We start from the raw sequence: 56,974 nt of genomic DNA, 5'->3' as shown, positions 1-56,974 counted from the left end.
ATGCCTATCAAAACGCGGCCTTCTCTAACGGATTTGTGAACGGCTATCTGACCATGGATACGCTGGGCGCGATGGTGTTTGGTATCGTTATCGTGAACGCTGCCCGTTCTCGTGGCGTAACCGAAGCGCGTCTGCTGACCCGCTATACCATCTGGGCTGGTCTGATGGCCGGTGTGGGCCTGACGCTGCTCTATCTGGCGCTGTTCCGCCTGGGTTCCGATAGCGCCACGCTGGTCGATCAGAACGCGAATGGTGCGGCAATTCTGCACGCTTACGTCCAGCACACCTTTGGCGGTGCGGGCAGCATGCTGCTGGCGGCCCTGATCTTCCTGGCCTGTCTGGTGACGGCGGTTGGCCTGACCTGTGCCTGTGCGGAGTTCTTTGCGCAGTATCTGCCACTCTCTTACCGCACGCTGGTATTCATCCTCGGCATCTTCTCCATGGCGGTGTCTAACCTCGGTCTGAGCCATCTGATTCAGGTCTCCATTCCGGTGCTGACGGCCATCTATCCGCCGTGTATCGTGCTGGTGGTGTTGAGCTTTACGCGCCCGTGGTGGAACAACTCCTCGCGAATTATTGCGCCAGCCATGTTTATCAGCCTGATTTTTGGTATCCTTGACGGGATTAAAGCATCAGCGTTTGCTCACATCCTGCCAGCCTGGACACAGCGTCTGCCGCTGTCTGAGCAAGGTCTGGCCTGGCTGATGCCTACCGTTGTTGCACTGGTTCTGGCCATTATCTGGGACCGTGCTGCAGGGCGTCAGGTCGCATCGAACGCCCATTAATCAACGGCAACAAACTGTTTAACCACGGGGCTTAAGGCCCCGTGGTTTTTTGTTTTTTTCGTGTTGAATGGCAAGATTTAAATGGAAAGCACTAACAAACTCAAACGTGGACTGAGCACGCGCCACATTCGCTTTATGGCGCTCGGCTCCGCTATCGGTACCGGTCTTTTTTATGGCTCGGCAGATGCCATCAAAATGGCCGGTCCAAGCGTTCTGCTGGCCTACATCATCGGCGGCGTGGCGGCGTATATCATCATGCGTGCGCTGGGAGAGATGTCGGTTCATAACCCTTCAGCCAGTTCATTCTCGCGCTATGCGCAGGAGAATTTAGGCCCGCTGGCCGGGTTTATCACCGGCTGGACCTACTGCTTCGAAATTCTGATTGTGGCCATTGCCGACGTCACCGCCTTTGGCATCTACATGGGCGTCTGGTTCCCGGCGGTTCCGCACTGGATTTGGGTGTTGAGCGTGGTGCTGATTATCTGCGCCGTCAACCTGATGAGCGTGAAGGTCTTTGGAGAACTGGAGTTCTGGTTCTCCTTCTTCAAGGTTGCCACCATCATCATCATGATTGTGGCCGGTTTCGGCATCATCATCTGGGGGATCGGTAACGGGGGCCAGCCAACCGGTATTCATAACCTCTGGAGCAACGGTGGCTTCTTCAGCAACGGCTGGCTCGGCATGGTGATGTCGCTCCAGATGGTGATGTTTGCCTACGGCGGGATTGAGATTATCGGGATCACCGCCGGGGAAGCCAAAGACCCGGAGAAATCCATTCCACGCGCCATCAACTCGGTGCCGATGCGTATTCTGGTGTTCTATGTGGGTACGCTGTTCGTCATTATGTCTATCTATCCGTGGAACCAGGTGGGGACCAACGGTAGCCCGTTTGTGCTGACCTTCCAGCATATGGGCATCGCCTTTGCGGCCAGCATCCTGAACTTTGTGGTCCTGACCGCGTCGCTGTCAGCGATCAACAGTGACGTCTTTGGCGTGGGCCGCATGCTGCACGGCATGGCAGAGCAGGGCAGTGCGCCAAAGGTCTTTGCCAAAACCTCCCGTCGCGGCACGCCGTGGGTGACGGTTATGGTGATGACCGTTGCGCTGCTGCTGTCGGTCTACCTGAACTACATCATGCCGGAAAACGTCTTCCTGGTGATCGCTTCTCTGGCGACCTTCGCGACCGTGTGGGTGTGGATCATGATCCTGCTGTCACAGATTGCGTTCCGCCGCCGTCTGTCCCCTGAGGAGGCAAAAGCGCTGAAGTTTAAAGTGCCAGGCGGGGTAGCGACGACCGTCGTTGGGCTGATCTTCCTGGTGTTTATCATCGGCCTGATTGGCTACCATCCTGATACCCGTATTTCCCTCTACGTAGGCTGTGCGTGGATCGTACTGCTGCTGGTGGGTTGGGTGTTTAAATGCCGCCGCGACCGTCAGCTGGCGCAGGCGCAGTAATATTTTATGCCCTCTCCCTGTGGGAGAGGGAATTTTGTCTCCTCCTCCTTTCTCCTCCCCCAATAAATCACGTCATGGTGAGCTAACCTTAATCACCCTGTGGCAAGGTGACGTCAATTTCATCAAAGGGGATTCGTGATGTTAAACGCCTGGCACCTTCCGGTTGCCCCATTTGTTAAGCAAAACAAAGACAACCTTGTGATTACGCTCTGGCTGGCGGGGGAAAATCAGCCTGAACGCGTGACGCTACGCGCTGAAGTCGATAATGAAGAAACCACGCTGAAAATGCACAAGCAGCGCAGCCAGCCGCAGCCTGGCGTAACGGCATGGCGGGCAAACATCGACTTGCGTAGCGGCCAGCCGCGCCGACGCTATAGTTTTAAGCTGCTCTGGAATAACCGCCAGCTGTGGTTTACCCCGCAGGGATTTAGCCGTTTTCCTCCGGCGCGGCTGGAGCAGTTTGCCGTCGATTACCCGGACGCTGGCCCGCAGTGGGTTAACGATCAGGTCTTCTATCAGATCTTCCCGGATCGCTTTGCGCGCAGCGAAACGCGCACCGCCGGGCAGGATAAGGTCTATTATCACCACGCCGCAGGACACGACATTATCCTGAAAGAATGGGATGAGCCGTTAACCGCGCAGGCGGGCGGCTCGACGTTCTACGGCGGCGATCTTGACGGCATCAGCGAAAAGCTACCGTATCTGAAGAAGCTGGGCGTGACGGCGCTCTACCTTAACCCGGTGTTTAAAGCACCGAGCGTGCATAAATACGATACCGCCGATTATCGCCACGTTGACCCGCAGTTTGGCGGTGATGACGCGCTGCTTCGTCTGCGTAAAAATACGCAAAAAGAGGGCATGCGTCTGATTCTGGACGGCGTGTTCAACCACAGCGGCGACTCACACGCGTGGTTTGACCGTCATAACCAGTCGATGGGCGGGGCGTGCCATAACCCGGATTCACCCCAGCGCGACTGGTACAGCTTCAACGAGGAGGGTCGCGCGCTGGACTGGCTGGGCTATCCGAGCCTGCCGAAGCTGGATTTCCAGTCGCCAACGCTGGTGAACGAGATTTACGGCGGTGAAAACAGCATTGTGCGCCACTGGTTGAGTGAGCCATGGAATATGGATGGCTGGCGTCTTGACGTGGTGCATATGCTCGGTGAAGCGGGCGGGGCGCGTAATAACCTTCAGCACGTCGCCGGGATCACCCGTGCAGCAAAAGCCGCGCAGCCGGAGGCGTTCGTGTTTGGCGAACATTTTGGCGATGCGCGCCAGTGGCTGCAGGCGGACGCGGAAGATGCGGCAATGAACTATCGCGGTTTTACCTTCCCGCTGTGGGGATTCCTTGCTAACACCGATATTTCCTACGATCCGCAGCATATTGATGCGGAAACCTGCATGGCGTGGATGGATAACTACCGCGCCAGTCTTTCGCATCAGCAGCAGTTACGGATGTTTAACCAGCTGGACAGCCATGACACCGCGCGATTTAAATCCCTGCTCGGTAAGGATATCGCGCGCCTGCCGCTGGCGGTGACCTGGCTCTTTACCTGGCCGGGCGTGCCGTGCATCTATTACGGCGATGAGGTGGGGCTGGACGGGAACAACGATCCGTTCTGCCGCAAAACCTTCCCATGGGATCCGGCGAAGCAGGACAACGTGCTGTTCAGCCTGTATCAGCGGCTGGCGAAACTGCGTAAGCAGAGCCAGGCGCTGCGCTACGGTGGTTGTCAGGTGGTTTATGCCCACGACAACGTGGTGGTGTTTGTCCGCGTCTATAACCAGCAGCGCGTGCTGGTAGCCATCAACCGGGGCGAGGCGTGCGAAGTGGTGCTGGATGACTCTCCGCTGCTTAACGTGAGCGCGTGGCAGCTAAAAGAGGGGAAAGGGAGCGTGCAGGAGGGGATCCTCTCCCTGCCGGCGATTTCTGCTTCCGTCTGGGTTGGCTGACGGCGTGATAACAAAAAGGCCCGCATAAGCGGGCCTTTTTCGTAAACCGTGCCGATTACAGGCTGGATACGTTCTCGGACAGGTATTTCGCAACGCCGTCTGGGGACGCAGACATACCTTCTTTACCTTTTTCCCACTGAGCCGGGCACACTTCACCGTGCTCTTCGTGGAACTGCAGCGCGTCAACCATACGCAGCATTTCGTCGATGTTACGACCCAGCGGCAGATCGTTCACAACCTGGTGACGCACGATGCCGTTTGCGTCGATCAGGAAGGAGCCACGCAGCGCAACGCCAGCGTCCGGATGTTCGATACCGTAAGCCTGCTGGATTTCGCGTTTGATGTCCGCAACCATTGCGTATTTCACCGCACCGATGCCGCCTTTGTCGACAGGGGTGTTACGCCATGCGTTGTGTACAAACTCAGAGTCGAAGGAGACGCCAACCACTTCTACGCCACGCTTCTGGAATTCTTCATAACGTTTGTCGAACGCGATCAGCTCAGACGGGCAAACGAAAGTGAAGTCCATTGGCCAGAAGAACAGAACGGTCGCTTTACCGTTGGTGTGCTGTTTGAAGTTGAAGTTTTCAACGATTTCACCGTTGCCCAGAACTGCTGCAGCTGTAAAATCCGGAGCCGGACGAGTTACCAGAACCATATGATTCTCCTGTAGATACTAAGGTTATTTGGAACGCAACGCGAGCCAGTATAGAGAGTGTTCATGGATAAGACAAAGAGGTGGTGACAATCGTTCCGCCAGCTTTTACCTATCAATGCGAATTCTGTCAGAGCTGTTTGTTTTTCGCCTGCGTCATCATTCGCGGGTAAAACTGCCAGAAACGCGTTTCCAGCGCATCGTAATGTTCGTCCAGGTCATGCCATGAGTCGCGTAGTGCATCCAGCCGCGGTCGGCGGCTCGCCATCCCATTTAACACATTCTGGATGAAGTCCATCTCGCGATAGCGCTCCAGCCAGCGTTCCGACCACAGGTAATTATTCAGATTCACAAAGCGCGGCGGCGAGTCAGGCAGAATGAGCGACACCTGCTGGTGAGCATAATGCACAAAATCCGGCAATGGCATCTCCGGCGACAGCTGCTCCCAGTGGCGCGACAGGAAATGGTCCCACATGACATCAAGCGAGATTGGCGCAACGCGGCGCGTTTCGGGGCGAAACCACGCTTTGGCCTCGGTTACTTCTGGCAGATTATCCGTCATGACATCGATACGACGATGCATAAAAATCCCGTCGACAACCTCAGCGGGCCAGGTCTCGGCGGGGTTGCCGCGGACGAAATCGGCCAGCAAATTGCCGGAAAGGGAGCTGTCAGCGAGGTGAGCGAGGTGCAGGTGAGCGAGAAAATTCATGCGTTTTATTTGTCCGGGGGCGGCTAGTTGTTGCAGCAAAAGGGTGTGAGCACTAGACTATGCCGCCTGTTTTTAAGTCACGAGTATACGTCATGCGCGTCGCCGATTTCTCCTTTGAACTACCTGAATCCCTGATTGCTCACTATCCAATGCCTGAGCGCAGTAGCTGTCGCTTGCTGTCACTGGACGGGCCAACGGGCGAGCTGACGCACGGTACTTTCACCGATCTGCTCGACAAGCTCAACCCTGGCGATCTGCTGGTCTTTAACAATACCCGCGTGATCCCGGCGCGTCTGTTTGGCCGCAAGGCCAGCGGCGGCAAGATTGAAGTGCTGGTCGAACGTATGCTCGATGATAAACGTATTCTGGCACATATTCGCGCCTCTAAAGCACCTAAACCGGGTGCCGAACTGCTGCTGGGCGATGACGAGAGCATCAAAGCAACTATGACCGCGCGCCACGACGCGCTGTTTGAAGTGGAGTTCAACGATGAGCGCACGGTGCTGGATATTCTCAACGCCATCGGCCACATGCCTTTGCCGCCGTACATTGAGCGCCCGGATGAAGAGGCCGATCGTGAGCTCTACCAGACCGTCTACAGCCAGAAGCCTGGCGCGGTAGCGGCGCCGACGGCGGGTCTGCACTTTGACGAACCGCTGCTGGAAAAATTACGCGCGAAAGGCGTGGAGATGGCGTTTGTGACGCTGCACGTCGGCGCGGGCACCTTCCAGCCGGTGCGGGTAGACAGCATTGAAGATCACATCATGCACTCTGAGTATGCTGAAGTGCCGCAGGAGGTTGTTGATGCGGTTCTGGCGGCAAAAGCGCGCGGCAGCCGCGTTGTTGCGGTAGGCACCACCTCCGTACGTTCACTGGAGAGCGCTGCCCAGGCGGCTCAAAAAGATCTGATCGAGCCATTCTTTGGCGATACGCAGATCTTTATCTATCCGGGCTATCAGTACAAAGTCATCGATGCACTGGTGACCAATTTCCATCTGCCTGAATCAACGCTGATTATGCTGGTCTCCGCCTTTGCGGGGTATCAGCACACCATGGCGGCATACAAGTCTGCGGTAGAACAAAAATATCGCTTTTTTAGCTACGGGGACGCGATGTTTATCACGTACAATCCGCTGGCTTTGAATGAGCGTGTCGGGGAATAAGTCCGCGGCACCGGAATAATGTGTTGGACTGTTTTTCTGGCACAGAGGAATAAAAATGAAATTTGAACTCGATACCACCGATGGCCGCGCGCGTCGCGGTCGCCTGGTGTTTGATCGCGGCGTGGTGGAAACCCCCGCGTTTATGCCTGTGGGGACTTACGGCACCGTAAAAGGGATGACGCCGGAAGAAGTAGAAGCCACTGGCGCCCAGATTATCCTCGGTAATACCTTCCACCTGTGGCTGCGTCCTGGTCAGGAGATCATGAAGCTTCACGGCGATCTGCATGACTTCATGCAGTGGAAAGGCCCGATCCTGACCGATTCTGGCGGTTTCCAGGTCTTCAGCCTGGGTGATATTCGCAAGATCACCGAGGAGGGCGTCCACTTCCGTAACCCGATCAACGGCGATCCGATTTTCCTCGATCCTGAAAAGTCTATGGAGATTCAGTACGATCTCGGCTCTGACATCGTGATGATCTTCGACGAATGTACGCCATACCCGGCGGACTGGGATTACGCTAAACGTTCCATGGAGATGTCGCTGCGCTGGGCGAAGCGTAGCCGCAACCGTTTTGACTCCCTGCAGAACAAAAATGCGCTGTTCGGCATTATCCAGGGCAGTGTTTACGAAGATTTACGCGATATCTCTGTTAAAGGTCTGGTAGAGATAGGTTTTGATGGCTACGCTGTCGGCGGTTTAGCTGTGGGTGAGCCGAAGAAAGACATGCACCGTATTCTGGAACATGTCTGCCCGCAAATCCCGGCGGATAAACCCCGTTACCTGATGGGTGTGGGTAAGCCAGAAGACCTGGTTGAAGGTGTGCGCCGCGGCATCGATATGTTCGACTGCGTCATGCCAACCCGTAACGCACGTAACGGTCATCTGTTTGTTACCGATGGCGTGGTGAAAATCCGTAACGCGAAGCATAAGAGTGACACCAGTCCGCTCGATGCCGAGTGCGATTGCTACACCTGTCGCAATTATTCTCGCGCGTATTTGCATCATCTCGATCGTTGCAATGAGATTTTGGGCGCGCGTCTCAATACCATTCATAACCTTCGCTATTATCAGCGCTTAATGGCTGGTTTACGCAAGGCTATCGAAGAGGGTAAATTAGAGAGCTTCGTGACCGATTTTTACCAACGTCAGGGTCGAACCGTTCCACCTTTGAACGTTGATTAATATTAATAATGAGGGAATTTGAATGAGCTTTTTTATTTCTGATGCGGTAGCGGCAACAGGTGCTCCAGCGCAGGGCAGCCCGATGTCTCTGATTCTGATGCTGGTTGTGTTCGGTCTGATCTTCTACTTCATGATCCTGCGCCCACAGCAGAAGCGTACCAAAGAGCACAAAAAGCTGATGGACTCCATCGCGAAAGGTGATGAAGTCCTGACTAACGGTGGCCTGGTCGGTCGCGTAACCAAAGTGGCTGAAAGTGGCTACATTGCTATCGCCCTGAACGACACCACTGAAGTGGTTATCAAACGTGACTTCGTAGCTGCCGTTCTGCCGAAAGGCACCATGAAGGCGCTGTAATCCCAACTTTTCCCAAAGGGAACTGCCGTGTTAAACCGTTATCCTTTGTGGAAGTACATCATGCTGGTCGTCGTGATTCTCGTCGGCCTGCTGTACGCGCTTCCCAACCTGTATGGTGAGGATCCGGCTGTTCAAATCACTGGCGCGCGCGGTGTCGCCGCCAGTGAGCAAACGCTGATCCAGGTCCAGAAAACGTTACAAGAAGAAAAAATTACCGCTAAGTCTGTGGCTCTGGAAGAGGGCGCAATTCTTGCTCGCTTCGACACCACCGACACGCAGCTCCGCGCTCGTGAAGCGCTGATGGGCGTGCTGGGTGATAAATACGTCGTGGCGCTTAACCTTGCTCCTGCTACCCCACGTTGGCTGGCTGCGCTGAGCGCAGAGCCAATGAAACTCGGTCTTGACCTCCGTGGCGGCGTGCACTTCCTGATGGAAGTGGATATGGATACCGCGCTGGGCAAACTGCAGGAACAGAATATCGATAGCCTGCGCAGCGATCTGCGTGAAAAAGGCATCGCGTATACCACCGTTCGTAAAGAAGATAACTACGGTATGAGCATCACGTTCCGCGACAGTGCGGCGCGCGATCAGGCTGTAGATTACCTGACCCAACGTCACCGTGACCTGGTGATCACCGCTCAGGGCAGCAACCAGCTGCGCGCGGTAATGACCGACGCCCGTCTGAAAGAAGCGCGTGAATATGCCGTTCAGCAGAACATCAACATTCTGCGCAACCGTGTAAACCAACTGGGCGTGGCTGAACCGCTGGTGCAGCGTCAGGGTGCTGACCGTATCGTTGTAGAACTGCCGGGTATTCAGGACACCGCGCGCGCGAAAGAGATTCTGGGCGCCACTGCAACGCTGGAATTCCGTCTGGTGAACACCAACGTTGACCAGTCTGCTGCCGCTTCTGGCCGTATTCCGGGTGACTCGGAAGTGAAAGAGACCCGCGAAGGTCAGCCTGTTGTGCTGTACAAACGCGTGATCCTGACCGGTGACCATATCACCGACTCCACCTCCAGCCAGGACGAGTACAACCAGCCGCAGGTTAACATCTCGCTGGACAGCGCGGGTGGTAACATCATGTCTAACTTCACCAAGGACAACATCGGTAAACCGATGGCAACCCTGTTCGTGGAGTACAAAGACAGCGGTAAGAAAGACGCTAACGGCCGTGCGGTGCTGGTGAAAGAGGAAGAGGTGATTAACATCGCCAATATCCAGTCTCGTCTGGGTAACAGCTTCCGTATCACTGGTATCAACAACCCGAACGAAGCGCGTCAGCTCTCTCTGCTGCTGCGTGCCGGTGCGCTGATTGCGCCAATTCAGATTGTTGAAGAACGTACCATTGGTCCAACTCTGGGTATGCAAAACATCCAGCAGGGCCTGGAAGCGTGTCTGGCCGGTCTGGCGGTCTCTATCCTCTTCATGATCTTCTTCTATAAGAAGTTTGGTCTGATTGCCACCTCCGCGCTGATCGCGAACCTGGTGCTGATCATCGGCATTATGTCCCTGCTGCCAGGGGCGACGCTGACCATGCCGGGGATTGCGGGTATCGTTCTGACCCTTGCGGTGGCGGTCGACGCCAACGTACTGATTAACGAACGTATCAAAGAAGAGTTGAGCAACGGTCGCTCTGTTCAGCAGGCGATTGATGAAGGCTATAAAGGCGCGTTCAGCTCCATCTTCGATGCGAACGTAACAACACTGATCAAGGTTCTTATCCTGTATGCAGTGGGGACTGGCGCAATCAAAGGCTTTGCGATTACCACCGGTATCGGTGTTGCAACGTCAATGTTTACTGCTATTGTCGGCACCCGTGCCATCGTGAACCTGCTGTACGGCGGCAAGCGCGTCAAAAAGCTGTCTATCTGAGGAGTGCGTTGTGGCACAGGAATATACTGTTGAACAATTGAACCACGGCCGTAAAGTCTGGGACTTTATGCGCTGGGACTACTGGGCCTTCGGCATTTCAGGTTTACTGCTGATTCTGTCCATCGTCGTTATGGGCGTAAAAGGCTTTAACTGGGGTCTGGATTTCACCGGCGGTACGGTGATTGAAATCACCCTGGAAAAACCGGTCGATATGGACCAGATGCGTCAGTCACTGCAGAAAGCGGGCTTTGAAGAGCCGCTGCTGCAGAACTTCGGCAGCAGCCGCGACATCATGGTGCGTATGCCGCCGGTACACGATGCCAACGGCAGCCAGGAGCTGGGCAGCAAGGTTGTTAGCGTGATTAACGAAACAACCAGCCAGAACGCCACGGTTAAGCGTATTGAGTTCGTCGGCCCGAGCGTGGGTGCGGACCTGGCGCAAACCGGTGCGATGGCGCTGCTGGTGGCGCTGATCTCCATCCTGGTGTACGTCGGTTTCCGCTTTGAGTGGCGACTGGCGGCGGGTGTGGTTATCGCACTGGCGCACGACGTGGTGATCACCATGGGCGTACTGTCTCTGTTCCATATTGAGATTGACCTGACAATTGTGGCATCCCTGATGTCCGTTATCGGTTACTCCCTGAACGACAGTATCGTGGTATCTGACCGTATTCGTGAAAACTTCCGTAAGATCCGTCGCGGTACGCCGTACGAAATCTTTAACGTGTCGTTGACCCAGACGCTGCACCGTACCTTGATCACATCCGGTACAACCTTGATGGTGATCCTGATGCTGTATCTCTTCGGTGGTCCGGTGCTGGAAGGCTTCTCGCTGACCATGCTGATCGGTGTGTCTATCGGTACTGCGTCGTCAATCTACGTGGCGTCCGCTCTGGCACTGAAACTTGGCATGAAGCGCGAGCACCTGCTCCAGCAGAAAGTCGAGAAAGAAGGGGCGGATCAGCCGTCTATTCTGCCGTAAGACGTTTATCGCGTTATCGAAATCCCGGTCTGTTGACCGGGATTTTTTTTATCTGCTCCTGACAAACACTCCTGACAGTATGCTGTCAGGAGCCCTGTCGTAGACTCCTGTTGAACCCAAACAAGAGGCAGGAGGATGTATGAAAAGTGTGATTAACTGGTTTGAGATTCCGGTCGCGGATATGGATCGCGCCATCAAATTTTATGAGCCAGTGATGCAGATTTCACTGAGGCGCGAGAAAATGGACAGCGCCGAGCTGGCGGTATTCCCGCATGAGGATCCGGCCACCGGCGGCGCGCTGGCAAAATTTGAGGGGATTATTCCCTCGGTGCAGGGGGCCATTATCTACCTGCATACTGACAATCTGACCGCTACGCTCGATCGCATTGCCTCTGCGGGCGGCGAGTGCGTGTTTGGCCCGCTGGAGTTACCGCGCGGTATTGGTACTATTGCTTTATTTACCGACAGCGAAGGTAATCGCGTCGGCCTTCATCAACCTGCCTGAGAGCGTAAGCAAAAATGACCCGACGCGCTGACCGTTTGTTTCAGATAGTACAGATCCTGCGGGGCCGACGTCTGACAACGGCAGCGCATCTTGCGGACCGGCTGGGCGTTTCTGAGCGCACGGTGTACCGCGATATCCGCGACCTGTCGCTTTCCGGCGTGCCGGTGGAGGGCGAAGCGGGGAGCGGTTACCGGCTGATGTCGGGGTTTGACCTGCCGCCGCTGATGCTGACAAACAAGGAGTCTGAGGCGCTGATCGTGGCTATTCGCCTGCTTACCACCTGGGGCGGGGAGTCGCTGTCGCGCGAACTGGAGTCGGCACAGGAGAAAGTGCTCGCGATCCTGCCCGAAGAGAGCCGCCGAAAGGCAGAGCAGACGCGGATCTACGCCCCGGATTTTGGCATGAAAAGCCACTCCCGCAGTGATTTTGATGTCATACATCAGGCGATTTCGGCCCAGCGCGTGCTCGTGCTGCATTATCGTGACGAAGCGGGGCAATTTTCAACGCGTGAGGTTCAGCCGCTGGGGCTGTTTTTCTGGGGAGAACGCTGGTTACTGGCGTCATGGTGTGAACTGCGCGATGACTATCGCTGTTTCCGTCTCGACAGATGCCTCAAAATTGTCCTTACGGAAAGACGCTTTAGTGAGAGTGCAGACCGATCGCTGGCGGATTTTTTGCGCAAGGTGAAGCAGTAACAAGTCACGGGGAGAGGCAGCCCGCACAGGTTTTGTAGGCCGGGTAAGCGTCAGCGCCACCCGGCAACAATCACACGATTAGAAGTTGTAACCCACTACCAGGTAACCACCCCAACCGGTAGAACGGACGCTGAAGTCGCCGTTGCCGAAGTTCAGGCTGGCGTCGTCGTTCCACTGTCCACCGTTGTGCCAGTAACGCGCAACAACAGAGTAGTGCCAGTGATCGTAGTTCAGCGCCAGGATGTGGCTGGAGGCGATGGAGTCGTTGGTGCGCGCTTTCTTACCGTTCAGATCGCGGAAGTCGTTGTCGCCCAGATCGGAACCCCAGTCAAAGTTGGTGAAGCCGATATAGCTCAGGTTGCCGCCCCACAGCTGGGTGATTGGCACAAAGTATTTCACTTTGAAACGGTAACCATCCCACTCGTTTTCGTTCGCGGCACCGTAGTTCTGCCATTGATACTTAGCGTACACGTTCAGAGACAGGCTCATTGGCAGGCCCGTGTAGATGTCGGTACCCAGACCCATATACCAGGTGCTCTGGCGACCGGACTTGTTACGGCCCATGTCGTAGATATAGTTGTTTGCGAAATACCACTCTTTGAACGGACCAAACGCCAGGCTGGTACCAGTCAGTTTATCAATAGAGAAGCGCGGTTCGATCTCCATGAACAGTGGGGAACCGTGGTTCCAGATACCTTTTGCGTCGGTGTTACCACCGAAGAAGACCGGTGCATCCATATAGCCGTAGAAATCAAACCAGTCTTTCTTGGCGAACGCTTCGTACTCCAGGTAGGTATCGTTACGGATCTGAGGTCCGAAACGGGTGTGGTAGCTGCCGACCACGTTAACGCTCTGGTGCCACCAGTCGGAGAGGTATTGTGGTTTATCGTTTTCCGCTGCGTTAACAGTGAAAGAGGAGGACAATGCCAGCACGGCGCCGGCTGCGAGTAATGTTTTTTTCATAATCATGCCACTGATTGAAATTCCCTTCCGGGAGTGAAAAATGCGCGAATTGCGTTTCTAAATATTTCGTGTTTCTGCGGAGCCTATTATAGGAATCCTTGCTCACAAAAATATGTGTTGTTTCACATATCTCTCACACGCGTAATCGATTGCGTTCACGTTTGCGTACTTTAAACGGCCGGGATTGTAGCGGCAATCATTTATGTTGCCAATCCATACGAAATGTAAATGTTAGCGGAGTGACATTTCACTCCGCTCAAAAGGAGGGGGATTACTGTGCGGCGGGTTGGATGTCGTGAATGCGGATAAAGCCTAACTGATCGGGCGTAAGGCCGCTTAACTGCAGCGGAATATCCACATCACTCGGCGCTAAAACACTGGCCGGGGCGGTGAAGAGCTGATTCTTCACGTTCACCTCCTGGTAATTCTCGGTGGTGCCCTGGATCTGGCCCCACTCGACGGTGCCGCTAAAGGCTGGCAGCGGATCGTTGGACTCACCCTGAATGCGTAATGTTGCGCGAGTACCATCCGCATTTGCCGCCACATTCATCAGCGACATTTTTAACGTGCCAACCAGGCTGTTGAGACGGGCAGGGGTGTTGGCCCCCGGCAGCAAATACACTCCGCTGGTGGATTTTGCATTCAGCGCGTTTTGCTGGGTGATCTTTACGGTCTCTTTGTTCAGTTTGTCCATTGCCGTATTGAGCGTATTCACGCTCTGTTTCATCTGGCGGACTTCGGTTTGCTGTGCACAGGCACTAAGGGTGAAGAGGCTCCCCACCAGCAGAATTTTCAGGTAACGTCTTGTCATTGCGTTTAATTCCTTGAAATAACGGATCACCGTAATGGTAGCCAGCATCATCCCGACAGACATAGATCCTTTGTCTCAAAAAGCTCTTCCTTTGTTGTCAGGCCAGTTCAGGGTAAAATGAAAGTCAGTTAACCAGATAACAGGGATACCGTATGCATTGCCCATTCTGCTCCGCTGTGGATACCAAAGTCATCGATTCTCGTCTTGTGGGCGAAGGGTCTTCCGTACGCCGCCGTCGGCAGTGTCTGGTATGTAACGAGCGTTTCACGACCTTTGAGGTGGCAGAGCTGGTCATGCCGCGCGTGGTAAAAAGTAACGACGTGCGCGAGCCGTTTAACGAAGAGAAGCTGCGCAGCGGAATGCTTAAGGCGCTGGAGAAACGCCCCGTCAGCGCGGATGACGTCGAAATGGCGTTAAACCACATTAAATCTTACCTTCGTGGTCTGGGTGAACGTGAAGTGCCCAGCAAGATGATCGGCAATCTGGTGATGGAGCAGTTGAAAAAGCTCGATAAGGTTGCCTATATCCGCTTCGCCTCTGTCTACCGCAGTTTCGAAGATATCAAAGAGTTTGGCGAAGAGATCGCCCGCTTACAGGATTGAGTCCATGCAGGATGAGATGTACATGGCGCGCGCCATGAAGCTGGCGCAGCGCGGTCGATTTACCACCCATCCCAACCCCAACGTCGGGTGCGTCATTGTTAAAGATGGCGAGATCGTGGGCGAAGGTTTCCACTACCGCGCTGGCGAGCCCCATGCTGAGGTGCATGCCCTGCGTATGGCGGGGGAAAAAGCGCGCGGGGCGACGGCCTACGTGACGCTTGAGCCGTGCAGCCATCACGGGCGCACACCGCCATGCTGTGAAGCGCTGATCGCGGCGGGAGTGTCGCGCGTTGTCGCTGCGATGCAGGATCCTAATCCCCAGGTGGCTGGACGTGGTCTGTACCGTCTGCAGCAGGAAGGGATCGATGTTAGCCACGGCCTGATGATGCAGGACGCGGAAGCTCTCAATAAAGGCTTCCTGAAGCGTATGCGTACCGGGTTCCCGTATATTCAGCTCAAGCTGGGCGCCTCACTGGATGGCCGCACGGCGATGGCGAACGGCGAAAGTCAGTGGATCACCTCGCCGCAGGCAAGGCGCGATGTGCAACGTCTGCGTGCGCAAAGCCATGCTATCCTCACCAGCAGTGAAACGGTTCTCGCGGACGATCCGGCCATGACCGTGCGCTGGAACGAACTGAATGCCGATACCCAGGCGCTGTATCCGCAGGAAAACCTGCGTCAGCCGCTGCGTATTGTCATTGATAGCCAGAACCGCGTCACGCCTGAACACCGCATTGTGCAGCAGCCCGGTGAAACCTGGATTGCCCGCACAAAAGAAGATTCACGCGACTGGCCGGAAAGCGTGCGCAGCATTATGGTGCCGGAGCACAACGGTCATCTGGATCTCGTGGTGCTGATGATGCTGCTGGGTAAGCAGCAGGTGAACAGCATCTGGGTGGAAGCCGGCCCGACGCTGGCAGGCGCACTGCTCCAGGCAGGTCTGGTCGATGAACTGATTGTCTACGTTGCGCCTAAACTGCTGGGTAGCGACGCGCGTGGCCTGTTTGTGCTGCCCGGCCTTGAAAAACTGGCCGATGCACCACAACTCAAATTTAGCGAGATTCGTCCGGTGGGTCCGGATGTTTGCCTCCATTTAACGACAGCGTAATTGCTCCTGAAATAGGGAAGCAGTGCGCAAAGTATTATGATAAAATCCGCCCCCCTGCGGGGCCAAATGAACCCGTAAAGGAAGAGTATGAACATTATTGAAGCTGCTGTAGCTACCCCGGACGCTCGCGTCGCCATCACCATTGCGCGTTTCAACAACTTCATCAACGATAGCCTGCTGGAAGGTGCGGTTGACGCCCTGAAACGTATCGGCCAGGTTAAAGATGACAACATTACCGTTGTATGGGTTCCAGGTGCTTACGAACTGCCACTGGCAGCGGGCGCGCTGGCGAAAACCGGTAAATACGACGCGGTGATTGCGCTGGGTACCGTTATTCGTGGCGGCACTGCGCACTTCGAATACGTTGCGGGCGGTGCAAGCAATGGTCTGGCGCACGTTGCACAGGACGCTGAAATTCCTGTCGCGTTCGGCGTGCTGACCACCGAAAGTATTGAACAAGCCATCGAACGTGCTGGCACTAAAGCCGGTAACAAAGGTGCAGAAGCTGCACTGACCGCGCTTGAAATGATCAATGTATTGAAAGCCATCAAGGCCTGATTTTTTTGTAAGGGGAATTCCGTGAAACCTGCTGCTCGTCGCCGCGCCCGTGAATGTGCCGTTCAGGCACTTTACTCCTGGCAGTTGTCCCAGAACGACATCGCTGATGTTGAATACCAGTTCCTGTCAGAACAGGACGTGAAAGATGTTGACGTTCTGTACTTCCGTGAACTGCTGTCGGGAGTGGCGACTAATAGCGCGTATCTCGATGGTCTGATGAAACCCTATCTCTCCCGTCTGCTCGAAGAGCTGGGTCAGGTAGAAAAAGCAGTGCTGCGCATTGCGCTGTTTGAGCTGTCTAAACGTGATGATGTGCCGTACAAAGTGGCCATCAACGAAGCGATCGAACTGGCGAAAACCTTCGGCGCTGAAGACAGCCACAAGTTTGTAAACGGCGTTCTTGATAAAGCAGCACCTGCGATCCGTCCCCACAAAAAGTGATCCGCAAACCGGAGCTCTGCATTGCCTGACGGGCAGTGCGGCTCCGGTTTTTTCTTTTATTTGCTGAGGCATAACGTATGGCATGCGGCGAATTCTCCCTGATTGCCCGTTATTTCGACCGTGTCAGAACCTCTCGTCTTGATGTTGAAACCGGCATTGGCGATGACTGTGCACTTCTCAATATTCCCGAAAAACAGACGCTGGCAATCAGCACCGACACCTTAGTGTGCGGGCGCCATTTCTTACCTGATATCGATCCTGCCGATCTGGCGTATAAAGCGCTGGCGGTCAACGTGAGCGATCTGGCCGCGATGGGGGCCGATCCGGCGTGGTTAACGCTGGCCCTGACGCTGCCAGAGGTCGATGAACCCTGGCTTGAAGCCTTTAGTGACGCTCTGTTTGAGCAGCTTAACTACTACGACATGCAATTGATTGGCGGCGATACCACGGCGGGGCCGCTATCGATGACGCTCGCGATCCACGGTTATGTGCCGGCTGGACGCGCGCTGAAACGCTCCGGGGCGAAACCTGGCGACTGGATCTACGTCACCGGTACGCCGGGCGACAGCGCAGCGGGACTGGCGATCCTTCTGGATCGCTTAACCGTGAACGATACTGACGACGCGGCGTATCTGGTCAAACGCCATCTGCGGCCAACGCCGCGTATTCTTCACGGTCAGGCGCTACGCGAACGGGCAAGCTCGGCTATCGACCTCTCGGACGGGTTAATTTCAGATCTCGGTCATATTCTGAAGGCCAGCGGTGTCGGCGCGCGCGTTGACCTGGATCTGTTCCCGCTATCAGAGCAGCTGCTTCGACACGTCGAGCCTGAGCAGGCGCTGCGCTGGGCGCTCTCCGGCGGCGAAGATTATGAGCTGTGCTTTACCGTGCCTGAGCTCAACCGTGGGACGCTGGACGTGGCGTTAGCGCATCTCGGCGCGAAATTTACCTGCATCGGCCAGATCATGCCGGAGAGTGAAGGGCTGAAGTTTGTGAAAGATGGTGCGCCCGTTACGCTGGACTGGAAAGGGTACGATCACTTCGGGTGATGTTGTGCGATCTGTACTGCCGGGTGGCGGCTTCGCCTTACCCGGCTTACGTATTTGAGGGTTAGGGAGAGGGATTACTTAAACCCTACCACCGGATGCTGCTGATACGGTGTCTCCAGCTCGGCAATCTGCTCCGGCGTCAGCGTGATATCCACCGCATTCAGCAGTTCATCAAGCTGCTCTTCCCGCGAAGTGCCAATAATCGGTGCCGCGACGCCGCGTTTACCCAGCAGCCATGCCAGCGCGACCTGGGCGCGGGTGGCTCCGGTATCGTCGGCGATCCCGGCTAACCGTTCGGCAATTAACGCATCGCTGGCTTCTGTACTGGAATAAAGATTTTTTCCTACTTCATCCGATACCAGGCGGGCCGTGGTTTCCCCCCACGGACGGGTCAGGCGACCACGTGCCAGCGGGCTCCACGGGATCACCGCCACGCCTTCCTGATAGCAGAGCGGTAGCATCTCGCGTTCTTCTTCGCGATAGATCAGGTTGTAGTGATCCTGCATGGTGACGAAACGCGCCCAGCCATGTTGCGCCTGCAGAGCCAGCGCCTGGGCAAACTGCGACGCGTGCATAGACGATGCGCCGATGTAGCGCGCTTTACCGGCTTTCACCACATCGTTGAGCGCTTCAAGCGTTTCTTCAATGGGAGTATTGTAATCCCAGCGGTGAATTTGCAGCAGGTCGACATAGTCCATGTTCAGGCGTCGAAGGCTGTCGTCAATGGAACGCAGGATCTGGGCGCGAGAAAGGCCCTCAGCCAGATCGCCCACCGGGTAATAGACCTTGGTGGCGACGACGATTTCATCACGACGCGCAAAATCGCGCAGGGCTCGGCCAACGATCTCTTCACTGCTGCCGTCGGAGTAGCTGTTGGCGGTGTCAAAGAAGTTAATGCCACCTTCAATGGCGCGTTTGATGATAGGGCGGCTGCTCTCTTCGGGCAGCGTCCAGGCGTGATTACCCCGGTCAGGCTCGCCAAAGGTCATACAGCCCAGGCAAAGTCGGGAAACGTTAAGATCCGTTTTTCCTAATGTCGTGTATTGCATGGTTCCACTCCTGCTTTTTTAAACAATACGTTTAAGCATAGCAGGAGCGGAAAAGGGGAAGGATCAGGCAAGCCAGCTACGAATTTTGGCTTCAATACCTGCGGCGTCCAGGCCAATTGCCGCGCGGGCTTCGTCCTGAGTACCTTGCGGAATGAAGTGATCCGGCAGACCAAGGTTCAGTACCGGAACGGCTTTACGGTTCGCCATCAGCACCTCGTTCACGCCGCTACCCGCGCCGCCCATGATGGCGTTTTCTTCCAGCGTCACCAGCACCTCATGGGTTTCTGCCATTTCCAGGATCAGGGATTCATCGAGCGGTTTCACGAAGCGCATATCCACCAGAGTGGCATTCAGCGCTTCAGCGACCTTAGCGGCCTCTGGCATCAGGGTACCAAAGTTCAGAATTGCCACTTTCTCACCGCGACGTTTCACCAGACCTTTACCTATCGCCAGTTTTTCCAGCGGTTGCAGCTCAACGCCCACCGCGTTACCGCGTGGATAGCGAACCGCGCTTGGACCATCCTGGTAGTGATAGCCGGTATACAGCATCTGACGACATTCGTTTTCGTCGCTTGGCGTCATGATAACCATGTCCGGGATGCAGCGCAGGAACGAAAGATCGAATGCACCCTGGTGCGTCTGGCCGTCAGCACCCACGATGCCTGCGCGGTCGATAGCAAACAGCACCGGCAGCTTCTGGATGGCAACGTCATGGATGACCTGATCGTAGGCACGTTGCAGGAAGGTGGAGTAGATCGCCACCACCGGTTTGTATCCACCAATCGCCAGACCCGCCGCGAAGGTGACTGCGTGCTGCTCGGCAATCGCCACGTCAAAATACTGGTCAGGGTATTTTTTGGAGAACTCGACCATGCCGGAACCTTCTCGCATAGCCGGGGTGATCGCCATCAGCTTGTTGTCTTTCGCCGCGGTTTCACATAACCAGTCACCGAAGATTTTGGAATAGCTCGGCATACCGCCGCTGCTTTTTGGCAGACAACCGCTGGTCGGATCGAATTTAGGTACCGCGTGGAAAGTGATCGGATCTTTTTCCGCCGGTTCGTAACCACGGCCTTTTTTCGTCATGATATGCAGGAACTGCGGGCCTTTCAGGTCGCGCATGTTCTTGAGCGTGGTGACCAGCCCCAGCACGTCGTGCCCATCAACCGGGCCAATATAGTTAAAGCCCAGCTCTTCAAAGAGTGTGCCCGGCACGACCATGCCTTTGATGTGTTCTTCGGTACGCTTGAGCAGCTCTTTGATTGGCGGTACGCCAGAGAAGACTTTCTTGCCGCCTTCGCGCAGCGTGGAGTAAAGCTTGCCGGAGAGCAGCTGTGCCAGATGGTTGTTCAGCGCGCCGACGTTCTCGGAAATCGACATTTCGTTATCGTTCAGGATAACCAGCATGTCCGGCTTGATATCGCCCGCGTGGTTCATGGCCTCAAAGGCCATCCCGGCGGTGATGGCTCCGTCGCCGATCACGCAGACGGTGCGGCGCTGCTTGTTCTCTTTTTCGGCGGCCACGGCAATACCGATACCCGCAGAGATGGAGGTGGAGGAGTGGCCGACGCTTAAAACATCGTACTCACTCTCACCGCGCCACGGGAACGGATGCAGGCCGCCTTTCTGGCGGATCGTGCCAATTTGATCGCGACGACCCGTCAGAATTTTATGTGGATAGGCCTGATGGCCCACGTCCCAGATGAGCTGATCGAACGGGGTGTTGTAGACGTAGTGCAGCGCAACGGTCAGCTCGACCGTGCCAAGCCCGGAGGCGAAATGTCCGCTGGAGCGGCTTACGCTGTCGAGCAGATAGCGACGCAGCTCGTCGCACAGCTTCGGCAGGTTCTCTTTCGGCAACAGACGCAACTCCTGGGTGGAGTCAACTAACGCCAGTGTCGGGTATTTGGCAATATCAAAACTCATCAAAGGCTCATCGAGATAGTGTGTTTATTTATCACGCTGGATTATATAGTCCGCTAGCGCTTCCAGTGCCGAGGTATCGAGAGACTGCGCGGCCAGTTCATTCAGCGACTGGCGGGCTTCCTCTATCAGATCCCGGGCTTTACGCTGGGCTTGCTCAAGACCCAGCAGGGCGGGGTAGGTACTTTTGCCAAGCTGCTGATCCGCACCCTGACGTTTACCCAATGTTGCAGTATCGCCCACCACATCCAGAATGTCATCCTGAACCTGGAACGCCAGACCGATACTTTCTGCGTATCTGTCCAGAATCGGCAGGGCTTTGCGCCCCTGTTCACCCGCGCTCAGTGCGCCCAGGCGTACGGCGGCACGGATGAGTGCGCCCGTTTTATGCCGGTGAATACGCTCCAGCTGTTCCAGATTAACCTGACGTCCTTCTGCCTCCAGATCCAGCGCTTGCCCACCGCACATGCCGGCAACGCCGCTGGCCATCGCCAGCTCGGAAACCATTGCCAGACGGTCGCGATCGCTGACTTCTGCCATCGGCGCATCGCTCAGAATAGAGAATGCCAGCGTTTGCAGGGCATCCCCCGCCAGGATGGCATTCGCTTCGCCAAACTTAATATGGCAGGTTGGCTGACCGCGACGCAGATCGTCATCATCCATCGCCGGTAAATCATCGTGGATCAGCGAGTAGGCATGGATGCACTCAACGGCGGCAGCCGGGGCGTCCAGCGTAGTATCGCTGATACCAAACATATTGCCTGTGGCGTAGACGAGGAACGGGCGCAGGCGCTTTCCACCCAAGAGTGCGCCATAGTGCATGGCCTCAACCAGTGGAGTGTTCTGAAAAGGTTGTGGCGCAATAAAACGGCGCAGGGCGTCGTTGGCGCGTATGACTCGCGCCTGAAGCTCGTTAGCAAAATCCATTTACTCGGCGTCCGGTGTGAAAGGCGTTGTCTTAGCGTCTTCGCTATCGGAAAGCAGGATCTGCACACGCTGCTCGGCCTGCTGCAGTTTAACCTGCCCCTGGCGCGCCAGCTGCACGCCACGCTCGAATTCATTGAGCGCCTCTTCCAGCGGTAAATCACCGCTCTCAAGGCGGGTGACGATCTGCTCCAGTTCACTCAGCGCAGTTTCAAAACTGGCCGGTGCGTCGTTCTTCTTCGGCATAGTGAATTGACTCTTATATTCTCAGCCCCGACATGGTAACGGACTCGGGGCAATTATCAAATAACGCGCAATGTGCACAGGAACGGCGCGATGGTGGTATACTTGCGCGCCTGGATGCAGCCACGGGTGTGGGCTGTAATATTATTTTCCATTACAAGCCTTAATACGCTTGCCTAAGAAACATTGCCGCCATGAAGTTTATCATTAAATTGTTCCCTGAAATCACTATCAAAAGCCAATCTGTGCGTTTGCGCTTTATTAAAATTCTCACCGGGAACATTCGTAACGTTTTAAAACACTACGACGAAACCCTCGCCGTGGTGCGCCACTGGGATCACGTTGAAGTTCGCGCGAAAGATGAAAACAAACGTCAGGACATTCGCGACGCGCTGACCCGTATTCCGGGTATTCACCATATTCTGGAAGTGGAAGATGTTCCGTTCACTTCCCTGCATGACATCTTCGAAAAAGCGCTGGTGCAGTATCGCGACCAGATCGAAGGCAAAACCTTCTGCGTGCGCGTGAAGCGTCGCGGCAAGCACGAATTCAGCTCTATCGAGGTGGAACGTTACGTTGGCGGCGGTCTGAACCAGCATGTTGAAACGGCGCGCGTGCGTCTGACCAACCCGGATGTCACCGTGAACCTGGAGATCGAAAACGATCGCCTGCTGCTGGTGAAAGGGCGTTACGAAGGTATCGGCGGCTTCCCAATCGGTACCCAGGAAGATGTCCTGTCCCTGATCTCCGGTGGTTTCGACTCTGGCGTCTCCAGCTACATGCTGATGCGTCGCGGCTGCCGTGTGCATTACTGCTTCTTTAATCTGGGCGGCGCGGCGCATGAAATCGGCGTGCGTCAGGTGGCACACTATCTGTGGAATCGCTTTGGCAGCTCGCACCGCGTGCGCTTTGTGGCGATCAACTTCGAGCCAGTGGTTGGCGAAATCCTGGAGAAAGTGGATGACGGCCAGATGGGCGTGGTCCTCAAGCGTATGATGGTGCGTGCGGCCTCTAAAGTAGCGGAACGCTATGGTGTGCAGGCGCTGGTCACCGGTGAAGCGCTGGGTCAGGTTTCCAGCCAGACGCTGACCAACCTGCGTCTCATCGACAATGTCTCTGACACCCTGATCCTGCGTCCGCTGATCTCTCACGACAAAGAGCACATCATCGATCTGGCGCGCGAAATCGGCACTGAAGATTTTGCCCGTACCATGCCAGAGTACTGCGGCGTGATTTCGAAGAGCCCGACGGTCAAAGCGGTAAAAGCGAAGATCGAAGCGGAAGAAGAGCACTTCGATTTCAGCATTCTTGATAAAGTGGTGGAAGAAGCCTCCAACATCGACATCCGTGAGATTGCCCAGCAGACCGAGCAGGAAGTGGTTGAAGTTGAAACCGTGAGCGGTTTCGGTGCCAACGACGCGATTCTGGATATCCGCTCCGTTGATGAGCAGGACGACAAGCCGCTACAGGTGGAAGGGGTGGAAGTGGTTTCTCTGCCGTTCTATAAGCTGAGCACCAAATTTGGCGACCTCGACCAGAGCAAAACATACCTGCTGTGGTGTGAGCGTGGGGTGATGAGTCGCCTGCAGGCGCTGTACCTGCGTGAGCAGGGCTTTGCGAATGTGAAGGTGTATCGTCCGTAGTTTTTTGCGGGGGTGTGTGTGGCTTGATGCCCTCACCCCGACCCTCTCCCAAGGGGAGAGGGCGCAAACATTAAAAACGGCAACCTGAGGTTGCCGTTTTGCTTTTACCTACCGCCACCCGGCTTTTCTTTGCACTACTCTTCATAGTAGTTATAAATCCCCGCCGCCATCACCAGCGTTGAGGCGACTTCGTAGGCTTTCTCTCGCCCGACCAGCAGGTCAACAATCTTTAAGCCAAAGTCTATCGCGGTACCTGGCCCCTGGCTGGTGAGCAGGTTGACGCGCGGATCCCAGACGACGCGTTTATCCACCCACTGCTCTTCCGGGATGGTCTCTTTCAGCCCCGGGAAACCGGTCATGTTACCGATGGGAAAGATATTATGCGGAACCAGCACGGTACCGGCGGCGGCACAAATGGCAGCAACGATACGTCCCGACAGATGAAACTGTCTGACGGTTTCGACTAACAGAGTGCTGTCGCGAAAATACTCCGCCCCTTTCAGGCCGCCGGGCAGCACGATGATGTCATAGTCCCCGTCGGCCACCTGTACCAGTGGCGCATCCGCGAGGAGTTTCACTCCTCGGGAACAGGTAATAGCCAGGTTGCCATCGCTGGCGACGCTGGCGGTGGTGACCTGAATGCCGCCACGCACCATGATATCGATGGTGGTGACCGCTTCTGTCTCTTCGCTACCAGGGGCGAGGCAAACAAGTGCCGACGCGCTCATATTCACTCTCCTTACGTTTTACCAGGTCATACAGGCGGGCGTTTTCCGGCACAGTGATACCGTGTGCGCGGGCGCGTTTTAGCAGATAGCCAGTGATGTAGTCGATTTCCGTGTGGCGTAGCGCCCGAACATCCTGCAACATGGATGAGATATTTTCTGCCGTACTATCAATAACCTGCTCGACATAATAGCGTAAATCATCCGCCGATGTGTGTAAGCCTTCACGCTCGATCACCGAGGCGACTTCAGCACAGAGGGTGGCAACCTCCTGCGGATGGTGCTTCAGTTCCCCGTTCGGGCAGTCCCACAGCGCCGTCAGCGGATTAATCACACAGTTAACGGCCAGCTTACGCCACAGCTGAGGGCGGATATTGTTGTGCCAGGCCACGTCCGGAAGCACCGTTTGCAGGGTGTCTGCCAGATAACTGTAGTCGCCGTCCTGATCCCGGGCAGGTCCAATATGCGTGACGCCGCTGGCGACATGCACAATGATATTGCCGTCACGGCGTGCGGCGTGCGTGGTGGTGGCCATCAGCAGCGGCTGCACAATGCTTTTCAGTTCATCAATCGTCCCCATGCCGTTATGCAGCAATAAAACGGGCGACGTGGGGGGAAGCTGGGCGGCCAGCGCTTTTACCGCATCTGAAACTTGCCACGCTTTGAGCGTCACCAGCAGCAGGTCGCTATGCGCCAGGAAATCAGGATCGTTCGCGGTGAGGGATTCGTTAAAGATACTTCCGTCTTCACCAATCAGGTTTACACTGCAATAGGGCTGAGGTACGCGCAGCCAGCCCTGAACTTCGTGTCCGTGCTTGCATAGGGCGGTCAGCCAGAGTTGACCAAGGGCTCCGCATCCGAGCACTGTAATTTTCATTGTTCCTCCTCACCTGCAACTGCGCCAGGTGTTACGGCCTAAGTATAGCGCCGTCAGCTAAGCTTCTGTTGAGTTATGCCTCGTAGCGGGTATTATGCAACGCAACAAAAATGAAGGGAGAAGAAAAGATGCCATCTTTCGATATTGTTTCCGAAGTTGATATCCAGGAAGTTCGCAACGGCGTAGAAAACGCAACCCGCGAAGTTGAGTCACGTTTCGATTTTCGTGGCGTTGAAGCCTCGTTTGAGCTGAACGATGCCAATAAGACCATTAAGGTGCTGAGCGAATCTGATTTCCAGGTCAACCAGCTGCTCGATATTCTGCGTGCCAAGCTGTTAAAACGCGGCATTGAAGGGACCTCGCTGGATGTACCGGAAGAGTTCGTGCACAGCGGTAAAACCTGGTTTGTTGAAGCCAAACTGAAGCAGGGCATTGAGAGCGCGGTTCAGAAGAAAATCGTTAAGCTCATCAAAGACAGCAAGCTGAAGGTTCAGGCGCAGATCCAGGGTGAAGAAATTCGTGTTACCGGAAAATCCCGTGATGATCTGCAGTCCGTCATGGCGCTGGTGCGCGGCGGCGATCTGGGACAACCGTTCCAGTTTAAAAACTTCCGCGATTAAAACGAAAAAGCCCGGTTTAACCGGGCTTTTTTTCAGGCTTTCAGCGCCTGTTCAACTTCAAAGCGGTTTGTCACCTTACTGTCTATTTTGACATACGCGCTGCGCTCTTCTGCCGCGAGAAGCACTTCACTCACGCCCTCTGTCGATGCAAGACGCTGTTTCAGCGCATCGTTGATCTCAACGTCGTCAGGAATTTCTACCCGCAGGCTACTGACGTAGCGCGGCTCTTTCATGGTACCGGCAACCAGCAGCCAGACCGTCGCCAGCAGTGCGCCTGCGAGGAAGACGGTTTGGGAATCAAACAGGCCGTCGACCCAGCCGCCGAGGGCACCGCCAATGGCCACGCCGATGAACTGGCTGGTGGAGTAAATCCCCATCGCCGTGCCTTTATAACCGGCAGGGGATTCTTTGCTGATTAGTGACGGCAGCAGGGCTTCCATCAGGTTAAACGCCAGGAAGAAGAGCTGCACACCGGCAACCAGTTCCCAGAAGTGGGGGCCAGCGCCCCAGAGCACGATCTCGGCAATCAGCAATACCGCCACACAGCCAATGAAAACGCGCTTCATTTTGCGCTTCACTTCGGCATAGATAATAAACGGTACCACCGAGACGAACGAAATCACCATCGTCACCAGATAGATTTTCCAGTGTTCTGCCGCCGGGAAACCTGCGGCAGCCAGTTGACCGGGCAGGGCGACAAAGGTCGACATCAGCAGAATGTGCAGACACATAATGCCGAAGTTAAGCTTCAACAGGCGCGGCTCAACCAGTACCTTGCTAAAGCAGCCTTTGACCATCCCGGATTCACGGTTGAGGACGTGGTTTTTGCTGTCCGGTACCACCCACAGCGTTAAGGCAATACCGATGGTCGCCAGCACGGCAATCATCCAGAACAGGGCGTGCAGGCCAAGCGTGTGGGTAATAATGGGGCCGAGCACCATCGCAATCGCAAACGTGACGCCAAAGCTCACGCCGATAAATGCCATCGCTTTGGTACGGTTCTGTTCACGGGTTAAATCCGACAGCAGCGCCATCACGGCGGCGGCAATCGCGCCGGAGCCCTGCAGGGCGCGGCCAAGAATAATTCCCCAGATGGAGTGGGAGAGGGCGGCGATGATGCTACCGAGCACAAAAACCAGCAAACCACCGACAATGAGCGGCTTGCGGCCGACGCGGTCAGAGAGCAGACCAAACGGGATCTGGAATACCGCCTGAGCCAGACCATAAATACCAATCGCCAGGCCAATCAGCGCTTCGCTGGCGCCCTGCAATGCCATGCCGTACGTGGTCAGAACAGGCAGGACCATAAACATGCCAAGCATCCGTAGCGAGAAAACAGTCCCTAAACCCCAGGTCGCACGCAGCTCGCCCGGTGTCATTTTATAATCGTTCATTGCCACCTCAATTCAAAAGCAGGCCATAGTGTAGTGCGGGGAAGGGGCGGGGTAAATAAAGGGTTATTTAACAAATATTACATGCGTTATTGATAGATTCAGTGAATAAAAAAGGGTGCCGAAGCACCCCTTTATTCACCTGTTGTGGCTTACCAGACGTAAGTCAGCAGGTTATGCGAATCCGGCACCATAAAGTCCACAGACATCATCACGGACAGCGAGGTGATGGCAACAATCGAGAACACAAACAGTTTGCGCGCCCAGACTTTGTCATCTTCCACTTTGTAACCGCGCAGGGCCATACCGAGCCACCAGACGCTTACCGCTGCGGCAACCGCCAGATATTTATACCCGGCGTAACCTCCCAGCGAGAGCATCAGCGTTGCCACGGCAAAGGCGATGATGTACAGCGTGATGTGGTTCTTGGCAACGGAAATACCTTTCACGACCGGCAGAACCGGAATGTTCGCTGCCTGATAATCCTTAAAGCGGAAAATCGCGATGGCATAGGAGTGCGGCATCTGCCACAGGCTAAAGATAGCCAGCAGGATCAGCGCACCGCTGTCGAACTCGTTCGTGACGGCGCAGTAGCCAATCACCGGCGGCGCAGCGCCGGAGAGAGAACCAATCAGCGTGCCGTAGACGGAGTGACGCTTCATATACAGGCTGTAAACGCCCACATACACCACGAACCCCATCACCCCCAGCCAGCAGGCCAGCGGGTTAGCACCAAACCACAGCAGCATAAAGCCAGCAATACCCAGCAAGGTGGCGTACACCAGCGAGACGGAAGGGGCGATCAGGCCTTTCACCAGCACCCGATTTTTGGTCCTTTCCATCTTCTTGTCGATATCCATGTCGATGTAGTTGTTAAATACACAACCGGACGCAACAACCAGTGACACACCGACCAGCGTGTAGATAAAGAGGGTGTAATCAATGCTGCCTTTGGAGGCCAGCAGGAACCCTCCGATCACGGAGATCAGGTTGCCAAAGATGATGCCTGGTTTCGTTACTTGCAGGTATTGCTTAAACATACTCGCCGCTCTTAGTGAACCATCATGTTGTAGTTAAGGTTCCACATAATCCAGATGGAACCGACTACCAGGATAGCGATGATAATCACGGTAAAGATGAAAGCCGTCATGTTCCAGCCTTCATCGGACTTGGTGTTCATGTGCAGGAAGCAAACCAGATGCACCAGAATCTGAATCACCGCGGTCACCAGGATTGCACCCAGAATAACCGGTTTAGACGCAGAACCGCTCATCACCATCCAGAACGGGATCACCGTCAGGATGATCGACAGGATAAAACCTGTCATGTAGGTTTTTACGCTACCGTGGGAAGCGCCATGATCGTTTGAATGACTCATTACATCGCCCCCATCAGATAGACAACAGAGAACACACAGATCCACACCACGTCCAGGAAGTGCCAGAACAGGCTCAGGCACATGATACGGGTACGGTTAGTGCTGGTCAGGCCGCGACGGGAGATCTGGAACATCAGAACCGCCATCCAGATCAGACCGGAGGTCACGTGCAGACCGTGGGTACCGACCAGCGCGAAGAACGCAGACAGGAAGCCACTGCGATCCGGCCCGAAGCCTTCCATAATCAGGTGATGGAATTCATAGATTTCCATCCCGATGAATCCAGCACCAAACAACCAGGTCAACGCCAGCCAGGAGACAACCTGGCTCTTGTTGTTTTTGTACATGGCGATTGCCGCCATGCCGTAGGTGATGGAGCTGAATAACAGCAGTGCGGTTTCAACCAGAACGAACGGCAGTTCAAAAATGTCCTTGCCGGTCGGGCCGCCCGCTGTGCCGTTCACCAGAACGGCATAGGTTGCGAACAGACAGCAGAACAGAATGCAGTCGCTCATCAGGTAGATCCAGAACCCGAAGACTTTCGTCGGTCCTGTATCGTGGTGCGCATGTTCATGCGCGTGGGCAGTCGAGTGCGCCAGAGTATCAGTTGCCATTTTTCAGCCCCGCTTTAGAAATCTCGTCGAAATGCTGATTTTCCAGCTTTTCAACTTCACGGACTGGTACGTAGTAGTCCACGTCCTCGTCAAAGCTCTTCACAATCCAGCTGATTACGATGCCAGCGAAGCCAACAATCGCCATCCACCAGATGTGCCAGATCATTGCGAAACCAAATACCGTTGCGAAAGCGGCAATCACGATGCCCGCTGCGCTGTTTTTCGGCATATGGATCTCTTCGTAATGGTCAGGTTGCTTGTACGCTTCACCTTTTTCTTTCATTTCCCAGAATGCATCACGTTCGTGAATGTGCGGCACTACGGCAAAGTTATAGAACGGAGGTGGAGAAGAGGTCGCCCACTCCAGCGTACGGCCACCCCATGGGTCACCGGTCAGGTCGCGGTTCAGGTTACGGTCACGGATGGACACGTAGTACTGAATCAGCTGGCACAGAATACCGCAGGCAATCAGCGCGGCACCGCCCGCTGCAACCATCAGCATTGGGTGGAACTGCGGATCGATCTGCTGGCTCAGACGACGGGTCATACCCATGAAGCCCAGCACGTACAGCGGCATAAATGCTACGAAGAAGCCAATGATCCAGAACCAGAACGCGCGTTTACCCCATTTCTCGTTCAGCGTGAAGCCGAACGCTTTTGGCCACCAGTAGGTTACGCCAGCGAAGCAGCCGAAGACCACGCCACCGATGATAACGTTATGGAAGTGCGCAATCAGGAACAGACTGTTGTGCAGAACGAAGTCAGCACCCGGTACCGCCAGCAGTACGCCGGTCATCCCACCTACGGAGAAAGTGACGATGAAGCCGATGGTCCACAGCATCGCTGAGTGGAACACGATACGGCCCTGGTACATGGTGAACAGCCAGTTGAAGATCTTCACCCCGGTAGGGATGGCGATAATCATGGTGGTAATACCGAAGAAGGCGTTTACGTTCGCGCCCGCACCCATAGTAAAGAAGTGGTGCAGCCAAACGATGAACGACAGAACGGTAATACAGACGGTTGCCCACACCAGAGAGGTGTAACCAAACAGACGTTTACGCGAGAAGGTTGCTGCGATTTCGGAGAACACACCGAAGACAGGCAGAACCAGAATGTACACTTCCGGGTGACCCCAGGCCCAAATCAGGTTGATGTACATCATCATGTTGCCACCCATGTCATTCGTGAAGAAATGGGTGCCCAGGTAGCGGTCCAGGGTCAGCAGCGCGATGGTGACGGTCAGAATTGGGAAGGATGCGATAATCAGTACGTTGGCGCACAGAGATGCCCAGGTAAATACCGGCATCTTGAACATGGTCATACCAGGCGCACGCATCTTCAGGATGGTCACGAAGAAGTTGATACCGGTCAGGGTGGTACCGACACCGGAGAGCTGAAGCGCCCAAATCCAGTAGTCAACGCCAACGCCCGGACTGTACTCAATTCCTGACAGCGGTGGATAAGCCAGCCAGCCGGTCTGAGCAAATTCGCCCACGCCCAGTGACAGGTTAACCAGGATAACGCCGACAACCGTAAACCAGAAGCTCAGGTTGTTCAGGAACGGGAACGCAACGTCGCGCGCGCCGATTTGCAGCGGAACGACAACGTTCATCAGACCGATAACCAGCGGCATCGCCACGAAGAAGATCATGATAACGCCGTGAGCGGTAAAGATCTGGTCGTAGTGGTGCGGTGGCAGGAAGCCGGCTTCACCCGCAGACGCGAGTGCCTGCTGGCTACGCATCATGATCGCATCCGCAAAGCCACGAATTAACATGACGATACCGACGATGCAGTACATGATACCGAGTTTTTTGTGGTCAACCGAAGTCAGCCACTCGTTCCACAGGTAGCTCCACTTACCGAAGTAAGTGATCAAGGCCAGTAAGGCCGCGCCACCGATGATAATGGCAGCCACCGTAACCATGATAATCGGTTCATGGTAGGGCACTGCATCCAGTGTCAATTTTCCGAACATTTTCTTCCTCGGCCCCTTAGTGAGCGGTTTCCGCGTGGCTCATGTCCATGCCTTCCATACCTTCGTGCGCGCTATGCTCGCCTTCAGGCTGGGTCATGTCCATGCTCTTGCCGTGATCCATAAATTTGCCAATAACGTCTTTGAACAAATCAGGTTTCACGTTAGAGAAGTACTCCACCTTGTTGTATTCGCTAGGTGCAGCCACTTTTTCGAACGCCGCCATGTCAGACATGGTGTTTGGAGACTGCTTCGCTTTTGCAACCCACTGGTCGAAAGCGGCACGGTCCGGCGTCGCAATAGCTTTGAACTTCATACCTGAGAAGCCCGGGCCGCTATAGCTGGCGGAGATACCATCATAGGTGCCTGCTTCATTCGCGATCAGGTGCAGGTTGGTCTGCATACCAGCCATCGCGTAAATCTGGCTACCCAGACGTGGGATGAAGAAGGAGTTCATTACGGAGTTGGAGGTCACTTTGAACTGAACCGGAGTGTTCGCCGGGAAGGCGATTTCATTCACGGTAGCAATGCCCTGCTCTGGATAGATGAAGAACCATTTCCAGTCCATGGAGACCACTTCGATGGTAATTGGTTTTTCATCGTGAACCAGCGGTTTGCTTGGCTCAAGTGCGTGAGTGGTTTTCCAGGTCAGCACAGCGAGGAACAGGATGATCAGAATAGGAACCGTCCAGACCACAGCTTCCACTTTATTGGAGTGTGACCAGTTAGGGCTATACTTCGCATCTTTATTGCTCGCACGATACTTCCAGGCGAAACCAACAGCCATCAAAATGGCTGGAATAACCACAATCAACATCAGGCCAAATGCCGTCAGTATCAGTGAACGTTGTTCCAGTCCAATCTGTCCTTTGGGGTCAAGTAGTGCAGAATCGCAGCCACTGAGTAATACAGTGCCTGCGAATAATGACAACCATCCCAAACTTTTATTGTATTTCCTGAGTCTCATTTAACGACCTCAATTCCACGGGAGTCTGGTGGCGTTTAAAGTGTGGGGGCATTTTACGGGAAGGTTACATTACTGTAAACATCATTAGGCCTGTGTCAGGAAGGTGTTACCGGGTTCTGCCGCACATGTCACAAGTGTTGCAAATTATGTCGGTTTTTATGACCGAAGCCGCATGACATGGGCTTTATAACGAAAGGACCCCCAAGCATACCCTAAAAGGGGCAATTGGTATAACCATTGTTAAAAATAAACAAAAAATTAACAATTAATTATCAATAAAAAGACAATTAAAAAACGAAAATTCAATCTTTCCCAAGCTGAATCGTTTAATGAAAAATAGCCTGAAAGAAATGGCTCCAATAATTTCCGAATCCTATCCCGCACAAAACAACAAATATTTTTTTTAGCGTTTGTCGGTTATTTCACCGTTATAATTTCGGCCGGTGATTACAACGGGAAATAACCTTTCGCTTTTATCTTCAGGTTGTCTGCGTTTTACGCAGAGCCATAAAATCGAGCAACCCACCGAGCAGGATCCCGACGACCGCCAGCAGGGCGCCGACATCAAGGAGAAGGGCTTCAAGAGGAAGCGCCAGGGGGGTAGTGGCATTGATGATGAGCACCACGAGCCATAACCCCAGCGCCAGACATCCCACCATTAACAGGCGTAGCGCAAACTGGTAGGCGCGCTGATATTCCGTTCGCGGCATAAAGTGTTCTGTTCGCTGGGTATATTCCAGCGTCTGGCGGCAGACCAGCAACAATAAAATGCCTGGCACGGCTGCAACCACGGAGAAGAGATAAAACGTTGGCCAACCATGCGCTTCAACAAACCAACCGGCAATCGGCCCCACATATACGCGGCCCACGGCAGAAAGCGCCGAGAGCAGGGCGAACTGCGTTGCAGAAAACGACTTGTTGCAGAGCGTCATCAGCAGGGCGACAAACGCCGCGGTACCCATTCCGCCACACAGGTTCTCAAAGAACACTGCTGCCGCCATGCTAATCATATGTTTATCGGTAATCGACAGCAGCCAGTAACCCGCGTTAGACGCCCCCTGCAGAATGCCGAAGATCAGCAACGCCCGGAACAGGGTCAGGCGCTGCATCAACACGCCGCCGTAAAGTGCGCCGACGATAGTGGCAAAGAGCCCGAGGGTTTTGTTAACCACTCCCACTTCACCGGCATCAAACCCGACGCCGCGGATCAGGAACGTGGTGGTCAGGCTCATCGCGAAGGCATCACCCAGCTTATAAAGGACGATGAGCAGCAGGATCAGCCAGGCATTGTTGCGGCCAAAGAAATCACGCAGCGGTTCGGCAACGGCCTGCTTCAGAGAACGGGGGACCGGGATCACGTCGCTCGGTTCAGGGGCGAGGAGGGTGGCAATAATGCACGGGATCAGCAGGGCGGCCATCAGCCAGTACATGCCCTGCCAGCCCAGATAGCGGTCAGCCAGCCACAGCGCCAGCCCACCAGATACCAGCATGCCGAGGCGATAGCCCAGCACGCTGATGGCCGCACCGGCTCCACGCTCTTCTGCGGGTAACACGTCCGTTTTCCAGGCATCAAACACGATATCCTGTGACGCGGAACAGAAGGCGATCACCACCGCAAGCGCCGCCATCCAGCGAAGCTGTGTCGACGGCTCAAGGAATCCCATGGCGGCAATGGCCAGCAACAGCAGGACCTGCGTCATCACCAGCCAGCCACGACGACGGCCCAGGAACGGCGGGGTGTAGCGATCCATCACCGGTGACCACAGGAACTTAAAGACATACGCCTGGCCGACGAGGGAGAAGAAGCCAATGGTTTTGAGATCGATATTCTCAACCGTCATCCAGGCCTGCAACGTGCCGGAAGTGAGCGCGAGGGGTAAACCGGAGGCAAAGCCAAGGATCAGCAGAATGGCTGATTTGGGTTGCTGGAAAATGCGTAAGTAATGACTGGCCATGTTCTTAAAAACTGACCCGGTAAAACACCGGGTCAGTCAGCAGGATTAACGCGCGTTTTGCTTGATAAAGTCGTGAATGCTGGTGTCCTGCGCCATATCGGCGATGGTATCGGTCAGCACGCTGTTTACGGCGTTCGCAATGTTTTGGTTAGAGGCCTGGAAAGCACCTTCTACGGAGTAGCTGGCGCGATAGTTTTTGGTCATCTTGTTGCCGTTCTTCGCGGTAGCGATGATGGCGATGTCCGCTTTGGTGGAGATGTTGTAGCGCACGTTACCCTGGGAAACGTCAGCGTACAGGTTGTTAACGATGATCTGCAGATCAACCGCGCCGCTTGGGCCAATCATGTAACCACGAGAGGTCATCTGTTTCTCCAGCACTTCCTGCAGCAGGAAACGCAGGTCACGGGAAGCGGTCAACGTCACCAGCTGGTTGTCGCGGGTCACTTTCGCCAGGGCCTGATCCTGACGCTGATCGGCACCGTTAATGCTCACGGTCACGCCCATCAGGCTTGGATCCTGCTGAGGCAGCGTGATTTTTGGTGAGACATCAATAGTTGTTGGCGGGGTAGCGCAGCCTGCCAGCATAAAGAGGGCTACCAACGGAAAGAAGAGTTTTTTTAACATTTTCGGGTTCTCAACGAATCGTAAGCATATAGAGAGAAAAATTGCCGCCATCATAACATCGCTAACGGCCAGGGGAAGTGGTCAACGCATGTAAATTCATCGCCTTGTCTGAAAACTGACCAGTTCGCCCTTTTTCTCAACCTGTGTGTGACAAAACGTATGAGCCTCACAGTGAACTTCATTCGTTTGAATGAGAAAATAAGACGAAAGCTAAATATTTGTTGTCTTGTTGTAATGGAACCGGTAAAAGCGGCTAACATTTAAAGGGATGGGTGACATCCTGGCGTTGTCGGAGGAGTAATTTCATGATGATACGTGAGCAGATAGAAGATAAATTAAGGGCAGCGTTCAACCCTGTGTTCCTCGAAGTCGTCGACGAAAGCTATCGTCATAACGTGCCGGCAGGTTCTGAAAGCCACTTCAAAGTGGTTCTGGTTAGCGATCGCTTCACGGGAGAACGTTTCCTGAACCGACACCGCTTGATCTACAGCACCTTGACGGAAGAACTCTCCACAACCGTACATGCGCTGGCATTGCATACCTACACCATTAAGGAGTGGGAAGGCTTGCAGGATACGGTTTTTGCATCCCCGCCTTGTCGCGGTGCAGGCACCATCGCCTGATAAATCGGATTTGCAACCGCTGGAGTTTTTCCAGTATGTTGCTTACAGATTTCCTCAAAACGGCCTTCGGGCCGTTTTGTTTTGTCTGAGTTTTGAGCGGATGGTGCGATTTTAAGGCTAAAAATAGCCTTAAAGTGTGAAAAAAGCCGCAGCAACATGCCCCAACCGTTCTCGACTCACCTAAGTGATGCCGCTATAATGCCGCGTCTTATTGAATGTCTTCGGGATGATTCTGGCGACAGGGAATGTGAATCTGCACTAAGAGAGCATCCCGGTAAAACAGACAGATTCAGAGTTGACCGAGCACTGTGATTTTTTTGAGGTAACAAGATGCAAGTTTCAGTTGAAACCACTCAAGGCCTTGGCCGCCGTGTAACGATTACTATCGCTGCTGACAGCATCGAAACTGCTGTGAAAAGCGAGCTGGTCAACGTAGCAAAAAAAGTACGTATTGACGGCTTCCGTAAGGGCAAAGTACCAATGAATGTTGTTGCTCAGCGTTATGGCGCTTCCGTGCGTCAGGATGTGCTGGGTGAACTGATGAGCCGCAACTTTATCGATGCGATCATCAAAGAAAAGATCAATCCGGCCGGTGCGCCGAACTACGTTCCAGGCGAATACAAACTGGGTGAAGACTTCACCTACTCTGTAGAGTTCGAAGTGTATCCGGAAGTAGAACTGAAAGGTCTGGAATCTATCGAAGTTGAAAAACCGATTGTTTCCGTGACCGACGAAGATGTTGACGGCATGCTGGATACCCTGCGTAAGCAGCAGGCTAACTGGAAAGAGAAAGAAGGCGCTGTTGACGCTGAAGACCGCGTCACCATCGACTTCACCGGTTCTGTAGACGGCGAAGAGTTCGAAGGCGGCAAAGCGACTGACTTCGTACTGGCAATGGGTCAGGGTCGTATGATCCCGGGCTTCGAAGACGGTATCAAAGGCCACAAAGCGGGCGAAGAGTTCACCATCGACGTGACCTTCCCTGAAGAGTACCACGCTGAAAACCTGAAAGGTAAAGCAGCGAAGTTCGTCATCAACCTGAAGAAAGTGGAAGAGCGCGAACTGCCAGAACTGACTGAAGAATTCATCAAGCGTTTCGGCGTGGAAGATGGTTCTGTTGCTGGTCTGCGTACTGAAGTCCGTAAAAACATGGAACGCGAGCTGAACGGTGCTGTGCGTAACCGTGTGAAATCTCAGGCTATCGAAGGTCTGGTGAAGGCGAACGAAATCGACGTTCCAGCTGCGCTGATCGACAGCGAAATCGACGTACTGCGTCGTCAGGCTGCACAGCGTTTCGGTGGCAACCAGCAGCAAGCGATGGAACTGCCACGCGAGCTGTTCGAAGAGCAGGCAAAACGCCGCGTTGTTGTTGGTCTGCTGCTGGGCGAAGTGATTCGTACCCACGAGCTGAAAGCTGACGAAGAACGTGTGAAAGGCCTGATCGAAGAGATGGCTTCTGCATACGAAGATCCATCAGAAGTTATCGAGTTCTACGGTAAGAACAAAGAGCTGATGGACAACATGCGTAATGTTGCCCTGGAAGAGCAGGCTGTTGAAGCGGTACTGGCGAAAGCGAAAGTGACCGAAAAAGCGACCTCTTTCAACGAACTGATGAACCAGCAGGCGTAATTTCGCCCCGAAGGTTTAAAGTTTGAACAAAAACCCGTTGCCTTCCGGCAACGGGTTTTTTTTATCGCACCAATAGCCCAGGAAGGGTGCTAAAACGCCCTTTCGGTGTTAGCGTAACAACAAAAGGTTGTTATGCTTGAAATAGGGCAATGTAAACCCCATAAGTGTGTAATCAGATGAATGAGACTGGCTGATAATCCGTCCGTAAGGTTACAATCAGTACAGCAGGTGTTTTCAATTTTGATCCAGGAGACGGAAATGTCATACAGTGGCGAACGAGATAACTTTGCACCCCATATGGCTCTGGTGCCAATGGTTATTGAACAGACCTCACGTGGTGAGCGTTCTTTTGATATCTATTCCCGTCTGCTCAAGGAACGCGTTATCTTTCTGACCGGCCAGGTGGAAGACCACATGGCGAACCTGATCGTGGCGCAGATGCTGTTTCTGGAAGCGGAAAACCCGGAAAAAGACATTTACCTGTACATTAACTCCCCAGGCGGCGTGATTACGGCAGGTATGTCCATTTATGACACCATGCAATTCATCAAGCCTGATGTGAGCACTATCTGTATGGGTCAGGCAGCATCTATGGGTGCCTTCCTGTTAACCGCAGGGGCAAAAGGCAAACGTTTCTGCCTGCCGAATTCCCGCGTGATGATTCACCAGCCGCTGGGTGGTTACCAGGGGCAGGCGACGGATATTGAAATCCACGCCCGCGAAATTCTGAAAGTAAAAGCGCGCATGAATGAACTTATGGCGCAGCATACGGGTCAATCTCTTGAGCAGATCGAGCGCGATACCGAGCGCGATCGCTTCCTCTCTGCTTCAGAGGCAGTTGAGTACGGCTTAGTCGACTCCATTTTGACCCATCGTAATTGATGCCCGCGACGCGAGTGTGCCGCTATACTAAGGTAAAGCGGCACTCTGCTTGAGAGCAGCTTGCGTCTGAAAATGGCATTTGCGTCGTCATGTGCGGCACAAAGAACTTAAAAAGAGGTTTGGACTCATGACAGATAAACGCAAAGATGGTTCGGGCAAACTGCTGTACTGCTCTTTTTGCGGCAAAAGCCAGCATGAAGTGCGTAAACTGATTGCCGGGCCGTCCGTGTATATCTGCGACGAATGTGTTGATTTATGTAATGACATCATTCGCGAAGAGATTAAAGAAGTAGCGCCTCACCGTGAGCGTAGCGCGCTGCCGACACCGCATGAAATTCGTCATCATCTGGACGACTATGTCATCGGTCAGGAGCAGGCTAAGAAAGTGCTGGCGGTAGCGGTATATAACCACTACAAACGCCTGCGTAACGGTGATACCAGCAATGGCGTTGAGCTGGGTAAAAGTAACATTCTGCTGATCGGCCCGACCGGTTCCGGTAAAACGCTGTTGGCTGAAACGCTCGCACGCCTACTGGATGTGCCGTTCACCATGGCGGATGCCACCACCCTGACCGAAGCCGGTTACGTGGGTGAAGATGTGGAAAACATCATCCAGAAACTGTTGCAGAAGTGCGATTACGACGTACAGAAAGCCCAGCGCGGGATCGTCTATATCGATGAGATCGACAAGATCTCCCGTAAATCAGACAACCCGTCTATCACCCGTGACGTATCAGGGGAAGGTGTACAGCAGGCATTACTGAAGCTGATCGAAGGGACCGTTGCCGCAGTGCCCCCGCAGGGTGGCCGTAAACATCCGCAGCAGGAGTTCCTGCAGGTTGATACCTCCAAGATCCTGTTCATCTGTGGCGGTGCTTTCGCCGGTCTGGATAAAGTTATCTCCCACCGTGTTGAAACCGGCTCAGGCATTGGTTTTGGCGCAACGGTGAAGGCCAAATCCGAGAAAGCGAACGAAGGCGAACTGCTGTCTCAGGTTGAACCAGAAGATCTGATCAAGTTTGGTCTGATCCCAGAATTCATTGGGCGTCTGCCGGTTGTGGCCACGCTGAATGAACTGAGTGAAGAAGCGCTGATTCAGATCCTGAAAGAGCCGAAAAACGCGCTGACCAAGCAGTATCAGGCGCTGTTTAACCTGGAAGGCGTTGAGCTGGAATTCCGTGATGAAGCGCTGGATGCAATTGCGAAGAAAGCTATGATCCGTAAAACCGGTGCCCGTGGTCTGCGTTCCATCGTTGAAGCCGCGCTGCTTGATACCATGTACGACCTGCCTTCCATGGAAGATGTCGAAAAAGTGGTTATCGACGAGTCCGTTATCGGTGGTCAAAGCAAGCCGCTGCTGATTTACGGGAAACCGGAAGCGCAGCAGGCATCTGGCGAATAATTCACCAAATCATACAAGCAGTTAATCAAAAAGGGGGGATTTTATCTCCCCTTTACTTTTTCCGTATTCATGGCGTTGAATGTGTGGGAAACATCCCCATATACTGGATTACATGTTAATGGTTGTGTGAAGCACAGTTACATGACCAGTTTACCTGGCGGACACTAAACTAAGAGAGAGCTCTATGAATCCTGAGCGTTCTGAACGCATTGAAATCCCCGTATTGCCGTTGCGCGATGTGGTGGTTTATCCGCACATGGTCATACCCTTATTTGTAGGGCGGGAAAAATCTATCCGTTGCCTCGAAGCCGCCATGGATCATGATAAAAAAATCATGTTGGTTGCGCAGAAGGAAGCTTCGACGGATGAGCCGGGTGTAAACGATCTTTTCACCGTCGGGACCGTGGCCTCTATTTTGCAGATGCTGAAGCTGCCTGACGGCACCGTTAAGGTGCTGGTAGAAGGCCTGCAGCGTGCGCGTATTACCACCCTGTCTGACAATGGCGAACATTTCTCTGCCAAGGCAGAGTACCTTGATTCGCCTCAGCTTGATGAGCGCGAGCAGGAAGTGCTGGTGCGCACCGCGATTAGCCAGTTTGAAGGCTATATCAAGCTGAACAAGAAAATCCCACCAGAAGTGCTGACGTCGCTGAACAGCATCGACGATCCCGCACGTCTGGCGGACACCATCGCAGCGCATATGCCGCTGAAGCTGGCGGACAAACAGTCCGTGCTGGAGATGTCCGACGTTAACGAACGTCTGGAATATCTGATGGCGATGATGGAGTCTGAAATCGATCTGCTGCAGGTTGAGAAGCGTATTCGCAACCGCGTTAAAAAGCAGATGGAAAAATCGCAGCGTGAGTACTATCTGAATGAGCAAATGAAAGCCATTCAGAAAGAACTCGGCGAGATGGACGACGCGCCGGACGAAAACGAAGCGCTGAAGCGTAAGATCGACGCGGCAAAAATGCCGAAAGAGGCCAAAGAGAAAGCGGAAGCTGAACTGCAGAAGCTGAAAATGATGTCTCCGATGTCGGCTGAAGCGACGGTGGTGCGTGGCTACATCGAGTGGATGGTTCAGGTGCCGTGGAATGCCCGCAGCAAGGTCAAAAAAGACCTGCGTCAGGCGCAGGAGATCCTGGATACCGACCACTACGGCCTGGAGCGTGTTAAAGACCGCATCCTTGAGTACCTTGCGGTACAAAGCCGTGTAAACAAACTGAAAGGCCCAATCCTCTGTCTGGTTGGACCGCCAGGGGTAGGTAAAACCTCTCTGGGCCAGTCCATTGCGAAAGCGACCGGACGTAAATATATCCGTATGGCGCTGGGTGGCGTACGCGACGAAGCGGAAATCCGCGGCCACCGTCGTACCTACATCGGTTCTATGCCGGGTAAATTGATCCAGAAGATGGCGAAAGTAGGGGTTAAAAACCCACTGTTCCTGCTCGATGAGATCGACAAAATGTCGTCGGATATGCGTGGCGATCCGGCCTCGGCTCTGCTGGAAGTGCTTGATCCAGAACAGAACGTGGCGTTCAGCGATCACTACCTGGAAGTGGACTACGATCTGAGCGATGTGATGTTCGTGGCGACCTCCAACTCCATGAACATTCCGGCTCCGCTGCTGGATCGTATGGAAGTGATCCGTCTGTCTGGTTATACCGAAGACGAGAAGCTGAATATTGCGAAGCAGCATCTGCTGCCGAAACAGATTGAGCGTAACGCACTGAAAGCCAACGAACTGACCGTCGAGGACAGCGCGATTATCGGCATCATTCGCTACTACACTCGCGAAGCGGGCGTGCGTAGCCTTGAGCGTGAAATCTCGAAACTGTGCCGTAAAGCGGTGAAACAGCTGCTGCTGGATAAGAGCCTGAAGCACATCACCATTAACGGCGACAATCTGCATGCCTATCTGGGCGTTCAGCGTTTCGACTATGGCCGTGCGGACAACGAAAACCGCGTGGGTCAGGTCACCGGTCTGGCATGGACGGAAGTGGGCGGCGATCTGCTGACCATCGAAACCGCCTGTGTGCCAGGTAAAGGTAAGCTGACCTACACCGGTTCTTTGGGTGAAGTCATGCAGGAGTCCATCCAGGCGGCCTTGACTGTGGTTCGCGCACGTGCGGAGAAACTGGGGATCAACCCGGATTTCTACGAAAAACGTGACATCCACGTTCACGTCCCGGAAGGGGCAACGCCGAAAGATGGCCCAAGCGCCGGTATCGCGATGTGTACCGCGCTGGTCTCCTGTCTCACAGGGAACCCGGTGCGTGCTGATGTCGCAATGACCGGTGAAATTACCCTGCGTGGTCAGGTTCTGCCAATTGGTGGGTTAAAAGAAAAACTGCTGGCGGCACATCGTGGTGGGATCAAAACCGTATTGATTCCTTACGAAAATAAACGCGATCTGGAAGAGATTCCGGACAACGTGATTGCCGATCTGCAGATCCATCCTGTTAAGCGAATTGAGGAGGTTCTTACTCTCGCATTGCAGAATGAACCCTACGGAATGCAGGTTGTGACCGCAAAATAGTGACCTCGCGCAAAGAGCGTCAATAAAAACAAGGCTGGTAAGTCATTTCGCACTTGCCAGCCTTTTTTTGTATAGCTAATTTAGATTGCTGATTAGGTCAGCCATCAACAACGGGTGTTGTAAGGTCATGGCAGGCCTGATATAACTGCTGCGCGGTCGCGTTGTGAAGGATTCAGGCGCGATATAAATTATAAAGAGAGGAAGAGAACAGTGAATAAATCTCAACTGATTGACAAAATTGCTGCTGGTGCTGATATTTCTAAAGCTGCAGCTGGACGTGCGTTAGATGCATTAATTGCTTCTGTTACTGAATCTCTGCAGGCTGGGGACGACGTTGCACTGGTAGGCTTCGGTACTTTTGCTGTTAAAGAGCGTGCTGCCCGTACTGGCCGCAACCCTCAGACCGGTAAAGAGATCACCATTGCTGCCGCTAAAGTGCCGGGTTTCCGTGCAGGTAAAGCGCTGAAAGACGCAGTAAACTGATTGCTTTCCCGTTTCAGGGAAGCCGAAAAGTACAAGGGCGCATCATTTGATGTGCCTTTTTTATTTGTCCAGACCTGATTTGTGCGAGTTTATGCGAGTTGTGGGCTGACAATCGCCCCGTTTTCTTGTCACAATACGCCTTTACGCGCGACGGTCAGGATTTTCCGTTAGCGTCAGGTAACCAGTCACCTACAGCGGAGTGTTGTTACACCATGATGGACAGCTTACGCACGGCTGCTAACAGTCTCGTGCTCAAGATTATTTTCGGTATCATTATCGTGTCGTTCATATTGACCGGCGTGAGCAGTTACCTTATCGGCGGTGGCGCAAACTATGCCGCAAAAGTGAACGGCCAGGAAATCAGCCGCGGTCAGTTCGAGAACGCGTTTGCCGGTGAACGTAACCGTATGCAGCAACAGCTGGGCGACCAATTCTCTGAGCTGGCTGCGAACGAAGGATACATGAAAACCCTGCGCCAGCAGACGCTGAACCGCCTGATTGACGAAGCGCTCCTCGATCAATATGCCAAAAAACTGGGTCTGGGTATCAGCGATGAGCAGGTTAAAAAAGCCATCTTCTCGACTCAGGCTTTCCAGTCTAACGGCAAGTTCGACAACGCTCGCTATAACAGCATTGTGAATCAGATGGGCATGACGGCCGATCAATACGCGCAGGCGCTGCGTAACCAGCTGACGACGCAACAGCTCATCAATGCGGTGGTTGGTACTGATTTCATGCTCAAAGGTGAAACTGACGAACTGGCAGCCCTGGTGGCACAGCAGCGTGTTGTGCGTCAGGCGACCATTGATGTGAATGCGCTCGCGGCGAAGCAGCAGGTGAGCGACGCAGAGGTTAATGCCTGGTACGAGCAGAATAAAAACAGCTTTGTTGCACCTGAGCAGTTCCGCGTGAGCTATATCAAGCTGGATGCTGCTGCGTTGCAGGAAACCGCGACTGATGCAGAAATCCAGTCTTACTACGATCAGCATCAGGATCAGTTCACTCAGCCCCAGCGTAACCGCTACAGCGTGATTCAGACCAAAACCGAAGCCGATGCCAAAGCGGTGCTGGATGAGCTGAACAAAGGCGCAGATTTCGCCACCGTCGCGAAAGCAAAATCCACCGACATCATCTCTGCCAAAAATGGCGGCGATATGGGCTGGCTGGAAGCGGCGACTACGCCGGATGAGCTGAAAAATGCCGGTCTGAAAGACAAGGGTCAGCTGTCGGGTGTGATTAAATCGTCCGTTGGTTTCCTGGTTGCGCGTCTGGATGATATCGAAGCCGCTAAAACCAAACCTCTGGCTGAGGTGCGTGATGATATCGCCGCCAAAGTGAAGCAGGAAAAAGCGCTTGATGCGTACTATGCCCTGCAGCAGAAAGTGAGCGATGCGGCGAGCAACGACAACGAATCTCTGGCCGGTGCAGAGCAGGCTGCTGGCGTGAAAGCGGTGGAGACCGGCTGGTTTGGCCGTGACAACCTGCCGGAAGAGCTGAACTTCAAACCGGTTTCGGATGCCATCTTCAACGGTGGTCTGGTGGGCGAGAACGGTACGCCGGGCAGCAACTCCGATATCATTACCGTTGACGGTGACCGTGCGTTTGTTCTGCGCGTAAGCGAGCACAAGCCTGAAGCGGTAAAACCGCTGGCGGAAGTGAAAGATCAGGTTGTGGCGCAGGTTAAACATAGCAAAGCGGAACAGCAGGCAAAACTGGATGCTGAGAAGATCCTGGCTGACCTGAAAGCCGGTAAAGAAGACGCCCTGAAAGCGGCGGGTCTGAGCTTCGGTGACGCGAAAACGCTGAGCCGTACCGGTCAGGACCCAATCAGCCAGGCTGTGTTTGGTCTGAGCCTGCCAGCGAAAGACAAACCGAGCTTCGGGACAACAACCGACATGCAGGGGAACGTCGTTCTGCTGGCGCTGGATGAAGTGAAAGCCGGCACCATGCCAGAAGCGCAAAAGAAAGCAATGGTTCAGGGTATCACCCAGAACAATGCCCAGATTGCTTTCGAAGCGATGATGAGCAACCTGCGTAAAGAAGCCAAAATCAAGCTGGGCGATGCCATCATTCAGCAGCAATAATTACGTATCTGCTCGCAGATTTTCGTAACGCTCTGCAAACCCTGAAGGCCGCTTTCGCGGCCTTTTCCATTTCTGCAAATGCATGTTTGAGCCTCTTTTGGCTGACGGCTATGGTGACATGGCTGTCAACAAACAAGGAGATAACAGCATGAAATGTGGAATCAAAGCACTGCTAATCACACTGGCTATTGCCACTACCGGAATGAGCGCAGGCGCACTGGCGGCGTCCCCCGCAGCCAAAACGCAGTCTGTACAAAGCAAAACTGACCCCGCTGCACAGGCATCTGCCCAAACTAAAGCCGCTGAACCTGGCAAAAGCACAGAGGACGACGGTACACGCGTCAGCATCAATACGGCCTCGGCTGAAGATCTCGCCCGCGTGATGAACGGCGTAGGGCTTAAAAAAGCGCAGGCTATCGTCAGCTACCGTGAAGAGTACGGCCCGTTTAAAACGGTTGACGACCTCAGGCAGGTTCCGGGGATGGGCAATTCACTGGTTGAGCGCAACCTCTCACACCTGACGTTGTAATCTCAGTTTTACTTGCACAGCAGCAAAAGTTTGCCAGGATAAAGAGGTCATACCAGTCTTGACCTCTTATCCTATAACAACAGTAAAGGCTATTGCGCTATGCAGACAAAAATCAAAGTACGCGGTTTTCATCTTGATGTTTACCAGCACGTGAATAATGCCCGCTATCTCGAATTTCTGGAAGAGGCGCGCTGGGACGGGCTGGAAAACAGCGAAAGCTTCCAATGGCTGACCGCGCACAACATTGCGTTCGTGGTCGTCAACATCAATATCAACTACCGTCGCCCGGCCGTGCTGGGGGATGTGCTTACAGTGACCAGCCAGGTGCAACAGCTAAACGGGAAGAGCGGCGTGCTCAGTCAGGTCGTGACACTGGATCCGGAAGGGCAGGTGGTAGCCGATGCGCTGATCACCTTCGTTTGTATCGATCTGAAAACGCAGAAAGCACTGCCGCTGGAAGGGGAGTTGCGGGAAAAGCTGGAGTTGATGATCGTGTGATTTTTTGTCTTTTATAAAAGACAAAGTGTTTTTCCAGGGATAGAATAATGGACAGGGACTATGTTGTTGAGCGTTATCGGACCCGTGACGGCAAAGTGCCGTTTGAGGAGTGGATAACCAGGATGCGTAGAAAGGATCCGGAGACTGTTTTACGGATCCTTATGCGTATTAACCGTGCAATAAAGCATAATTTTGGTGATTACAAATACCTTAGAGAAGGTGTTTGGGAGATGCGAATTGATAGTGGTCCCGGTTACAGGATCTATTTTGCCGTAGAGCATCAGAGGGTCTTGTTGTTACTCATCGGTGGTGACAAGAAGAGTCAAAAACAAGATGTTAAACAGGCGGTAGATTTCTTGAAAGATCATCTATCTAAAGGAAAAACAGATGAGCACTTCTAAACGACACTATTCAAGTTCTGTTAACCATCACGATGCGGTTGTAAAAATGCTTCGTGAAAACCCTTCCTACGCTCAACTTTACCTGCAAATAGCACTGGAAGAAATTTATGAGGATCAGGGGATCCCTGCTTATCTCATTGCACTCCGCCAGGTCATCGAATCCCGCGGCGGCATAGGTGAAATTGCTGCCAAAGCAGGTCTTTCCCGCCAGCAGCTATACCGAACCTTGTCTGATAATGGCAATCCAACACTGACGACGCTAATGAAAGTCACGCGTGCTGCCGGTGTAAAACTGTTCGACAGCACGGTCAAATAACCCTATTTCAGCTCGGATTTTTTCTGCATCGCGGCCATCACACCGGCTTTATCTGCCAGGTAGTGATTTAAGCCATTGGCACGCAGGTTACAGGCGGCGCACTGGCCGCATCCGTCGCCCTTGATGCCGTTGTAGCAGGTCAGGGTTTCGCTGCGAACCAGATCCAGCTTGCCCCAGTAGTCCGCCAGTGCCCAGGTTTCCGCTTTATCAAGCCACATTAGCGGCGTTTCAAAGCGCGTCTCCTTGGCCATCCCCAGATTTACCGCATGATTAAGCGCTTTTACAAACTCGTCGCGGCAGTCCGGGTAACCGGAGAAGTCGGTTTCGCAAACGCCGGTGATCACCGCTTCGGCTTGCACCTGGTAGGCGTAGATGGCCGTCAGGGTCAGAAAAAGAATATTACGGCCCGGCACAAAGGTATTGGGAATACCGCTGGCGTCAGGTTTGTAATCAGGAACAGGAATACTGTCGCGAGTGAGGCTGCTGACGGCCAGTTCGTTTAACAGCGTGACGTCCAGCACCTTATGCGCGCGTGCGCCCAGTTTCAGCGCCAGTTCGCGGGCAACGTCGATTTCAGCGCGATGGCGCTGGCCATAATCGAAAGTGACACAATGCACTTCATCGTACTGGTGAAGCGCCTGAACCAGGCAGGTAGTGGAATCTTGTCCTCCGCTGAACACGACGACGGCACGTTTCATAAATCATCTCGACAGTTACGGTAAAAACATTATGTTACCGTCTGACTTCGGCGACGACCAGCTTCTTCACGACCGGGGGGCTGGAAGCCAGGCTTCAGTGAAATCAAACCAGCCACGGGTATTCAGTCGTATTCCGTTTACCCCCGGTGGTGCGCTGATTTGATACTGGTAGTTAAACAGCGGCGTCAGCACCGCATTATCCATCAGCCGGGTAAAGATGGCCCTCAGGCCAGCGTGTCTTGCCTGCTCATCGGCCTGAGTCTGTACGGCATCCAGCGTGGCCTGCAGATGCGCAACTTGCGGCGCGCTTAGCAGATGCGGCCAGAGGGTATCGCACCGAAGCCACTGTTCAAGCGTGTACTCCGGCGCTTCGCCAATCAGCCTGTCTCCCATCATCATGTCCGCATCGGCAAGCTGCGGACATCCGTCCCACGTCTTCGCATCGTGAAAGATAACGGTCAGTTCGCAGCCCTGCTGCGCAAGGTACTGTTTTAGCTGGTTTGCCATGGTGTGTAACTCAACGGGCAAATGGTAAACGAGGGTTAACGCTGCCGGTAAAGGAACGTGCGTTAAATCCGGCCACCGGGGAATAGGCAGGCCTGGAAGCAGCTCTTCTGTTGGTGTAATCAACCCTTCGTTCAGCGGGAGCGTATGCAGCAGCGTTGAGAGATGGATGATATTGATTAGCCGTCGAGCCTGCAGTTCACTCATCCGGTCGCTCTGTTTCAGGGTGAGATAACAGAAGCCCAGGCTGGTGCTGTTACTTACCAGCCGCAGGCTCTCCAGTTCATCAGGCTCGCCAATGGCAATCTGGACCGGATGACGACAACTGGTCCCCAGTCCGTAATCAAATAGCGTCGGCGTGATCCAGTATTCAATCGCCTTGATCAGCGGGTGGCTAAGATGGTACTGCTCGTGGCTTTCCAGACGCACCAGCTCGGAATCAAATACGCTCAGCCTGAAAGGGCCGCTGCCCGTCATGGGCTGGTCAGGGTGGGCCAGACGGCTACAGTAGGTCGCCAGACGATGGGGCAACCAGTAGTCCGGTTGATGCAGGGTAAACGTCAGGCACTGCGGGTGAGTGACCTCGATGTCTAATACGCTCTGGAACAGTTTGCGCAGGGCTGGCAGCATAAGCAGGGCCTTCAGGCTCCGCTGCAACTGCGCTGTCTCAATTTTGTCGCCGTTATGCCAGTGCAGGGTCGAGCGGATATAAAAATGCCAGCGCAGGCCGCCATCCGTGACTTCCCAGTGATGGGCAAGATCGCCCGTTGGTTCGCTGCTGTTGCCGTTAAAGCGCGTCAGCCCGGAGAAAATCTGGCCTGCCAGGTGCTGCTCCGCCCGGCCGGGTAAAAAGCCAGGCTGCAGCGCATCCAGCGAGCGGTAATAGGGAATGCGTAGCGTTGGCGTATCGTTTTGCCACTGTCCGCCCAAAAAGGGATGCAGCAACTCCCGCAACTCTTCCGGCGCAAGCTGCGCCAGCTCCAGGGCGTTATGCTGCTGCCCATGCTTCAGCGCTTCTTCCATCATCGTATTGCGCAGTGATTCCGGGCTGACATAAAACCTGAGCTCGCCGCGCTTGCCGCGACCAGACTGTGCATGCCAGTTCAGCCAGCCAGCCTCCTGCGCCTGACGCAGCAGGGTGCGAACATGCCGCTCGCTGCAAAAACAGCGGCTGGCGAGCTCCGCAATGGTGACCTGCTGCGGTGCCCCTTCGGAGGGTTGCCACAGGCGTTGATACTGTTTGAGGCGGTTGAGCTGGCGCATGATAAACCCGGAACAATAATTCTCATCTATTCACTATTACTTCCGTATATCTCACGCAATACTGATGCACAAGTTAATCGCATCACATTTCGGGAGTTATGATGGCTCGGCTCGCTGCATTTGATATGGACGGCACGTTGTTAATGCCGGATCACCGTTTAGGGGAGAAAACCCTGAACACCCTTAAGCGCCTGCGTGAGCGTGATGTAACCCTGACGTTTGCCACTGGCCGTCATGTGTTGGAGATGCGCCATCTCCTGGGCGCATTTTCCCTGGATGCATTTCTGATTACCGGCAACGGAACACGAATTCATTCGGTCGAAGGGGAGGTGCTGCATCGTCAGGATCTCAACCCGGAAGTGGCGGATATCGTGCTGCACAGTACCTGGGATACCCAGGCCAGCGTTCATGTCTTTAACGATAACGGCTGGTTTACCGGGCGTGAAATCCCTCAACTTCTCCATGCGCATGTCTACAGCGGTTTTCGCTATCAGCTGATGGATCTGCGCCGCATATCTGCCCACGCGGTGACCAAGATCTGTTTTTGTGGCGATCACGACGATCTCTGCCGCTTACGTATTCAGTTGAATGAGGCGTTAGGCGACCGGGCCCATCTGACCTTTTCGGCGGTGGATTGTCTGGAAGTGTTGCCGGTGGGGTGTAACAAAGGTTCTGCCCTGGCGGTCCTGAGCGACCACCTGGGCTTGACGCTGCAGGAGTGTATGGCGTTTGGTGACGCCATGAACGACCGCGAGATGCTGGGCAGCGTCGGGCGCGGTTTGATTATGGGGAATGCTATGCCGCAGCTGATCTCTGCGCTTCCTCATCTGCCGGTTATCGGACACTGCCGTAATGAAGCGGTGTCCCATTTTTTAACACATTGGCTGGACAACAACACACTCCCATATTCCCCCGAATAGTGAGACCCTTCCAGCAAGCCAGACTTCGGTCTGGCTTTTTTTTATTTCACCAGCTGTGCAATTTGCGCTTTCCACGGCGCAATATCGCCGATGTTTGCCTGCACCCACTCCGCGTTGTAATAGGTTTCCAGGTAGCGCTCCCCGCTGTCGCACAGCAGCGTGACGATAGAGCCCGTGCGCCCCTCTTCACGCATGCGTGCTGCCAGCTGCAGCGCACCCCACATATTGGTACCGGTAGAGGCACCCACCTTGCGGCCCAGCTGCGTCTCCAGCCAGTGGGCCGTCGCGACGCTGGCGGCATCCGGTACGCGGAGCATTTCATCCACCACATCAGGAATGAACGACGGCTCAACGCGCGGGCGGCCAATCCCTTCAATTTTACTGCCCACCGGACTGCGCAGGTCGGCATTGCGGCTTTGCCAGTAGTCGAGGAAGACCGAGTTTTGCGGATCAACCACCATCAGTTGCGTATCGTAGCCCTGACAACGGATATAGCGGCCAATGGTGGCCGAGGTTCCGCCCGTACCGGCGCTCATGACGATATATGACGGAACCGGATGAGGCTCATGAGTCATCTGGCGGAAAATACTGTCCGCTATATTGTTATTGCCACGCCAGTCGGTTGCACGCTCGGCGAAGGTGAACTGATCCATATAGTGGCCGTTCAGCTCACGGGCCAGCATTTCCGAGGCGGCGTAAATTTCGCAGGCGCTTTCTACAAAGTGGCAGCGTCCGCCATAAAATTCGATCTGTTCGATTTTGCGTTTCGCGGTGCATGAGGGCATGACAGCGATAAACGGCAGGCCCAGTAAACGGGCGAAATAGGCTTCGGAGACGGCGGTCGAACCGGATGACGATTCAATAATTGTCGTGCCTTCTTTAATCCAGCCGTTACACAAGCCATACAGGAACAGCGAACGCGCCAGACGATGCTTCAGGCTGCCCGTAGGATGGGTGCTTTCATCTTTCAGATACAGCTGAATCCCCGCAAACCCCGGCAGGGCGAGGCGGATTAAATGGGTGTCGGCCGAGCGCTGGTAGTCGGCATTGATTTCGCTGATGGCATGTTTAACCCAGTTGCTATTCATCGTAATTATCCGTTTGTCATTTTGTGCCCAGCATAGCGAAAAGCACAGAAAAAATTGTTGCTATCTGGCCTTTAAAATAGAATGAAGGGAGAAAAATTTTCTCTGTGAGGTGGGTATGCTAGATAAAATTGACCGCAAGCTGCTTTCATTGCTGCAAAGTGACTGCACCCTCTCTTTGCAGGCGCTGGCAGATGCCGTTAATCTGACCACCACACCGTGCTGGAAGCGCCTCAAGAAGCTGGAAGATGACGGCATTCTGCTGGGGCGTGTCGCGTTATTAGATCCCGAAAAACTGGGGCTGGGCCTGACGGCCTTTGTCCTGATAAAAACGCAGCACCACAGCAGCGAATGGTATTGCCGCTTCGTAAACCAGGTCTCTGACATGCCGGAGGTTCTCGGCTTCTGGCGTATGGCCGGGGAGTACGATTATCTGATGCGTGTCCAGGTGGCAGACATGAAGCGCTATGATGATTTCTACAAGCGGCTGGTGAATAGCGTACCGGGCTTGTCGGACGTCACCTCAAGCTTCGCCATGGAACAGATAAAATACACCACAGCGTTACCCATTGAATAACTGCATAAAATACCTTCAGGAACAAACCGCGTGCGATTATTTGCCCAACTAAGCTGGTACTTTCGTCGGGAGTGGCAGCGCTACCTCGGCGCAGTTCTCCTGCTTATCATCATTGCCATTTTGCAGCTGATCCCGCCGAAGGTGGTGGGCTACGTCGTGGATGGCGTTACGGAACAGCATTACACCACCGCACGGGTGTTGATGTGGGTTGGCACGCTGGTGCTGACGGCCATCATCGTCTATTTGCTGCGTTACGTCTGGCGCGTGCTGCTGTTTGGCGCGTCCTATCAGCTGGCCGTTGAGCTGCGCGAGGATTTTTACCGTCAGCTGAGTCGCCAGCACCCCGAGTTTTACCTGCGCCATCGCACCGGGGATCTCATCGCCCGCGCCACCAACGACGTCGATCGCGTGGTGTTCGCCGCCGGGGAAGGGGTGTTAACGCTGGTGGATTCGCTGGTGATGGGCTGCGCGGTTCTGATTGTGATGTCCACTCAGATCAGCTGGCAACTTACCCTGCTGGCATTGCTGCCGATGCCGCTGATGGCGCTGGCGATCAACCGTTATGGCGAACAACTGCACGAGCGTTTCAAGCTGGCGCAGGCGGCGTTTTCGTCGCTAAACGATCGCACGCAGGAGAGTATGACCAGCATCCGCATGATCAAAGCCTTTGGTCTGGAGGATCGTCAATCTGCCCTGTTTGCGGCCGATGCCGCAGACACCGGCGCAAAAAACATGCGCGTTGCGCGTATTGATGCGCGCTTTGATCCGACCATCTATATCGCTATTGGCATGGCCAACCTGTTGGCCGTCGGTGGCGGGAGCTGGATGGTGGTGCAGGGCACCTTGACCCTGGGGCAGTTAACCAGTTTTGCCATGTACCTGGGGCTGATGATTTGGCCGATGCTGGCGCTGGCCTGGATGTTTAATATCGTGGAGCGCGGCAGTGCCGCCTATAGCCGCATTCGCGCCATGTTGTCTGAAGCGCCAGTGGTCAACGACGGTACCGAACCGGTACCGGAAGGGCGTGGAGTGATGAACGTCGACATCCGTACGTTTGTTTATCCGCAGACGGAACATCCGGTGCTGGAAAACGTCAGCTTTACGCTGCAACCGGGGCAAATGCTCGGGATCTGTGGCCCGACGGGATCCGGTAAAAGTACCGTTCTTTCGCTGCTCCAGCGTCACTTTGATGTCACGCAGGGGGACATTCGTTTCCACAATCTTCCTCTCACGACACTGCAACTAGACGACTGGCGTCGCCGTTTGGCCGTGGTCAGCCAGACGCCGTTTCTCTTTTCTGACACCGTGGCGAACAACATAGCCCTTGGCTGTCCATCGGCCACGCAGGAAGAGATAGAGCATGTGGCGCGCTTAGCCAGCGTACATGACGATATTTTGCGTCTGCCGCAGGGGTATGAAACGGAGGTGGGTGAACGTGGCGTTATGCTCTCTGGCGGGCAAAAACAGCGAATTTCCATTGCCCGTGCGCTGCTGCTCAATGCTGAAATCCTGATCCTGGATGATGCGCTTTCTGCTGTGGATGGTCGAACCGAACACCAGATCCTGCATAACCTTCGCCAGTGGAGCGACGGACGGACGGTGATCATCAGTGCCCACCGTTTGTCAGCGCTGACGGAAGCCAGTGAAATTCTGGTGTTGCAGCACGGGCACATTGCCCAGCGCGGGCAGCATGACCAGCTTGCGGAGCAACCGGGCTGGTATCGCGATATGTATCGCTATCAGCAGCTTGAAGCGGCACTCGACGATGCCCCGGAACAGGAAGAGGAGGACGCTAATGCGTAAATCAAAAACGCAGTGGCCGACGCTAAAACGCCTGCTGGCCTACGGTTCGCCATGGCGAAAACCCCTTGCTCTTGCCGTCGTGCTGCTGTGGATTGCGGCGATTGCAGAAGTGAGCGGTCCGCTGCTCATCAGTTATTTCATCGACAATATGGTTGCGAAAAGCTATTTGCCGCTGGGGCTGGTGGCGGGGTTAGGCGTGGCCTATGTAGGGCTACAGCTGGCAGCGGCTGGCCTGCACTATGCGCAGTCGCTACTCTTTAACCGGGCGGCGGTGGGTGTGGTTCAGAAGCTGCGTACCGACGTTATGGATGCTGCGCTGCGCCAGCCGCTGAGCGAGTTTGATATCCAGCCGGTCGGGCAGGTGATTTCGCGGGTGACCAACGATACCGAGGTGATCCGCGATCTGTACGTGACGGTCGTGGCGACCGTGCTGCGCAGTGCCGCGCTGATTGGCGCCATGCTGGTGGCGATGTTCAGCCTTGACTGGCGCATGGCGCTGGTGGCGATCGCGATTTTCCCGGCGGTGCTGATTGTGATGGTGATCTATCAGCGCTACAGCACGCCCATTGTACGTCGGGTGCGGACCTACCTGGCCGATATTAACGATGGCTTCAACGAAGTGATCAACGGCATGAGCGTCATCCAGCAGTTCCGCCAGCAGGCTCGCTTTGGCGAACGCATGGGCGAAGCAAGCCGTTCGCACTATATGGCGCGTATGCAGACGCTGCGCCTTGATGGTTTCCTGCTGCGTCCGTTGCTGAGCCTCTTCTCGGCACTGGTGCTTTGCGGCCTGCTGATGCTCTTTGGCCTGAGTCCGGGCGGAACGATTGAAGTGGGGGTTCTGTATGCTTTTATCAGCTATCTGGGACGCCTGAACGAGCCGCTGATTGAACTCACAACTCAACAATCCATGTTGCAGCAGGCGGTGGTTGCTGGCGAGCGCGTCTTTGAACTGATGGACAGACCGCGTCAGACCTATGGTCAGGATACAGCACCGCTGCAAAGCGGGGCGATTACGTTTGACCATGTCTCGTTTGCCTACCGTGAAGACAGGCTAGTGTTGCAGGACATCAATCTTGATGTGCCGTCGCGCGGCTTTGTGGCGCTGGTGGGGCATACCGGCAGCGGCAAGAGTACGCTTGCAAGCCTGTTGATGGGCTACTACCCGTTAACGAAAGGCGAAATTCGTCTGGATGGACGTCCGCTGGCGTCGCTCAGCCACAGCGTATTGCGTAAAGGCGTAGCGATGGTGCAGCAAGATCCGGTTGTGCTGGCCGATACCTTTTACGCCAACGTGACCCTGGGGCGTGATTATACCGAGGAGCAGGTCTGGGCCGTGCTGGAAAAAGTGCAGCTCGCAGAGCTGGCACGCGGATTCAGCGACGGGATCAACACCCGGCTGGGTGAGCAGGGGAATAACCTATCTGTCGGGCAAAAACAGCTTCTTGCGCTGGCGCGTGTGCTGATTGAAACGCCACAGGTGCTGATTCTGGATGAAGCGACGGCCAGCATCGACTCCGGTACTGAACAGGCTATCCAGCAGGCACTGGCCGCCGTGCGCGATCACACGACGCTGGTGGTTATCGCGCACCGTCTTTCAACGATTGTCGACGCAGATACCATTCTGGTGCTGCATCGCGGACAGGCCGTTGAACGCGGTACGCACCGGGCGCTCCTGGAGGCGAAAGGCCGCTACTGGCAGATGTATCAGCTGCAACTGGCGGGTGAAGAGCTGGCGGCCAGCGTCCGGGAGGAAGAGTCGCTTAGCGCCTGATGCACCAAAAACAGGCAACGTGCTAACAGTCACCGCTGTTGGTGCAAAACCGAAACGCGCCATGCACTGCCATGGTGCGTTTTTTTTCACCTGTTGATCATGAATGGTCTTTTAACGCGCATTGCGCCGCTTTTCCCTTCCGTTTTCATTTCTGGCACACCCCTTGCAATGTCTCCTGCGTGTTAGCTGCGGCCATTACCGAATTCTGACTGGAGGGGATCTATGAAGCTGGTTACGGTGGTAATCAAACCATTCAAACTCGAAGACGTGCGTGAAGCGTTGTCTTCAATGGGTATTCAGGGACTGACTGTCACCGAAGTGAAAGGCTTCGGTCGTCAGAAGGGTCATGCCGAGCTTTATCGCGGGGCGGAATACAGCGTTAACTTCCTGCCAAAAGTAAAAATTGATGTCGCGATTGCTGATGACCAGCTTGATGAAGTCATCGATGTGATCAGCAAAGCGGCCTATACCGGCAAAATTGGCGACGGCAAAATTTTCGTTGCCGAACTGCAGCGTGTCATTCGCATCCGTACCGGCGAATCTGACGAAGCGGCACTGTAAGTAACTCCTGGCACACAGTGATAGGGATCGAGAAAATGAAGATAGCAACAATCAAAACGGGTCTGGGTTCGCTGGCACTGCTGCCGGGCCTGGCAATGGCTGCTCCTGCGGTGGCAGACAAAGCCGATAACGCCTTTATGATGATCAGCACCGCGCTGGTGCTGTTCATGTCTATTCCGGGTATCGCGCTGTTTTACGGCGGCCTGATCCGTGGCAAAAACGTTCTCTCCATGCTGACGCAGGTTGCCGTGACGTTCGCGCTGGTTTGCGTGCTGTGGGTGGTTTACGGCTACTCTCTGGCCTTCGGTGAAGGTAACGCCTTCTTCGGCAACTTCAACTGGGCCATGTTGAAAAATATTGAACTGACCGCGGTAATGGGCAGTTTCTATCAGTACATCCACGTTGCGTTCCAGGGATCGTTCGCCTGTATCACCGTGGGACTGATTGTGGGGGCGCTGGCTGAGCGTATTCGCTTCTCCGCCGTTCTGATCTTTGTGGTGGTCTGGCTGACACTCTCCTATGTGCCGATTGCACACATGGTCTGGGGTGGCGGTCTGCTGGCGTCGCACGGCGCGCTGGATTTCGCAGGCGGTACTGTTGTTCACATCAACGCCGCGGTAGCGGGTCTGGTGGGTGCATACCTGATTGGCAAACGCGTGGGCTTTGGCAAAGAAGCGTTCAAACCACACAACCTGCCGATGGTCTTTACCGGTACAGCAATCCTCTATTTTGGCTGGTTCGGCTTCAACGCCGGCTCTGCGAGCGCCGCTAACGAAATCGCTGCGCTGGCCTTCGTGAATACCGTGGTGGCCACGGCGGGTGCAATCCTCTCATGGGTGTTTGGTGAGTGGGCGGTTCGCGGTAAACCTTCTCTGCTGGGCGCGTGCTCGGGTGCCATTGCCGGTCTGGTGGGGATCACCCCAGCATGTGGTTACGTCGGTGTCGGTGGTGCGCTGCTTGTCGGTCTGGTGTCAGGTCTGGCGGGTCTGTGGGGTGTGACAGCGCTGAAACGTCTTCTGCGCGTGGATGACCCTTGTGATGTCTTTGGCGTGCACGGCGTGTGCGGTATCGTCGGTTGTATCATGACCGGTATCTTCGCCGCGAAATCGCTGGGCGGAGTGGGTTACGCTGAGGGCGTTGACATGGTTCACCAGGTGCTGGTACAGCTGGAAAGTATCGCCATTACCGTTGTGTGGTCTGCTGTGGTGGCCTTCATTGGTTACAAACTGGCGGACATGACTGTGGGTCTGCGCGTACCGGAAGAGCAGGAGCGCGAAGGTCTCGACGTCAACAGCCACGGCGAGAATGCGTATAACGCATAATAAACAGCAAAACGGCAATCTCCGATTGCCGTTTTTAGTGTTTATTCCCTCTCCCCGTGGGAGAGGGCCAGGGTGAGGGCATCAGGCCGCACAAGGTAAAAGCAAAACGGCAATCCCTGATTGCCGTTTTTAGTATTTATTCCCTCTCCCTGTGGGCTGAGGGTTCCCCACAAAATAATGCCTGCACGGAGGACTCCCTCTCCCTTGAGGGAGAGGGCTGGGGTGAGGGGGAACATATGGCTGTAGAGGTAATTCCGTTCACTTTACTTTCCTTGCTGCTCTGTAACAAAATGACCCGTGAACGTGCCAGGGTGGCTCAG

At 54.5% G+C, this 56,974-nt stretch carries 55 protein-coding genes (1 of these 55 cut by a window edge); 34 read left to right on the top strand and 21 right to left on the bottom strand.

Translation table 11 applies throughout. The features are described 5' to 3' along the window. The 3 genes from brnQ to malZ form a co-directional block, all read left to right on the top strand. Nucleotides 1-785, top strand: partial view of a branched-chain amino acid transporter carrier protein BrnQ gene (gene brnQ / locus AK59_RS0117980; protein ID WP_013095826.1) — the 3' portion only. It extends 535 nt beyond the left edge of the window; 785 of the gene's 1,320 nt are visible here — the last part of the coding sequence; its start codon lies beyond the left edge, outside the window; its stop codon occupies nt 783-785. A gap of 81 nt (nt 786-866) precedes the next feature. Further along, nucleotides 867-2,240, top strand: coding sequence for a proline-specific permease ProY (gene proY / locus AK59_RS0117975; RefSeq protein ID WP_020686369.1), 1,374 nt, complete (start codon nt 867-869; stop codon nt 2,238-2,240). A 138-nt stretch (nt 2,241-2,378) separates the two neighbouring features. Next, on the top strand, nt 2,379-4,193 hold the full coding sequence (gene malZ / locus AK59_RS0117970; protein ID WP_029883415.1) for a maltodextrin glucosidase: 1,815 nt from the start codon (nt 2,379-2,381) through the stop codon (nt 4,191-4,193). 55 nt (nt 4,194-4,248) lie between these two features. On the opposite strand, the gene AK59_RS0117965 is transcribed toward malZ, so the two are convergent. Together AK59_RS0117965 and acpH are read right to left on the bottom strand one after the other, a co-directional pair. Further along, complete coding sequence (locus AK59_RS0117965) at nt 4,249-4,851, bottom strand: peroxiredoxin (RefSeq protein WP_013095829.1); 603 nt, start codon at nt 4,849-4,851, stop codon at nt 4,249-4,251. A gap of 127 nt (nt 4,852-4,978) precedes the next feature. Further along, a complete protein-coding gene (gene acpH, locus AK59_RS0117960) occupies nt 4,979-5,560 on the bottom strand; it encodes an ACP phosphodiesterase (RefSeq protein WP_029883414.1) in 582 nt (193 codons plus the stop codon). Nucleotides 5,561-5,652: 92 nt separating this feature from the next. On the opposite strand from acpH, the gene queA reads away from it, so the two are divergent. The 7 genes from queA to AK59_RS0117925 all read left to right on the top strand — a co-directional run bounded on the left by queA (nt 5,653) and on the right by AK59_RS0117925 (nt 12,318). Next, the gene (queA, locus tag AK59_RS0117955; RefSeq protein WP_029883413.1) at nt 5,653-6,723 is read left to right on the top strand and encodes a tRNA preQ1(34) S-adenosylmethionine ribosyltransferase-isomerase QueA; all 1,071 of its coding nucleotides are present in this window, start codon (nt 5,653-5,655) and stop codon (nt 6,721-6,723) included. Nucleotides 6,724-6,778: 55 nt separating this feature from the next. Further along, on the top strand, nt 6,779-7,906 hold the full coding sequence (tgt, locus tag AK59_RS0117950; RefSeq protein ID WP_029883412.1) for a tRNA guanosine(34) transglycosylase Tgt: 1,128 nt from the start codon (nt 6,779-6,781) through the stop codon (nt 7,904-7,906). A gap of 22 nt (nt 7,907-7,928) precedes the next feature. Continuing rightward, complete coding sequence (gene yajC / locus AK59_RS0117945; RefSeq protein WP_000007630.1) at nt 7,929-8,261, top strand: preprotein translocase subunit YajC; 333 nt, start codon at nt 7,929-7,931, stop codon at nt 8,259-8,261. 27 nt (nt 8,262-8,288) lie between these two features. Beyond that, on the top strand, nt 8,289-10,136 hold the full coding sequence (gene secD, locus AK59_RS0117940; protein ID WP_071830016.1) for a protein translocase subunit SecD: 1,848 nt from the start codon (nt 8,289-8,291) through the stop codon (nt 10,134-10,136). Nucleotides 10,137-10,146: 10 nt separating this feature from the next. Then, nucleotides 10,147-11,118 (top strand): protein translocase subunit SecF, encoded by a 972-nt coding sequence (gene secF, locus AK59_RS0117935; RefSeq protein ID WP_013095834.1) that lies wholly within the window; start codon nt 10,147-10,149, stop codon nt 11,116-11,118. A 139-nt stretch (nt 11,119-11,257) separates the two neighbouring features. Next, nucleotides 11,258-11,623, top strand: coding sequence for a VOC family protein (locus AK59_RS0117930; protein WP_029883411.1), 366 nt, complete (start codon nt 11,258-11,260; stop codon nt 11,621-11,623). Nucleotides 11,624-11,637: 14 nt separating this feature from the next. After that, on the top strand, nt 11,638-12,318 hold the full coding sequence (locus AK59_RS0117925; RefSeq protein WP_020686374.1) for a helix-turn-helix transcriptional regulator: 681 nt from the start codon (nt 11,638-11,640) through the stop codon (nt 12,316-12,318). A 78-nt stretch (nt 12,319-12,396) separates the two neighbouring features. Here the strand turns inward: AK59_RS0117925 and AK59_RS0117920 are convergent, their stop codons facing one another. Beyond that, nucleotides 12,397-13,281, bottom strand: coding sequence for a nucleoside-specific channel-forming protein Tsx (locus tag AK59_RS0117920; RefSeq protein ID WP_029883410.1), 885 nt, complete (start codon nt 13,279-13,281; stop codon nt 12,397-12,399). 271 nt (nt 13,282-13,552) lie between these two features. Then, nucleotides 13,553-14,092 (bottom strand): DUF3251 domain-containing protein, encoded by a 540-nt coding sequence (locus tag AK59_RS0117915; RefSeq protein WP_029883409.1) that lies wholly within the window; start codon nt 14,090-14,092, stop codon nt 13,553-13,555. Nucleotides 14,093-14,244: 152 nt separating this feature from the next. On the opposite strand from AK59_RS0117915, the gene nrdR reads away from it, so the two are divergent. The 5 genes from nrdR to thiL all read left to right on the top strand — a co-directional run bounded on the left by nrdR (nt 14,245) and on the right by thiL (nt 17,850). Continuing rightward, nucleotides 14,245-14,694, top strand: coding sequence for a transcriptional regulator NrdR (gene nrdR / locus AK59_RS0117910; RefSeq protein WP_008503337.1), 450 nt, complete (start codon nt 14,245-14,247; stop codon nt 14,692-14,694). Nucleotides 14,695-14,698: 4 nt separating this feature from the next. Further along, nucleotides 14,699-15,802 carry a bifunctional diaminohydroxyphosphoribosylaminopyrimidine deaminase/5-amino-6-(5-phosphoribosylamino)uracil reductase RibD gene (gene ribD, locus AK59_RS0117905; protein ID WP_029883408.1) on the top strand — a complete coding sequence of 368 codons (1,104 nt, stop codon included), beginning with the start codon at nt 14,699-14,701 and terminating at the stop codon, nt 15,800-15,802. An 87-nt stretch (nt 15,803-15,889) separates the two neighbouring features. Further along, nucleotides 15,890-16,360: a 6,7-dimethyl-8-ribityllumazine synthase gene (gene ribH / locus AK59_RS0117900; RefSeq protein ID WP_003859098.1), complete on the top strand. Its 471-nt coding sequence runs from the start codon at nt 15,890-15,892 to the stop codon at nt 16,358-16,360. 21 nt (nt 16,361-16,381) lie between these two features. After that, nucleotides 16,382-16,801: a transcription antitermination factor NusB gene (gene nusB, locus AK59_RS0117895; protein ID WP_006809908.1), complete on the top strand. Its 420-nt coding sequence runs from the start codon at nt 16,382-16,384 to the stop codon at nt 16,799-16,801. Nucleotides 16,802-16,878: 77 nt separating this feature from the next. Then, on the top strand, nt 16,879-17,850 hold the full coding sequence (gene thiL / locus AK59_RS0117890) for a thiamine-phosphate kinase (protein ID WP_029883407.1): 972 nt from the start codon (nt 16,879-16,881) through the stop codon (nt 17,848-17,850). Nucleotides 17,851-17,924: 74 nt separating this feature from the next. Here thiL and AK59_RS0117885 read toward each other — a convergent pair whose 3' ends face one another. The 4 genes from AK59_RS0117885 to xseB all read right to left on the bottom strand — a co-directional run bounded on the left by AK59_RS0117885 (nt 17,925) and on the right by xseB (nt 21,992). Continuing rightward, nucleotides 17,925-18,899: an aldo/keto reductase gene (locus AK59_RS0117885; protein ID WP_013095841.1), complete on the bottom strand. Its 975-nt coding sequence runs from the start codon at nt 18,897-18,899 to the stop codon at nt 17,925-17,927. Between the two features lie 63 nt (nt 18,900-18,962). Next, nucleotides 18,963-20,825 (bottom strand): 1-deoxy-D-xylulose-5-phosphate synthase, encoded by a 1,863-nt coding sequence (dxs, locus tag AK59_RS0117880; RefSeq protein ID WP_023622252.1) that lies wholly within the window; start codon nt 20,823-20,825, stop codon nt 18,963-18,965. 24 nt (nt 20,826-20,849) lie between these two features. Further along, nucleotides 20,850-21,749: a (2E,6E)-farnesyl diphosphate synthase gene (gene ispA / locus AK59_RS0117875; RefSeq protein ID WP_014830869.1), complete on the bottom strand. Its 900-nt coding sequence runs from the start codon at nt 21,747-21,749 to the stop codon at nt 20,850-20,852. Further along, nucleotides 21,750-21,992: an exodeoxyribonuclease VII small subunit gene (gene xseB / locus AK59_RS0117870; protein ID WP_008503331.1), complete on the bottom strand. Its 243-nt coding sequence runs from the start codon at nt 21,990-21,992 to the stop codon at nt 21,750-21,752. It lies immediately after the preceding gene. 191 nt (nt 21,993-22,183) lie between these two features. Here xseB and thiI point away from each other — a divergent pair, with 191 nt between their 5' ends. Then, nucleotides 22,184-23,632, top strand: coding sequence for a tRNA uracil 4-sulfurtransferase ThiI (gene thiI, locus AK59_RS0117865; protein WP_013095844.1), 1,449 nt, complete (start codon nt 22,184-22,186; stop codon nt 23,630-23,632). 134 nt (nt 23,633-23,766) lie between these two features. On the opposite strand, the gene yajL is transcribed toward thiI, so the two are convergent. Both yajL and panE read right to left on the bottom strand, forming a co-directional pair. Then, entirely contained in the window at nt 23,767-24,360 is a 594-nt protein-coding gene (gene yajL / locus AK59_RS0117860) for a protein deglycase YajL (RefSeq protein ID WP_013095845.1), read from the bottom strand. Then, entirely contained in the window at nt 24,323-25,234 is a 912-nt protein-coding gene (gene panE, locus AK59_RS0117855; protein ID WP_029883406.1) for a 2-dehydropantoate 2-reductase, read from the bottom strand. Before panE ends, yajL begins: the two co-directional genes overlap by 38 nt. A gap of 128 nt (nt 25,235-25,362) precedes the next feature. Here panE and AK59_RS0117850 point away from each other — a divergent pair, with 128 nt between their 5' ends. After that, the gene (locus AK59_RS0117850) at nt 25,363-25,854 is read left to right on the top strand and encodes a YajQ family cyclic di-GMP-binding protein (RefSeq protein WP_008503327.1); all 492 of its coding nucleotides are present in this window, start codon (nt 25,363-25,365) and stop codon (nt 25,852-25,854) included. A 32-nt stretch (nt 25,855-25,886) separates the two neighbouring features. Here the strand turns inward: AK59_RS0117850 and AK59_RS0117845 are convergent, their stop codons facing one another. The 8 genes from AK59_RS0117845 to AK59_RS0117810 form a co-directional block, all read right to left on the bottom strand. Next, nucleotides 25,887-27,248: an MFS transporter gene (locus AK59_RS0117845; RefSeq protein WP_013095847.1), complete on the bottom strand. Its 1,362-nt coding sequence runs from the start codon at nt 27,246-27,248 to the stop codon at nt 25,887-25,889. Between the two features lie 149 nt (nt 27,249-27,397). After that, nucleotides 27,398-28,285, bottom strand: a complete 888-nt coding sequence (gene cyoE, locus AK59_RS0117840; RefSeq protein WP_013095848.1) for a heme o synthase — start codon at nt 28,283-28,285, stop codon at nt 27,398-27,400. Between the two features lie 11 nt (nt 28,286-28,296). Then, nucleotides 28,297-28,623 (bottom strand): cytochrome o ubiquinol oxidase subunit IV, encoded by a 327-nt coding sequence (locus tag AK59_RS0117835; protein ID WP_006176899.1) that lies wholly within the window; start codon nt 28,621-28,623, stop codon nt 28,297-28,299. Beyond that, on the bottom strand, nt 28,623-29,237 hold the full coding sequence (locus tag AK59_RS0117830) for a cytochrome o ubiquinol oxidase subunit III (protein ID WP_003859057.1): 615 nt from the start codon (nt 29,235-29,237) through the stop codon (nt 28,623-28,625). The genes AK59_RS0117835 and AK59_RS0117830 overlap by 1 nt, the downstream gene beginning before the upstream one ends. Next, complete coding sequence (gene cyoB, locus AK59_RS0117825) at nt 29,227-31,218, bottom strand: cytochrome o ubiquinol oxidase subunit I (protein ID WP_013095850.1); 1,992 nt, start codon at nt 31,216-31,218, stop codon at nt 29,227-29,229. The genes AK59_RS0117830 and cyoB overlap by 11 nt, the downstream gene beginning before the upstream one ends. Nucleotides 31,219-31,234: 16 nt before the next feature. After that, nucleotides 31,235-32,182, bottom strand: a complete 948-nt coding sequence (gene cyoA / locus AK59_RS0117820) for a cytochrome o ubiquinol oxidase subunit II (protein ID WP_013095851.1) — start codon at nt 32,180-32,182, stop codon at nt 31,235-31,237. 479 nt (nt 32,183-32,661) lie between these two features. After that, nucleotides 32,662-34,137 carry a muropeptide MFS transporter AmpG gene (ampG, locus tag AK59_RS0117815; RefSeq protein ID WP_029883405.1) on the bottom strand — a complete coding sequence of 492 codons (1,476 nt, stop codon included), beginning with the start codon at nt 34,135-34,137 and terminating at the stop codon, nt 32,662-32,664. Between the two features lie 45 nt (nt 34,138-34,182). Next, on the bottom strand, nt 34,183-34,761 hold the full coding sequence (locus AK59_RS0117810; RefSeq protein WP_013095854.1) for a lipoprotein: 579 nt from the start codon (nt 34,759-34,761) through the stop codon (nt 34,183-34,185). A gap of 305 nt (nt 34,762-35,066) precedes the next feature. Between AK59_RS0117810 and bolA the strand changes: the two genes are divergently transcribed. The 11 genes from bolA to AK59_RS0117755 all read left to right on the top strand — a co-directional run bounded on the left by bolA (nt 35,067) and on the right by AK59_RS0117755 (nt 46,147). Beyond that, a complete protein-coding gene (gene bolA, locus AK59_RS0117805) occupies nt 35,067-35,384 on the top strand; it encodes a transcriptional regulator BolA (protein WP_013095855.1) in 318 nt (105 codons plus the stop codon). 330 nt (nt 35,385-35,714) lie between these two features. Next, nucleotides 35,715-37,013 carry a trigger factor gene (gene tig, locus AK59_RS0117800; protein ID WP_013095856.1) on the top strand — a complete coding sequence of 433 codons (1,299 nt, stop codon included), beginning with the start codon at nt 35,715-35,717 and terminating at the stop codon, nt 37,011-37,013. A gap of 258 nt (nt 37,014-37,271) precedes the next feature. Next, complete coding sequence (gene clpP, locus AK59_RS0117795) at nt 37,272-37,895, top strand: ATP-dependent Clp endopeptidase proteolytic subunit ClpP (RefSeq protein ID WP_013095857.1); 624 nt, start codon at nt 37,272-37,274, stop codon at nt 37,893-37,895. Nucleotides 37,896-38,022: 127 nt separating this feature from the next. Then, nucleotides 38,023-39,297: an ATP-dependent protease ATP-binding subunit ClpX gene (clpX, locus tag AK59_RS0117790; RefSeq protein WP_013095858.1), complete on the top strand. Its 1,275-nt coding sequence runs from the start codon at nt 38,023-38,025 to the stop codon at nt 39,295-39,297. A 184-nt stretch (nt 39,298-39,481) separates the two neighbouring features. After that, a complete protein-coding gene (gene lon / locus AK59_RS0117785; RefSeq protein ID WP_029883404.1) occupies nt 39,482-41,836 on the top strand; it encodes an endopeptidase La in 2,355 nt (784 codons plus the stop codon). Nucleotides 41,837-42,046: 210 nt separating this feature from the next. Beyond that, a complete protein-coding gene (gene hupB, locus AK59_RS0117780; protein WP_002444653.1) occupies nt 42,047-42,319 on the top strand; it encodes a nucleoid-associated protein HU-beta in 273 nt (90 codons plus the stop codon). A gap of 212 nt (nt 42,320-42,531) precedes the next feature. Continuing rightward, entirely contained in the window at nt 42,532-44,403 is a 1,872-nt protein-coding gene (gene ppiD / locus AK59_RS0117775) for a peptidylprolyl isomerase (protein WP_029883403.1), read from the top strand. A gap of 148 nt (nt 44,404-44,551) precedes the next feature. Continuing rightward, nucleotides 44,552-44,932 carry a helix-hairpin-helix domain-containing protein gene (locus AK59_RS0117770; protein ID WP_029883402.1) on the top strand — a complete coding sequence of 127 codons (381 nt, stop codon included), beginning with the start codon at nt 44,552-44,554 and terminating at the stop codon, nt 44,930-44,932. Nucleotides 44,933-45,031: 99 nt separating this feature from the next. After that, nucleotides 45,032-45,430 (top strand): YbgC/FadM family acyl-CoA thioesterase, encoded by a 399-nt coding sequence (locus AK59_RS0117765; RefSeq protein ID WP_014830880.1) that lies wholly within the window; start codon nt 45,032-45,034, stop codon nt 45,428-45,430. A 47-nt stretch (nt 45,431-45,477) separates the two neighbouring features. Continuing rightward, the gene (locus tag AK59_RS0117760) at nt 45,478-45,831 is read left to right on the top strand and encodes a type II toxin-antitoxin system RelE/ParE family toxin (RefSeq protein ID WP_020686128.1); all 354 of its coding nucleotides are present in this window, start codon (nt 45,478-45,480) and stop codon (nt 45,829-45,831) included. Then, nucleotides 45,818-46,147 (top strand): addiction module antidote protein, encoded by a 330-nt coding sequence (locus tag AK59_RS0117755; RefSeq protein ID WP_013095863.1) that lies wholly within the window; start codon nt 45,818-45,820, stop codon nt 46,145-46,147. Before AK59_RS0117760 ends, AK59_RS0117755 begins: the two co-directional genes overlap by 14 nt. 2 nt (nt 46,148-46,149) lie before the next feature. On the opposite strand, the gene queC is transcribed toward AK59_RS0117755, so the two are convergent. Together queC and AK59_RS0117745 are read right to left on the bottom strand one after the other, a co-directional pair. After that, nucleotides 46,150-46,845: a 7-cyano-7-deazaguanine synthase QueC gene (gene queC / locus AK59_RS0117750; RefSeq protein ID WP_029883401.1), complete on the bottom strand. Its 696-nt coding sequence runs from the start codon at nt 46,843-46,845 to the stop codon at nt 46,150-46,152. Between the two features lie 66 nt (nt 46,846-46,911). Further along, nucleotides 46,912-48,612: an SgrR family transcriptional regulator gene (locus AK59_RS0117745; RefSeq protein WP_029883400.1), complete on the bottom strand. Its 1,701-nt coding sequence runs from the start codon at nt 48,610-48,612 to the stop codon at nt 46,912-46,914. Nucleotides 48,613-48,713: 101 nt separating this feature from the next. Between AK59_RS0117745 and cof the strand changes: the two genes are divergently transcribed. Continuing rightward, on the top strand, nt 48,714-49,532 hold the full coding sequence (gene cof, locus AK59_RS0117740; protein ID WP_029883399.1) for an HMP-PP phosphatase: 819 nt from the start codon (nt 48,714-48,716) through the stop codon (nt 49,530-49,532). Nucleotides 49,533-49,573: 41 nt separating this feature from the next. Here cof and AK59_RS0117735 read toward each other — a convergent pair whose 3' ends face one another. Further along, on the bottom strand, nt 49,574-50,620 hold the full coding sequence (locus tag AK59_RS0117735; RefSeq protein WP_029883398.1) for a PLP-dependent cysteine synthase family protein: 1,047 nt from the start codon (nt 50,618-50,620) through the stop codon (nt 49,574-49,576). A gap of 115 nt (nt 50,621-50,735) precedes the next feature. On the opposite strand from AK59_RS0117735, the gene AK59_RS0117730 reads away from it, so the two are divergent. From AK59_RS0117730 to amtB, 5 genes are all read left to right on the top strand, one after another. Beyond that, the gene (locus AK59_RS0117730) at nt 50,736-51,194 is read left to right on the top strand and encodes an Lrp/AsnC family transcriptional regulator (protein ID WP_020686133.1); all 459 of its coding nucleotides are present in this window, start codon (nt 50,736-50,738) and stop codon (nt 51,192-51,194) included. Between the two features lie 30 nt (nt 51,195-51,224). Beyond that, entirely contained in the window at nt 51,225-52,997 is a 1,773-nt protein-coding gene (locus AK59_RS0117725) for a SmdA family multidrug ABC transporter permease/ATP-binding protein (RefSeq protein WP_029883397.1), read from the top strand. After that, entirely contained in the window at nt 52,990-54,771 is a 1,782-nt protein-coding gene (locus AK59_RS0117720) for a SmdB family multidrug efflux ABC transporter permease/ATP-binding protein (RefSeq protein ID WP_029883396.1), read from the top strand. The genes AK59_RS0117725 and AK59_RS0117720 overlap by 8 nt, the downstream gene beginning before the upstream one ends. Nucleotides 54,772-54,993: 222 nt before the next feature. After that, entirely contained in the window at nt 54,994-55,332 is a 339-nt protein-coding gene (gene glnK / locus AK59_RS0117715) for a P-II family nitrogen regulator (protein WP_008503304.1), read from the top strand. A 35-nt stretch (nt 55,333-55,367) separates the two neighbouring features. Next, a complete protein-coding gene (gene amtB, locus AK59_RS0117710) occupies nt 55,368-56,654 on the top strand; it encodes an ammonium transporter AmtB (RefSeq protein WP_013095872.1) in 1,287 nt (428 codons plus the stop codon). Nucleotides 56,655-56,974 lie beyond the last annotated feature (320 nt).

The organism is Enterobacter sp. T1-1 (assembly GCF_000710795.1).
In the GTDB taxonomy this organism is placed as follows: domain Bacteria; phylum Pseudomonadota; class Gammaproteobacteria; order Enterobacterales; family Enterobacteriaceae; genus Enterobacter; species Enterobacter cloacae.
The sequence above is the reverse complement of the archived record's forward strand: the minus strand, read 5'-3'. Positions and strand labels throughout refer to the sequence as shown.

Excerpts from the sequence above, each read along its gene's own strand:
- proY (WP_020686369.1), top strand. The coding sequence starts at position 867 with ATGGAAAGCACTAACAAACTCAAACGTGGACTGAGCACGCGCCACATT.
- malZ (WP_029883415.1), top strand. The coding sequence starts at position 2,379 with ATGTTAAACGCCTGGCACCTTCCGGTTGCCCCATTTGTTAAGCAAAAC.
- AK59_RS0117965 (WP_013095829.1), bottom strand. The coding sequence starts at position 4,851 with ATGGTTCTGGTAACTCGTCCGGCTCCGGATTTTACAGCTGCAGCAGTT.
- acpH (WP_029883414.1), bottom strand. The coding sequence starts at position 5,560 with ATGAATTTTCTCGCTCACCTGCACCTCGCTCACCTCGCTGACAGCTCC.
- queA (WP_029883413.1), top strand. The coding sequence starts at position 5,653 with ATGCGCGTCGCCGATTTCTCCTTTGAACTACCTGAATCCCTGATTGCT.
- tgt (WP_029883412.1), top strand. The coding sequence starts at position 6,779 with ATGAAATTTGAACTCGATACCACCGATGGCCGCGCGCGTCGCGGTCGC.
- yajC (WP_000007630.1), top strand. The coding sequence starts at position 7,929 with ATGAGCTTTTTTATTTCTGATGCGGTAGCGGCAACAGGTGCTCCAGCG.
- AK59_RS0117930 (WP_029883411.1), top strand. The coding sequence starts at position 11,258 with ATGAAAAGTGTGATTAACTGGTTTGAGATTCCGGTCGCGGATATGGAT.
- AK59_RS0117925 (WP_020686374.1), top strand. The coding sequence starts at position 11,638 with ATGACCCGACGCGCTGACCGTTTGTTTCAGATAGTACAGATCCTGCGG.
- AK59_RS0117920 (WP_029883410.1), bottom strand. The coding sequence starts at position 13,281 with ATGAAAAAAACATTACTCGCAGCCGGCGCCGTGCTGGCATTGTCCTCC.
- AK59_RS0117915 (WP_029883409.1), bottom strand. The coding sequence starts at position 14,092 with ATGACAAGACGTTACCTGAAAATTCTGCTGGTGGGGAGCCTCTTCACC.
- nrdR (WP_008503337.1), top strand. The coding sequence starts at position 14,245 with ATGCATTGCCCATTCTGCTCCGCTGTGGATACCAAAGTCATCGATTCT.
- ribD (WP_029883408.1), top strand. The coding sequence starts at position 14,699 with ATGCAGGATGAGATGTACATGGCGCGCGCCATGAAGCTGGCGCAGCGC.
- ribH (WP_003859098.1), top strand. The coding sequence starts at position 15,890 with ATGAACATTATTGAAGCTGCTGTAGCTACCCCGGACGCTCGCGTCGCC.
- thiL (WP_029883407.1), top strand. The coding sequence starts at position 16,879 with ATGGCATGCGGCGAATTCTCCCTGATTGCCCGTTATTTCGACCGTGTC.
- AK59_RS0117885 (WP_013095841.1), bottom strand. The coding sequence starts at position 18,899 with ATGCAATACACGACATTAGGAAAAACGGATCTTAACGTTTCCCGACTT.
- dxs (WP_023622252.1), bottom strand. The coding sequence starts at position 20,825 with ATGAGTTTTGATATTGCCAAATACCCGACACTGGCGTTAGTTGACTCC.
- ispA (WP_014830869.1), bottom strand. The coding sequence starts at position 21,749 with ATGGATTTTGCTAACGAGCTTCAGGCGCGAGTCATACGCGCCAACGAC.
- xseB (WP_008503331.1), bottom strand. The coding sequence starts at position 21,992 with ATGCCGAAGAAGAACGACGCACCGGCCAGTTTTGAAACTGCGCTGAGT.
- thiI (WP_013095844.1), top strand. The coding sequence starts at position 22,184 with ATGAAGTTTATCATTAAATTGTTCCCTGAAATCACTATCAAAAGCCAA.
- yajL (WP_013095845.1), bottom strand. The coding sequence starts at position 24,360 with ATGAGCGCGTCGGCACTTGTTTGCCTCGCCCCTGGTAGCGAAGAGACA.
- panE (WP_029883406.1), bottom strand. The coding sequence starts at position 25,234 with ATGAAAATTACAGTGCTCGGATGCGGAGCCCTTGGTCAACTCTGGCTG.
- AK59_RS0117850 (WP_008503327.1), top strand. The coding sequence starts at position 25,363 with ATGCCATCTTTCGATATTGTTTCCGAAGTTGATATCCAGGAAGTTCGC.
- AK59_RS0117845 (WP_013095847.1), bottom strand. The coding sequence starts at position 27,248 with ATGAACGATTATAAAATGACACCGGGCGAGCTGCGTGCGACCTGGGGT.
- cyoE (WP_013095848.1), bottom strand. The coding sequence starts at position 28,285 with ATGTTTAAGCAATACCTGCAAGTAACGAAACCAGGCATCATCTTTGGC.
- AK59_RS0117835 (WP_006176899.1), bottom strand. The coding sequence starts at position 28,623 with ATGAGTCATTCAAACGATCATGGCGCTTCCCACGGTAGCGTAAAAACC.
- AK59_RS0117830 (WP_003859057.1), bottom strand. The coding sequence starts at position 29,237 with ATGGCAACTGATACTCTGGCGCACTCGACTGCCCACGCGCATGAACAT.
- cyoB (WP_013095850.1), bottom strand. The coding sequence starts at position 31,218 with ATGTTCGGAAAATTGACACTGGATGCAGTGCCCTACCATGAACCGATT.
- cyoA (WP_013095851.1), bottom strand. The coding sequence starts at position 32,182 with ATGAGACTCAGGAAATACAATAAAAGTTTGGGATGGTTGTCATTATTC.
- ampG (WP_029883405.1), bottom strand. The coding sequence starts at position 34,137 with ATGGCCAGTCATTACTTACGCATTTTCCAGCAACCCAAATCAGCCATT.
- AK59_RS0117810 (WP_013095854.1), bottom strand. The coding sequence starts at position 34,761 with ATGTTAAAAAAACTCTTCTTTCCGTTGGTAGCCCTCTTTATGCTGGCA.
- bolA (WP_013095855.1), top strand. The coding sequence starts at position 35,067 with ATGATGATACGTGAGCAGATAGAAGATAAATTAAGGGCAGCGTTCAAC.
- tig (WP_013095856.1), top strand. The coding sequence starts at position 35,715 with ATGCAAGTTTCAGTTGAAACCACTCAAGGCCTTGGCCGCCGTGTAACG.
- clpP (WP_013095857.1), top strand. The coding sequence starts at position 37,272 with ATGTCATACAGTGGCGAACGAGATAACTTTGCACCCCATATGGCTCTG.
- clpX (WP_013095858.1), top strand. The coding sequence starts at position 38,023 with ATGACAGATAAACGCAAAGATGGTTCGGGCAAACTGCTGTACTGCTCT.
- lon (WP_029883404.1), top strand. The coding sequence starts at position 39,482 with ATGAATCCTGAGCGTTCTGAACGCATTGAAATCCCCGTATTGCCGTTG.
- ppiD (WP_029883403.1), top strand. The coding sequence starts at position 42,532 with ATGATGGACAGCTTACGCACGGCTGCTAACAGTCTCGTGCTCAAGATT.
- AK59_RS0117770 (WP_029883402.1), top strand. The coding sequence starts at position 44,552 with ATGAAATGTGGAATCAAAGCACTGCTAATCACACTGGCTATTGCCACT.
- AK59_RS0117765 (WP_014830880.1), top strand. The coding sequence starts at position 45,032 with ATGCAGACAAAAATCAAAGTACGCGGTTTTCATCTTGATGTTTACCAG.
- AK59_RS0117760 (WP_020686128.1), top strand. The coding sequence starts at position 45,478 with ATGGACAGGGACTATGTTGTTGAGCGTTATCGGACCCGTGACGGCAAA.
- AK59_RS0117755 (WP_013095863.1), top strand. The coding sequence starts at position 45,818 with ATGAGCACTTCTAAACGACACTATTCAAGTTCTGTTAACCATCACGAT.
- queC (WP_029883401.1), bottom strand. The coding sequence starts at position 46,845 with ATGAAACGTGCCGTCGTCGTGTTCAGCGGAGGACAAGATTCCACTACC.
- AK59_RS0117745 (WP_029883400.1), bottom strand. The coding sequence starts at position 48,612 with ATGCGCCAGCTCAACCGCCTCAAACAGTATCAACGCCTGTGGCAACCC.
- cof (WP_029883399.1), top strand. The coding sequence starts at position 48,714 with ATGGCTCGGCTCGCTGCATTTGATATGGACGGCACGTTGTTAATGCCG.
- AK59_RS0117735 (WP_029883398.1), bottom strand. The coding sequence starts at position 50,620 with ATGAATAGCAACTGGGTTAAACATGCCATCAGCGAAATCAATGCCGAC.
- AK59_RS0117730 (WP_020686133.1), top strand. The coding sequence starts at position 50,736 with ATGCTAGATAAAATTGACCGCAAGCTGCTTTCATTGCTGCAAAGTGAC.
- AK59_RS0117720 (WP_029883396.1), top strand. The coding sequence starts at position 52,990 with ATGCGTAAATCAAAAACGCAGTGGCCGACGCTAAAACGCCTGCTGGCC.
- glnK (WP_008503304.1), top strand. The coding sequence starts at position 54,994 with ATGAAGCTGGTTACGGTGGTAATCAAACCATTCAAACTCGAAGACGTG.
- amtB (WP_013095872.1), top strand. The coding sequence starts at position 55,368 with ATGAAGATAGCAACAATCAAAACGGGTCTGGGTTCGCTGGCACTGCTG.